This window comes from Rothia sp. HMSC036D11, assembly GCF_001814205.1.
In the GTDB taxonomy this organism is placed as follows: domain Bacteria; phylum Actinomycetota; class Actinomycetes; order Actinomycetales; family Micrococcaceae; genus Rothia; species Rothia dentocariosa.
This window is the reverse complement of sequence record NZ_KV815312.1, coordinates 58,374-110,480: the sequence shown is the minus strand read 5'-3', so window position 1 is coordinate 110,480 and position 52,107 is coordinate 58,374. Positions and strand designations below refer to the sequence as shown.

Genomic DNA, 52,107 nt, shown 5'->3' with positions numbered 1-52,107 from the left:
GGTGGGGCGTGACATCATGTCACGCCCCACCATACTATGTGTCTCGTTCAGGTTTTAATCGTCGAGAACGGCTTTCTCATCAAGAAGTCCCGCAATCGCCTGCGGTAAATACGCGGCCACTCGGCTGGGAGGAACCGGCCCTTTGCGTCCCTCCAACGATGCCAGCGCTGCACGATTATGCAGGTAAACCGCCAGTGCCGCAAGACTTGCATACGTGCATCCCTCGACCTGCTCATGACGTTCCTGCGCAGCCGCCATATATTGTGCCAAGAGAGCACCCAGAATACCGGTGAGGGTATCGCCGCTTCCGGCGGTAGCAAGCCACCCGGTAGCCCCGTGCACGCTATAGGTGGCACCCACGGGGGCGGCGATAAGCGTCGTCGAGCCCTTAAGCATCACAGTTGCACCGCTGAGCTCGCATGCGGCACGAACCCACCGGAACGGCTCGGCGTTAATATCTTCCCGGCTGGGCACGAGAGCGCCGTCAAGCATTTCTTCCCAACGCTGCGGCGAATGCTCATGAATGCGCCGCAGAAAACGTTCCAATTCTCCCGCATGCGGAGTCAGAATTTTATGTTCGCCTAGGCTGTGCCCCGCCATCATATAGTCTGCGGCAAGGTCTACCGCACCAGCATCCAGAATTGCGGGTTCAGGGGCATTGAGCAGGTACCTGTTATGGTCCAGAGTTTCGGGACCGGTGCCGCTGCCGCCAGCCCAGGCGTGCACATGCTCGTGGGCGGGGGGTCCTGTGAAACACACCGTTTCCGGGTTTTGCCCAAGCATGAGAGTGCGCAGGGTATCGTCTTTCCCATTGAAACGCACCATCCCCACCCCGGTATTGAGGGCAGCACGCACACTCATCAGGGCAGCACCGGGATAATCGCGACTTCCCGTGAGCATACCAAGCACACCGCGATTGTACTTATGTGAGAATACCGAAGGCTTTTCGAGCAGATCCCGATAGTCCTCACGTTCCATAACGCGCAGCATCGGCTTATACCCCTTGAGAGCTTCGGGAACCCCTAAATCGTAGAGTTTAATAGTTCCGCAGTGCTCCGCAATATGGGTTCCTGCCGGTAGTTTACGCCCAATAAACGTGACCGTTCGCGCAGCCGCGAGTGAGGGTTCGTGCAGGGTGCCGCGTTCACTATCGAGCCCGGTCGGGGCATCACAAGCGAGCACTGGGGGTAATTTACCGTCCATCTGCACGGCACGGAGTTTAGCCAGGTACTCCCCCGCTTCCCCACGTGCTGCTCCCTTCGCGCCGGTTCCCAAAATACCATCGATAATCAGGGAGTAGGAGGCAATATCGCGCAGACTTTGGGCGGTGTCAAGCACGCGGGTTCCTTCACCGCTTTCGCGGGCGAGCAGCTCCAGGTTATTACCGGTTGGGTCGAAGAGAACGGCCTCAATGCGGTACCCCTGCTGATGCAGCCGGGTGCCTGCATACACTGTATCCGCACCGTTATTCCCCGGCCCAACCAATAAGAGGATGCGCGTGTACTGGCTGTGCTGCCCCGCATCAGCGAGCATATCGTGAGCTTCGGCGGCGAGCGCATCCGCCGCGCGCTGCATCAAATACCCGTCGTAGTCCGGTGCCTCAAGGTAAGGACGTTCAGCGTTGCGAATTTGTGTACCCGTGTAGACGAGCTTCATAACTCCTCCTGATCAAATGCTCGCGTCGATGCGGCAGGGGCTAGTCGGTGGGGTCTTCGGCGAGAACCGTCATACTGTAGCTTTCAGGATCGAACCTTTTCAGATGGGCAAGCTCTGTAGCGCTCAGATATTCCGCCGTGGCGATGGCAACGGCTACGGGTTCATCATGGGTTAGGCTCAGGTGCAGACGATTGATGCCGAGGGTACGGGCACGTTCGGCGATCGTTCCCGTAAGAATCAGGTATGGCTGCCCACTCTCGCTGCTGGCGACTTCGCAATCTTGCCAGTTGAGCCCATCGGGTGCCCCTAAGACTTTGGCGACCGCTTCTTTGGCGGCAAAACGTACGGCTTGAGAACGGATATTACGAGTGCGCTCATTCGGTGTGAATACCCTGCGCACAAAAGCGGGTGTTTCGGTGACGATTCGTTCAAAGCGCTCAATGTTGACGGTATCTACGCCGATTCCGATAATCATTTTTCGCCTTTCCTGCCAAAATGCGAGTTTTGTTTTAAGTTTAGCGAGGTTGATGCAGGGAAGACAGCACGGCGAACAATGTTAACGCATCATGAAACTTCCTCGGTCTCGCACTGTGGTGCGGGTTAACGAGGTGTGGGCGGTGCCGTCCCCTGAAGGGTAACGACACCGCCCACGCGAACGCATATGCGGGATGAGGATTACTCCACGGTCACCGACTTGGCGAGGTTACGGGGCTGGTCAACGTCCAGTCCTTTCGCCTCAGCAAGTGCACACGCGAAAATCTGCAGCGGCACGGTGGCAAGCAAAGGCTGCAGCAGAGAAGGCGCGGCAGGAACGGTGATCAGACGATCCGCATACTCCTTGACAGCCTCATCGCCCTCTTCGGCAATAACAATGGTGAAGGCGCCGCGAGCGCGCACCTCCTGAATATTGGAAACAACCTTGCCGTGCAAAGATTCACGCCCGTGTGCGGAGGGCACAATGATGATAACGGGCTGGCCCTCTTCGATCAGGGCGATAGGACCGTGTTTCAGCTCGCCAGCGGCAAAACCTTCGGCGTGGATGTAGCTGATCTCTTTGAGTTTAAGCGCGCCTTCAAGGGCAACAGGGAACCCAACGTGGCGGCCTAGGAAGATCACCGAAGAGGTATCTTTCATCTCGGCGCCAAGTTCTTTCACAAGGGTATCGTTGTCGATAACCTTCTGGATCTTAGCGGGCATCTTCTGCAGCTCACCGAGGATGGCAGAGATTTCATCCTTGTACTTGTTGCCGCGAAGCTGCGCAAGATACAGACCCAGCAGATATGCTGCAGTAATCTGCGCCAGAAACGCCTTGGTCGATGCGACCGCGATCTCGGGACCGGCGTGGGTGTACAGCGCCGCATCGGATTCACGCGGCAGGGTTGAACCGTGGGTGTTGCAGATGGATATGACCTTAGCGCCCTGCTCGCGGGCGTGACGCACCGCCATGAGGGTATCCATGGTCTCACCGGACTGCGAAAGAGCCACAATCAGGGTCTTCTCGTTCACGATGGGGTCGCGGTATCGGAACTCATGGGCAAGCTCGACCTCGGTGGGGATACGGCACCAGTGCTCGATAGCGTAGCGCGCAACCTGACCCGCGTACGCTGCGGTACCGCAGGCCACCACGATGATCTTATCGATCGAGCGCAGCACGGAATCATCGATATTGAGCTCGTCCAGAACGAGGTTACCTTTTTCATCCATGCGTCCCATGAGGGTCTGCTCAACGGCGGTGGGCTGCTCGTGGATTTCCTTCTCCATGAACGAGTTGTAGCCGCCCTTTTCCGCCGCTGCGGCATCCCATTCGATGTGGAAGGGCTTACCTTCGGCGGGGTTGCCCGCAAAATCAATAATGGAATAGTCAGTACCGGTGATGGTGACAATCTGGTCCTGCCCCATCTCTACGGCTTCTTTGGTGTGGTCGATAAACGCCGAAACGTCGGATCCTAAGAAATTCTCGTTCTCTCCCAGTCCAATCACCAGCGGAGAGTTGCGGCGGGTTGCCACCACACGGTCGGGGTGGTCTGCGTGAACCGCAAGAATCGTGAAAGCACCTTCCATACGGTTTGATGCTTCACGCACAGCCTCGGTCAGGTCTTTAGTACCCAGTTTGTTATAGATACTTGCGATAAGTGCCGCAGCTACCTCGGTATCGGTCTGAGACTGAAACTCCACCCCTTCGGCAAGCAGTTCGGCGCGTAGCTCGGCGAAGTTCTCAATAATACCGTTGTGCACAACCGCTAGACGACCGTGATCGACCACGTGCGGATGCGCGTTATTATCGGTGGGGCCACCGTGGGTAGCCCAACGGGTATGGCCAATACCAATCTGTGATTCGGTGAGCGGCGCGTCCTCGACCTCATGTTCTAGGTTGATAAGTTTGCCCGCCTTCTTGCGGAATTCGATGCCGTCAGGGCATACGAGCGCAACACCGGCCGAGTCATAGCCGCGGTACTCCTGGCGGCGCAGACCTTCAATGACCACTTTGTATGCATCGTGGTCGAATTTATTACCGTCCGGAGCTGCGTCCAGACCTACATATCCTACAATTCCACACATAGCTCAAGTTTATCTTATTCACGCCCCAGGGCAGCTAACCCGACGCCCTTTACACCTGTGGGCAGAATAACCCCTAGTCAAAAGGCATTTCTTTCAAGGTATAGCCCCAGCCTTTGTGCATTCTTAACCTAAAGGATGCCACGCCTTGTTCGCATCTGACGCGCAAAATTCGTACACTTAGGGGAATGAGCTCCTCAAATTTTTCTGCCGTCAGCTCGCGTTTTGTCGAGCTGGAACGCTCACGATGGTCGCGGCTAGCGACCGAAATTTCGGTACCCCTCAGCGAAGAGGAACTCGAAGCGCTCCGCGGCTTAGGAGAACCGGTAGACTTCGATGAGGTGCGCCAGATCTATTTGCCGATCTCCCGACTTTTGAATCTGTACGTCAACGCGGCATCCTCACTCAACCACATGACGAATGACTTCCTTCAGGCATCCCACCGGCGAGTTCCCTTTATTATCGGTGTAGCCGGGTCCGTAGCAGTCGGCAAATCAACGACGGCACGCCTGCTTCAGGCACTCCTGAGGCGCTGGCCCTCAACCCCAAAGGTTCAGCTCGTCACCACCGACGGCTTTCTGTACCCAAATGCTGAGTTACAACGCCGCGGCATTATGCACCGCAAAGGCTTTCCCGAATCATACGACAGGCGGGCACTACTGCAATTCGTCTCCGATATAAAATCGGGAGTCCCCGTGGTCAGAGCCCCCAAATACTCGCATCTGTACTATGACATTCTTCCCGATGAACAGATTGAGGTCACGACCCCTGACGTGCTAATTCTTGAGGGACTTAACGTACTCGCTCCCGCCGGTGCCGAAGGTCCCGAAACCTCAGACCTGACACTCAGTGACTTTTTCGATTTCTCCATCTACGTCGATGCGAATACCGAAGATATTCAACGATGGTACGTTAACCGGTTCCTCACCCTACGTTCCTCCGCGTTCACGAACCCGGATTCTTACTTTAAGCGCTATGCTGAGTTAAGCGATGACCAAGCGATTGAGCTTGCCACCGGTATCTGGAAAACCGTCAACGAGCCTAACCTCGTACAGAACGTTCTTCCTACTCGCGCTCGCGCGCACCTGATCTTGCAGAAAGGTTCCGACCATAAGGTGGCACAGGTTCTCTTGCGCAAAAATTAGCGCATTGCCGTTGACATATTTGTCAGAATAAAGACCAGTTTCCCAAGGAGGGATCCCGATGGGTACATCAGTTTTTTCACGCCGAGCGCTGCTGACGGCAGCCTCTGCGGCATCTGGGTCTTGGGTCTTGTCTGCATGCGGCTCTCAGGAACCTCAGGCTAGCGGGAATACATCAGCTACTGCTTCCACTACACCAAGCGCGACAGGCACGGCTTCTGCGACAAGTGCGTCATCTTCACCTACCGCCACCCCGAAGGTTACGCAGAGTCCCGCCCCATCAACCCCTACAATGAAGCCCAGCGCATCCCCAACGGCAAGCAAGAAAGTCCCAGAGACAAAACCGTCTGAAAAAGCTACCCCAGAGGCCACGGCCTCAGAATCTTCACAACCCAAAGACCAGAAGTCGCAACCAGAAGGCGGCACTACAGAAGAACCTTCCGCGCCCGAGAGCAAAAAACCTGCTGAGCACACATCGGTCGAGTCGCATCCGGAATCGTTACGGTGCATCGTCAATAAAACTCGCCCATTCTCACCGCAAGATTGGGCCCCGCAGGATTTGGTGCCGTTTTATGGACAGCAGTTACGTGCTGAGGCGGCTGCGGCGGCACAGTCTATGATGGATGCGGCAGCACGGGATGGGGTAACCCTCACGGTCAGCAGCGCTTATCGTTCCTTCGCGGCGCAGAAACAGACCTACCAGCATTGGGTTCAGGTTAATGGGCAGAAGACCGCAGATACACTTTCTGCACGGCCCGGATATTCGGAACATCAGACCGGACTGGCTATCGATTTTGGTTCCCCCGAAGGATGCCTGCTGCAAGAATGCTATCAAGATACTCGTGCGGGTCAATGGTTGGCGAAAAACGCCCCCGACTTCGGGTTTATCCTGCGTTTCCCAAAGAACCAGCAGCATGTGACGGGCTATATCTTTGAACCCTGGCATTATCGTTATTTAGGTGTTGGTCTGACTCAGGAGTATCGAGCATCCGGAGCAAAGACTTTGGAGGAGTTTTTTGGCACCGGTGCGGCACCAGATTATCTTGGGTAGGGTTCAGCCAGCCCTTATGGGTTTATCAATGGCTTACCCCCTAACTAGTCTTTAGACGGGGTTCTAACCCACAGAAACAAATATCTAAAATCAACCTTTAAAGATTGATATATGATGTACTAGTGAAGAAAATCACTTTATTTAGAACGGTTTTTGTTGGTTTTTCCTGAAAATTTGCTGGGAAACACGATACCCTAGGTACATGCTTAAAGGTTTTAAAGATTTCTTGATTCGTGGCAACGTTATCGACCTTGCAGTCGGTATCATCATGGGTACTGCGTTCACCGCAGTTGTGACTGCGCTGGTTCAGTCGGTGCTCATGCCCGCAATTTCCATGCTCGTCCAGTCTCCGAACTTTGATTCTTTCCTCGTCATCGGTCAGATTAAGATCGGTGTCTTCCTGACCGCTGTCGTAAACTTCCTGCTCATTGCGGCTGCTGTGTACTTCGCCGTGGTTCTTCCGGTTCAGAAGCTCAATGAAAGGGCTACCCGCAACAAGGGTGAAGAAGAGGAAGAAGAAACCGAGCTTACCCTTCTCAAGGAAATCCGCGATTCCCTCGCTAAGAAGTAATCTACGGATCACTCCGATTCAAACATAACTAGTCATTCAACAAAAGCCGTGGGGCGCATCCGAATTTGGATGCGCCCCACGGTATTTTTCAGCTCGAATAAATCTGCCGATATGAGCTGAACCTGCGCTATAAACAAAATGCGTATCGTCGGCGAGATAGAAATATTTCGCCAACGATACGCATCACAATTTTCTAGAAAGCCTGTAAGACTAGAGAGCCAGTTCTTTCGCCACCACATCCGCAAGATGCTGAGCAACAGAATCGGCCTGCTCCTGCGTAGCGGCCTCAACCATAACGCGTACCAGCGGTTCGGTTCCAGAAGCACGCAGAAGAACACGCCCGCTCTCCCCCAGCCCCTTCTCAGCATCGGCCACAGCAGCATTCAGCGCAGCATTGGTTGAAACGCCGGCACGATCTACGCCCTTCACGTTAATCAAACGCTGCGGGGTGGGCTGCATCCGTGAGGCCAGCACAGAAAGTTTCTCCCCGCTGCGCGCCACCTCAGCAGCAAGCTGAATCCCGGTGAGCACTCCGTCGCCCGTGGTCGCATAGTCACTCATAATCACATGCCCGGACTGCTCACCGCCTAGGTTATACCCGTGCTCACGCATCTCTTCAAGTACATAACGATCTCCCACGGCGGTGCGCACCAGCGAAATACCATGCTCACGCAGATAGAGTTCAAGCCCTAGGCTGCTCATCACGGTTGCCACCAGAGTGTTCTGGCTCAGGTGCCCAGCACGATGCGCCGCCAAGGCAAGAATAGCCATAATCTGATCGCCGTCTACCAGGTTCCCCTGCTCATCAACTGCCTGACATCGGTCAGAGTCACCATCGTGTGCAATCCCCAAGGTTGCGCCGTGTTCAACGACGGCAGCTTGAAGGGACTGCGGATGCGTAGAACCTACGCCATCGTTGATATTGGTGCCGTTCGGTTCAGCAGCAAGCGCTATAACCTCGGCCCCTAGCCGGGTGAAGGCCGCAGGAGAGGCTGCATAAGCCGCACCATTTGCACAGTCCAGCACAATCTTAAGACCCGTAAGGGGCTTCTCGTCTTCTAGCGTGGAAACTAGGTGCTTCACGTATGCCTCGGTACCGTTCTCTAGGGCGCAGATAGAGCCGACCTCACCCCCAGTAGGGTACCTAAAGTTCTTTTCCCGGTACACTCGCTCAATGGCATCTTCGGTGGCGTCTTCAAGCTTTTGTCCACCACGCGCCAAGAATTTAATACCGTTATCGGCGGCGGGGTTATGCGATGCTGAGATCATCACACCAAAGTCTGCATCCGTGTAAGCCACTAAGTAGGCGGCGGCCGGAGTAGGGACAATTCCCGCGTCCAACACATCCACACCAGCGCTGGTAAACCCGGCTTTCATGGCAGAGACAATAAAATCTGCGGATGCGCGTGAATCGTTAGCGATTACGGCGCGGGGGCGGGTGCCTTCGGCGACCTGCTCGTGTCCAAGTACAAGGGCGGCTGCCTGCGCGAGCTCAAGAGCGAGTGCCGGAGTGATAATCTCATTCGCGAGGCCGCGCACGCCATCAGTTCCAAAAAGTCGTTCAGTCACCTTACTATCTTACGCCGGAACCGCCCCCGCTTTGGTAGGCAGGGGCGGTTCTTAGTTATTTTCTTAGCAGGTTTATTGAATAAACCAACCAAAAGTTTTATTTATTGGATGACAGGGAAACCTTCGGGGTCACTGCCGCCTTCTTCTTCAAAAACATCCGTTGCAGAACGTACAATCAAAGGATCGCAGGTTCCCACGACTTCACGGTCTTTTGAGGTGTAGTCGAATTGTGAGAGCACGTAACGCATGGCTTCCAGACGAGCACGCTTCTTATCATTTGACTTAATAACGGTCCACGGAGCATCGCCGGTATGGGTGTAGAAGAACATGGCTTCTTTCGCAGCAGTGTAATCATCCCACTTATCGAGCGACGCCAAATCGGTAGGTGATAGTTTCCACTGACGAACAGGATCAGTGCGTCGTGAGGTAAAGCGTGCCAGCTGTTCCTGCTTGGTAACTGAGAACCAGAACTTAATGAGCTTAATGCCCGAGTTCACGAGCATACGCTCTAAGTCGGGTACTTCGCGCATAAACTCGAAGTACTGGGCCTGCGTGCAATAGCCCATCACACGCTCAACCCCGGCGCGGTTGTACCAGGAACGGTCCATCATGACGATCTCGCCACCAGAGGGTAAGTGCTTGATATAGCGCTGGAAATACCACTGAGTCTGTTCAATATCGGTTGGCTTTTCAAGAGCCACCACGCGAGCCCCACGGGGGTTCAGGTGTTCCGTAAAGCGTTTGATGGAACCACCCTTACCCGCAGCATCGCGTCCCTCAAAAATAATGAGGATTTTCTGCCCGGTCGATTTTGCCCATAGCTGGAGCTTCAGAAGCTCAATCTGCAGTGCGCGTTTTTCTTTTTCGTATGCTTTACGACCGAGTTTTTCATCGTAAGGGTAGCCAATCTTCCAGGCGTCGTCCCTTGAGCTTTTCTTGTTTCCGCTCAGAGCATGGGTGAGAGATGCCATTTCATCCAGTTCTGCCGCATAGTCTTCAACCACCGAGGTGCGACGAACTTGGGGTTTGAGAGCTTCTTTAATAGCGTGCTTTTTCTCTGATACGGCTGGATCTGCAACATCGGAAGACTGAGGAGCGGTTTCGGGTACGGTGCTCTCGACCTGCTCCGTTGCGGGCTGAAGGTTCTTTTCTGTCATGAATTCTCTTTCCGTTCGTGTCTGCTTTGACACTTTAACTGTACCGAGAGTGAGAATGAGTGACAAATGTAACAGTTATCGCAACCTTATGCAGGTAAACCCCTTATAATGCACAAAGCCCCCGCGCTTCTTTGGGAGGTGCGGGGGGGCTTTGTGCAGCAGAACCAGCGATTAACGCTTGGAGAACTGCGAAGCCTTGCGTGCTTTCTTGAGACCGGCCTTCTTACGCTCGATAACACGTGCGTCGCGAGTCAAGAAGCCTGCCTTCTTCAGCGCGGGACGATTGTTCTCACGATCAATCTCGTTGAGGGCACGAGCGATACCGAGGCGCAGCGCGCCTGCCTGACCGGAGGGACCACCACCGCTGATGCGTGCAATCACATCGTAAGCACCTTCAAGTTCCAGGATCTTGAACGGCTGGTTCACATCCTGCTGGTGCAATTTATTGGGGAAGTAGCTATCCAGGCTACGGCCGTTAATGGTCCAGTTACCGGAACCAGGAACCACGCGAACACGTGCCACTGCTTCCTTACGACGACCGACTGCAGCACCTGCAACAGTCAGTGCCGGACGGCTTGTCTGTGCAGCCGCCGCGACGGGGGCTGCGGATTCCGAGGTGTAGCTAGTGAGCTCTTCCTCGACTACGATCTGCTCTTCGTTCTGAGCCACGATTTCTCCTAATAGTTTCTTCGTAGGCCCGAATTACTGGGCGACCTGGTTGAATTCGTAGGTCTTGGGCTGCTGTGCCGCGTGCGGGTGCTCGGGACCAGCGTAGACCTTCAGCTTCTTGATCTGCTGTGCAGCTAGCTTGTTCTTGGGCAGCATGCCCTTCACAGCCTTCTCAACCGCACGAACAGGGTTGGTTTCAAGAAGCTCTGCATAATTGACGGACTTCAGACCGCCAGGGTAACCCGAGTGGCGGTATGCACGCTTCTGCTCAAGCTTTGCACCGGTCAGAGCGACCTTCTCAGCATTCACGATGATCACGAAATCGCCGGTGTCCACGTTAGGGGTAAAAGTCGGCTTGTGCTTACCGCGCAGCAGGATAGCGGTCTGGCTTGCGAGGCGACCGAGCACCACATCGGTGGCATCAATGATGTGCCACTGGCGCTCAACTTCGCCGGGCTTAGGAGTATAAGTGCGCAAAATATTGGCCTTTGTCTCGAAATGTACATTCGGCGCTTAGTTGGGTATCACGCCTATTACTACGTGCATGACGAATCCGGGTGAGGACCGAATGCTCGCCCGTTCTGACCCGTACTCTGCGACACCTTGACGTCCTGCAACTAGACAGTGCCGAGAGCGTGCTCGGGCAGAACACGCACAACTAGCAAAACTATACAGCAATTTAGGTGCTTAATCCACACCAAAACCCTTAAATGGCGCGGATTCTCCGTTAAAAATGTTGCTCTACCGCATTGCCCGAGTAGCTCGTGCTTGCAGACCGTACTCTTCAGGCGCTGGATAATCAATGTGTGCAAGAGCTAATCCATGCGGGGGTGCCATAATGAGTGAGGCATCCCGCTGCGGGTTTTCTAGGCGTTCCCGCAGCCATGTTTGGGTCCGTTTTCCGGTGCCGTAGAGAACTAGTGCCCCTATAAGCGAACGCACCATATGATGACAAAAAGCGTCTGCCTCAATCATCGCTTCAATGGTTCCGTCATCACGGCGCGTCAGGTATATACGGCGGAGTTCACGAATCGTCGTAGCTCCCTCACGCGGCTTACAGAACGAGAGAAAATCATGTAGCCCCGTAAGTTCATGAGCAGCCTTGTTAAGATCTTCAAGGTCTAGGCTTTCGGGAATGCACCAGGCATACGCGCGGCGCAGCGGATCGGGGCTACTCCCCTGTCCATCCAGGATGCGGTACGTATACCGCCTGCCGGTCGCTGAAAACCGCGCATCAAAGCCCTGCGGCACGGGCTGTACCTGGTGAAGCACAAGAGATCCTTGAAGAAGCCCGCGCATGCGCTCAGGGATTCCTAGCGTATGTTCTGCCTGCGCCAGGGTTCGTTTCAGAGCACCAGAAACCTTACGTTTGAGCGACTCAGCTGGATCTGCCAGCCCGTCACGCCCGGTAAGTTTCTGCCAGGTTTCGGTGGCAATATCAAGGTGGATAGTTTGCGCCTGCGCATGTACTCCGGCATCGGTACGACCGGCGACCGTCACTCGGTGATGCGCGCGAAGCACCAGCTCCAGCGCATCCTCTAATACACCCTGCACAGTTACCAGGTTAGGCTGCCTTGCCCACCCACTAAACCACGTGCCGTCATAGGCACAGTCGATACGTACCCGCTGCGTGCCCAGCACCTCCCCGTCGCCAGATGATGGCTGTGAGTCCAGGTTGATCTGTGATGCCTGAGGACCAGGTTCTTGTAACTGATCAGACACAGTAGCTTTCCCCCTTTCGCCCTTCAACAATATTTGGTGAATTGCCCAAGAATGTATGTCTGAAACACGCAAAATCCGTCGCCTATGAACCTAGGCGACGGATTTTGACAATAAGCTAACGCGTTAGCTGTACTTACTCAGCAGAAACTTTCTGAGCTGCTGCACCACCGGCGGGTGCGTAACCTGCCGCCTCAGCCGACTCAGCGGAGTCAAACCAGATTTCGGCGATGGTGTTTGCATACCAGCGGGAGCCGGGCACGTGGTACTTCATCGAGTCAGCGTTACCCTTGACCTCGAAGCCTTCGGGAGCCTCACCAGATTCTAACGGAGCGTGTGCGCCTGCAGGCAGACCCTCGGTACCTTCAGACTTAGCGGGCTTAGCTTCTTCCTTAGGTTCAGCCTTTTCAGCTTTTGCCTTCTTTGCTTCAGCCTTAGGAGTCTCGGCAGCCTTCTCAGTAACCTTGGTAGCTTCTGCAACAGCACCCTTGGTTTCTACAGGCTCCATCACGAGTTCGATAACAGCCATAGGTGCGTTATCGCCCTTACGGTTACCGATCTTGGTGATGCGAGTGTAGCCACCGGGACGCTCGGCCATTGCCGGTGCGATTACAGTAAAAAGCTCGTGTACTACGGACTTGTCGGTAATGGATCGCAGCACGCGACGGCGAGCCGCCAAATCGCCCTTCTTACCGAAGGTGATGAAACGTTCAGCCACCGGGCGCATACGCTTTGCCTTAGTCAAGGTGGTGGTGATGCGCTTGTGCTGGAAGAGCTGCGCCGACAGGTTATTGAGCATTAGGCGCTCATGGGTCGGGGAACCGCCGAGGCGGGGACCCTTAGTGGGAGTAGGCATAGTTATTTCTCCATGATTTACGTTCCACCGCCCCAACAACGGGACTTAGGAACCACGTTTACTGATCCCGGAACAACCGGGTGAACTATTCGATCGAAATTTATTCGCCGGAACCGTCTTCGTCATCGTATGCACGAGCAACAGGTTCAAAGCCCGGAGGGGAATCCTTGAGAGCCAGACCAAGCTCATGCAGCTTAGCCTTGACCTCATCAATGGATTTAGCACCGAAGTTACGAATATCCATTAGATCCGCCTCGCTACGAGTCACGAGCTCGCCCACGGTGTGGATGCCCTCGCGCTTGAGGCAGTTGTAGGATCGAACGGACATGTTAAGGTCCTCAATCGGCAGAGCCAAATCGGCAGCCATGGACTCGTCGGCAGGCGACGGACCAACCTCGATACCCTCGGCAGCAACGTTGAGCTCACGTGCAAGTCCGAAGAGCTCAACCAAGGTGCTGCCTGCGGATGCGACGGCATCGCGCGGTGCAATGGCTTCCTTGGTTTCGACGTCCAAAGTCAGGCTGTCGAAGTCGGTGCGCTGTTCAACACGGGTTGCGTTAACGCTGAAGGTAACCTTCAGAACCGGGGAGTAAATAGAATCAACCGGAATACGGCCGATCTCTGCATCACCGGTCTTGTTCTGAGCTGCAGACACATAACCGCGACCGCGCTCAATAATCAGTTCGGCATTGAAGTTTGCCTTCGCATTGAGGGTTGCGATGTGCAGTTCCGGGTTGTGAATCTCAACACCGGCAGGTACTTCAATGTCGGCTGCAGTAAGTTCACCCTCGCCCTGCTTACGCAGGTATGCAACTACGGGCTCGTCATTTTCCGAAGAAATCGAGAGCTTCTTGACGTTCAAGATAATCTCGGTGACATCCTCGGTGACTCCGGGAACAGTGCTGAACTCGTGCAGAACACCGTCGATACGAACGCTGGTAACAGCGGCGCCGGGAATGGAGGACAGCAGGGTGCGACGGAGGGAGTTACCCATGGTGTAGCCGAAGCCCGGCTCAAGGGGCTCGATGGTGAAGCGCGAACGGTTCGGCGCTACGACCTCTTCAGTCAGAGTGGGGCGCTGTGCAATAAGCACTTTGTTTCCTTTCGGTGAGCTCCGCTATATGAGCCCACAAGTTTGGGAAAACAGATTTTAGGAAGCAGACGGGTGTCTGGACTCTTTGGTGTTATCTGTGAAGACGACAGCCGCAGAGGGATTAGGCATTCGCCTAATTAGACGCGGCGGCGCTTCGGCGGACGGCAACCGTTGTGAGCTACGGGGGTTACGTCCTGAATCGAACCAACCTCTAGGCCTGCTGCCTGCAGAGAGCGGATTGCGGTCTCACGGCCAGAACCGGGGCCTTTTACGAAAACATCAACCTTACGGACGCCGTGTTCCTTAGCACGGTTTGCGGCAGTCTCAGCAGCCAGCTGTGCGGCGTAGGGGGTGGACTTACGAGAGCCCTTGAAGCCCATATCACCTGCAGAGGACCACGAGATTACTGCACCGGTGGGATCGGTAATGGAGACGATAGTGTTGTTGAAGGTCGACTTGATGTGAGCCTGACCAGCAACGATGTTCTTGCTGACCTTGCGGCGGGTCTTGCGAGCAGCCGCGGCGCGAGTCTTGGGAGGCATTATTGATTCTCCTACAAAGGTTTTCTAATACGTTGGTCGATACTGATAGTTCGACAGAGCAACGTTGCTTACTTCTTCTTACCTGCGACGGTACGCTTCGGGCCCTTACGGGTGCGTGCGTTGGTCTTGGTGCGCTGACCGTGAACCGGCAGGCCGCGACGGTGACGCAGACCCTGGTAGCTGCCGATTTCAACCTTGCGGCGAATATCGGCTGCAACCTCGCGGCGAAGATCACCTTCAACCTTGTAGTTGCCTTCGATGAAGTCACGAAGTGCCACAAGCTCCTGGTCGGTGAGATCCTTGACGCGAGTGTCAGGGTTCACGCCGGTAGCAGCAAGGGTTTCGTGAGCACGGGTCTTGCCCACGCCGTAAATGTAAGTGAGAGCAACTTCCACGCGCTTTTCGCGGGGAATATCAACTCCAGCGAGACGTGCCATACTGGCTTCTCCTTGTTGTTTTCCAGAGGTCTGTAGCATCACTGCCCGGGTGTTTGCCCGGTCCCCGGCCTCTGAGTCCGGAGGTATCCGCATCCTTTATCACTCGATAAACAATGCGGAGCGGTGCCTATGACGATTCCGCCCGCAGGCGGTGTTACGCAGCTACCGTGGGCTTAGCCCTGGCGCTGTTTGTGGCGCGGGTTTTCGCAGATCACCATGACTACGCCATGACGGCGAATCACTTTGCACTTATCGCAGATCGGCTTAACGCTCGGCTTGACCTTCATCGCATTCCTTTTGATTGCAACTTGATAACTGGCGAGATAAGAGGTTCTTACTGGGCAACCAGAAGAACTATTTATCCCTATGAACACGACTTAAACGCCGCCGAAGCGACGTTTAATGATCGGGTTTTACTTATAACGGTAGACGATACGACCACGGGACAGGTCGTAGGGGCTCAGTTCCACTACCACGCGATCCTCAGGCAGGATTCGAATGTAGTGCTGACGCATCTTACCCGAGATGTGCGCGAGAACTTTGTGACCATTGTCTAGCTCAACACGGAACATCGCATTGGGCAAAGCCTCAACCACAGAGCCCTCGATCTCGATGACGCCGTCTTTCTTTGCCATATCCTCCGCTAACGTCGGTGCCCAGAGTTTATGCTCTGAACAGTTCTATCTTCTGATGCTGTATATCTTCACACACTGGTGAAGAGCGTTTTGCACCTGCAAAAAGGGCGCACTTAACGCTGGTACAAACAGCCAACTACCAACTATACGACATAGCTACCTTTTAAACAACTGCAGAATAAGGGTTATTATCCGGTATGAGGCGCCCCTACTCTTCTTCTTTAGCAGCGAGCTGACCACATGCACCATCAATATCAGAACCGCGAGTATCGCGAATTGTCGTTGGAATACCGTGTGCCCGCAGACGCTCCACAAAATTCTGCTCCACGCCCTTACGCGATGCTGTCCATTTTGAGCCAGGAGTCGGATTCAACGGAATAGGGTTTACATGCACCCATCCGCGACCGCGCTGCGCGAGCTTTTTCCCCAGCAAATCGGCGCGCCATCCCTGGTCATTAATATCGCGAATAAGCGCATATTCAATCGAGATGCGCCGCCCGGTCGTGCGGTAATAATCGTATGCGGCGTCCAGAGTCTCATCAACCTTCCACCGCTGGTTGATGGGAATAAGCTCATCGCGCAGTTCATCATCCGGCGCGTGCAGCGAGAGGGCAAGCGTAATCGGCAGTTTCTCCAGCTCAAACTTGCGGATACCGGGCACCAAACCCACGGTAGACATCGTAAGTCCGCGCGCGGAGATACCCAGTCCCTCGGGGGCGGGATCGATCAGACGGTGCACCGCACCCATCGTTGATTTGTAGTTTGCGAGCGCCTCGCCCATTCCCATAAATACGATATTGGAGACGCGTAGCGGGCGGGTATCTTCCGACCCTCCATCGGCCTTGTCAAGACCCTTCATCTGCTTCAGATATCGTGCCCCAGCAACTACTTGCTCTACGATTTCTGCGGTCGAGAGATTGCGGGTGAGCCCCTGCTGCCCGGTGGCACAAAAGGGGCAGTTCATCCCGCATCCAGCCTGCGAGGAAATACACATGGTGACGCGGTTGTCATACCGCATAATGACCGATTCAATAAGCGCCCCATCGAAAAGACGATGTACGACTTTGAGGGTATCCCCGCCGTCAGCTTCTAGGGTTCGCACAGGAGTTAGCAGCTGCGGCATTGCGCGGGATACCATCTCGTCACGGTCCTGAGCAGGCAGGTCTGTCATCTGCGCCGGATCGTTAACCAGCCGTTCGAAATAGTGCTTTGAGAGCTGTGATGCACGGAAGGGCTGGTATCCCAGTTCCTTGAGGAATTCACGGCGCCCTGCCATATCAAAATCAGCAATATGCTTGGGCGGTTTTGTGCGCCGGGGTGCTTTGAGCGCAATTTTTCCCGGTTCAGGGCGCACGCTTGAAATCTCCACGGGTACTTTGGTGGAGCGCGACGTGGAATCGGTTGAGGCTGCGGCGCAGCCTGTCAGAGTTTCGCTCATAGTTTTCCTTCGGGCGTTATAGATGCTCGATGCTTGTCAAGGATGCACGCCCCAAAGCGGGCAGATGCTACTTAGGAATCGGTACGGGGATAATGCCGAAGCGTGCCAGTTCAGAGGCTCCCCCATCTTCTGCGGTTAGAACCCATAGACCATCTCGATGCACGGCAACCGAGTGCTCCCATTGGCAGGCATCCGACCTGTCGGTTGTAATGACTGTCCAGTCATCCTCAAGTACGGTGGTATTGGTATTCCCCGTTACAAGCATGGGTTCGATTGCAAATGCCATGCCAGGTTTAATTTTTGGGCCGAGGTCACGAGCGGCGTAGTTCAGCACGTCGGGTGCCATATGCATGTGGGTACCGATGCCGTGGCCTACATAGTCTTCGATGATACCGTATGTATCCCCGGTTTCGCTGCGCACGAATTCTTCGATCGCAATCCCAACCTCGCCGATTTTCTTTGCGTGTGCCAGGGCTGCGATACCGTGCCAGAGGGCTTCCCGGGTTATATCGGATAGGTCTCGGCGGGCCTGTGAAGTATGTCCAACCAATACAGTTCGCGCAGAATCGCCATGCCACTGCTTCTTAGTAGCCGGGTCAATAATATAGGCGCCTCCATCGATAGAGATAATATCGCCGTCTTGAAGGATATAGTCACCGGGTATGCCATGTACCACCTCATGATTCACAGAGGTGCAGACACTTGCCGGATAGTCATAGTAGCCATAGAAGTTCGATATTCCGCCCTGCTCTTTTAGGCTGCGCTCAAAAACTTTATTGAGCTCTGCGGTGCTCACCCCGGGCTTTGCTGCCGCAACTGCCGCATCCAACGCACGGCTAGTTATAATGCCTGCGCGCGACATGTGATGTAACTGGGCATTAGTTTTGATCTCTACACGTGCCATAGGGTTCCTTCTCGTTCTGAGGCCTAAGAGCATTGCCGTATCACCATTACTGCGGCAGTGCGTTCATGCAACTGCGCCCCCGCACGATATAACGGAGGCGCAGCTTATGATGTATATCCCTAAGATAGGGCTTTAAGAATACGTTCGGTCACGTCGGCAATTTCGCCTAAACCGTTAACCTCTTTGACGATACCGCGTTCACGATAAATCGCGATCAGCGGTGCGGTTTCTTCTTCGTACACCTTCAAGCGATGGCGAATGACTTCTTCATTATCGTCGGTGCGCCCCTGCTCGGCAGCTCGGTTGAGCAGTCGGGCAACAAGCTCATCATTATCTGCAACGAGCAAAAGTACACGATCAATCTGCTGGTTTTTATCCGCAAGGATAGCATCAAGCTCGTGAACCTGAGCGATGTTGCGGGGGTATCCGTCGAGGAGGAAACCGTGTGCCGCATCGGCTTCGTCGAGACGAGCACGCACCATATTGTTCGTAACAGAATCGGGCACGAGGTTGCCGGAGTCAATATAAGACTTCGCTTCCTTACCGAGCTCGGTCTCTTCCTTAATGTTCTTCCGGAAAATATCGCCGGTCGAAATCGCGGGAATCTTCAGTTCCTCAGCAATCTTGACGGCCTGGGTGCCTTTACCGGCACCGGGAGGACCTATGATCAGAAGACGGTTCATCGAAGCAATCCTTCATAGTTTCGTTGTTGAAGCTGGGCGCTGACCTGCTTGAGAGTATCAAGACCAACACCCACCACGATCAGCAGCGATGCACCGCCGAACGGGAAGTTCTGGTTTGCGTTGAAGAGAACCAACGCAACAAGCGGAATCATGGAAACCACAGCGAGGTAAAGCGAACCCGGAAGTGTAATGCGGGTTAGCACATAGCTGAGGTAACGTTCAGTGGGCTTACCCGCGCGAACCCCCGGAATAAAGCCGCCATATTTCTTCATATTGTCTGCAACCTCGACCGGATCGAAAGTCACCGCAACATAGAAATACGTGAATCCAAGAATCAGCAGGAAGTACAGAGCGATGTACAGCGGATGATCGCCCCTCGTAAGGTAAGTATTTACCCAGTTCACCCATTCGGGGGGTGCTGCACCACCCTGTGGTGTATTGAACTGCGCGATAATACCAGGCAAAGTCAGCAGTGAGGAGGCGAAGATGATGGGAATAACGCCCGCCATATTGACTTTGAGCGGAATATAGGTACTGGTACCGCCAATAGTACGGCGACCAATCATGCGTTTAGCATATTGCACGGGAACGCGGCGTACAGACTGCTCCACGTAGACCACAGCGAGCATTACGGCAAGGCCCACAAGGCATACGGACCAGAAGACAAATGGGCCCTGCTGTTCCAGGATGGAACCCAGAGCGTTCGGGAATGAAGAAGCAATCGAGGTGAAGATAAGCAAAGACATGCCATTACCCACGCCACGCTCAGTAATCTGCTCGCCCATCCACATGATGACGCCGGTACCGGCACACAGAGTAATGATAATAACCAGGATGTGCAGCACGTCATCCTGCGGAATGATACCGGGACAGTTCCCCAGAAGCACGCCAGAGCGTGCCATAGACACAATCGTGGTTGCGTTGAGAAGCGCAAGAGCGATAGTGAGGTAACGGGTGTATTGGGTGAGTTTGGCCTGTCCCTGAGCCCCTTCATCGTGCAGCTCTTGGAAACGAGGAATGACCACGCGCAACAGCTGAATAATAATGCTCGCCGTAATGTAAGGCATCACGCCCAGCGCGAAGATAGAAAGCTGTAGGAGTGCACCACCGCTGAACAGGTTGATGATGTCGTAGGCACCACCGTGAGTCTGGTTGGCGTTAAGACACTGCTGAACCGTGCCGTAGGAAATACCGGGGGCGGGAATGAAGGTGCCCATACGGTACAGCACAATCATGCCTAGGGTAAACAGCAGCTTACGTCGCAGGTCGGCGGTCTTAATGACTCGCCCGAACGCGCTAAGCACATGTCCTCCTGAAAATCTTGGGGTATGTATTCGCTAACGCAGACGTTAGGAACACGCTAAAACACATACCTTCCAGTCTAGCCTGTTCACCGGTTTTGTCGATAACCACGGCGCGAGATATGCGTATTTTATATTCTGTGAGCGTTATTTAAGATGAATTTTCTAGAATTTCTGAGACGTTAAATACATCATAAAAGCTTTAATGCAGACTCTTGCTGCTCAAAGAAGATGGCCCCCGCCTCATGTGCGGGAGCCATCTGATGAATCTGAAGACTACTTAACGGTTACAGAACCGCCTGCCGCCTCAATCTTAGCGATTGCGGATGCAGAAGCCTTATCAACCACAACGTTCACCTTAACGGTGATGTCGCCGTCGCCTAGAACCTTTACAAGCTCGTTCTTACGAACGGCACCCTTAGCAACCAGGTTCTCGACGGTGACCTCGCCACCTTCGGGGAACAGTTCCTGGATGCGCTTCAGGTTAACGACTTGGTACTCGGTACGGAACGGGTTCTTGAATCCGCGCAGCTTCGGCAGGCGCATGTGCAGCGGAAGCTGACCGCCCTCGAAGCCGGGACGAACCTGGTAACGAGCCTTGGTACCCTTGGTACCGCGACCTGCGGTCTTACCCTTGGAGCCTTCACCGCGGCCTACGCGGGTCTTTGCCTTGTGGGCACCCGGTGCCGGGCGCAGATCGTGAATCTTGATAGCGTCTGCCATCTTACTTGACCTCCTCAACCTTCACCAGGTGAGCAACGGTGTTAACCATGCCAACGGTGACGGGGTCGGCAGTGCGCACTACCTTGCTGCCCGGGCGCTTCAAGCCGAGGGAACGTAGGGTGTCACGCATGTTCTGCTTCTGACCAACATAGGATTTAACCTGGGTGATTTCCAGCTTTGCGTCGCTGGGCTGAATACGCTTAGCCATTACGCACCTGCCTTATCGGACTTGGTGTTGCGCAGGTAGCTGGGGATAACCTCATCGTTGGGCAGACCACGACGGGCTGCAACTGCCAGAGGCTCTTCCAGTTGCTTGAGTGCTGCAACGGTTGCGTGAACAATGTTGATCTGGTTCGAGGAACCGAGAGACTTCGACAGCACATCATGGATACCTGCTGCTTCGAGCACTGCACGCACCGGACCACCAGCGATCACACCGGTACCAGCGGTTGCCGGGCGGAGCATCACAACGCCTGCTGCTTCCTCACCCTGTACGCGGTGGGGAATGGTGCGGTTCTCGATGCGGGGTACACGGAAGAAGTTCTTCTTAGCTTCCTCAACACCCTTGGCAATAGCTGCTGGAACTTCCTTAGCCTTGCCGTAGCCAACGCCGACCATGCCATTACCGTCACCAACAACGACCAGAGCGGTGAAGCTGAAGCGACGACCGCCCTTGACGACCTTGGACACACGGTTGATGGTTACCACGCGCTCGATGTACTTATCTTTTTCCTCCTCGCGTGCGCGGTTCTTACGATCACCGCGACCGCGACGCTCGCCGCGGTTGTTGCGGCGCTCTTCGCGCTGCTTGGAAGTCTCAGCGGTTTCAGCTGCTACTGCTTCGCTCACCTGAGTTTCCTTTACGTTCTGTTCGCTCATTAGAGTGCCAGACCTCCTTCACGTGCGCCATCAGCAACTGCTGCAACACGACCGTGGTATTTGTTGCCGCCGCGGTCAAACACGACAGTTTCAATACCGGCTGCCTTAGCGCGCTCTGCTATAAGCTCACCAACACGCTTTGCTTTAGCGGTCTTGTCCAGATCGGTTGCGGCACGAAGCTCTGCTTCCATAGTGGAGGCGGATGCCAGGGTTACGCCCTTGACATCGTCGATAACCTGAACGAACATGTGACGGCTCGAACGGGTGACGCACAGGCGCGGACGCGCAGCGGTACCCGAAACATACTTGCGGATGCGAGCGTGACGGCGTGCACGCTGCGATGCCTTCGACTTGATAGCCATGTTTACTTACCAGCCTTTCCGACCTTGCGGCGGATGTGCTCACCTGCGTAGCGAACACCCTTGCCCTTATAGGGATCGGGCTTACGCAGACCACGAATGTTTGCTGCAACCTGACCGACGAGCTGCTTATCGATACCCGAAATGGTCAGCTTGTTAGCGCCTTCCACGGCGAAGGAAACACCTTCGGGTGCAGAAACGCTAATCGGGTGGGAGTAACCTAGAGCGAATTCCAGGCCGTTACCCTTCGCGGTCACACGGTAACCGGTACCAACAATTTCCAGCTTCTTCTCGTAGCCGTTGGTCACACCGATAATCATGTTCTGAATCAGGGTACGAGTCAGACCATGCAGAGAGCGAGAAACACGCTCGTCGTTCGGGCGCGATACCGCGATTTCATTGTCGTTTAGAGCAACAGTAATGGGGGAAGCCACCTGGTGGCTCAGCTCACCCTTGGAACCTTTAACGGTCACCAGGTTGCCATCAACCTTTACCTCAACGCCGGCTGGAACCGAGATGGGGAGACGTCCAATACGTGACATTCTTCTCTTCCTTTCTCTTCTAACCGACTACCAGATGTAGGCGAGAACTTCGCCGCCCACACCCTTCTTCGCAGCCTGCTTATCAGTGAGCAGGCCCGAGGAGGTGGACAGAATAGCGGTACCGAGACCACCCAGAACCCGAGGCAGGTTCGTGGACTTTGCGTAGGTACGCAGGCCCGGCTTGGAAATACGACGCACGCCAGCGATGGAACGCTCGCGGGACGGACCGTACTTAAGAACGAGGGTCAGGGTCTTGCCAACCTTTGCTTCCTCTTCCTTAACATCGGCAATGTAGCCCTCAGCCTTCAGGATCTCGGCGATGCGAGCCTTGAGCTTCGAGTAGGGCATAGATACGGTGTCGTGGTATGCGGAGTTTGCGTTGCGCAAACGGGTCAGCATATCTGCGACCGGATCAGTCATAGTCATTTTGGGCTGTAGCCCTTCCTCGTTGTGGTTTCCCTAATCTGCGGTAACAGACTCTGGACCTGCAACGTAGTCGTTAGTTGGTCTTGAACGGGAAGCCCAGTGCCTTCAGCATGGCACGGCCTTCATCGTCGGTCTTGGCGCTGGTCACCACGGTGATGTCCATACCACGCACGCGGTCGATCGAATCCTGATCGATTTCGTGGAACATGGACTGCTCGGTGAGGCCGAAGGTGTAGTTGCCGTTACCGTCGAACTGGCGATCGGAAAGACCGCGGAAATCGCGGATACGGGGCAGAGCCAGGGTAACCAAGCGGTCCAGGAACTCCCACATGCGGTCGCCACGCAGGGTAACGTGTGCGCCGATTGGCATGCCTTCACGCAGTTTGAACTGTGCGATGGATTTCTTGGCACGGGTTACAACCGGCTTCTGACCGGTAATAGCGGTGAGATCGCGGATTGCGCCGTCCATGAGCTTTGCATCGCGAGCTGCCTCGCCAACACCCATATTTACGACGACCTTAACGAACTTCGGGGTCTGCATGACGTTCTGGTATTTGAACTCTTCCTGCAGCGCGGGAACGACAACCTCAGCGTACTTGGTCTTAAAGCGGGGGGTAATCTTGGTCTCGCTCATTAGATATCCTTCCCCGAACGCTTAGCAACGCGCACGCGAACGGTACGCTGCTTGCCATTACGCTCTACAGTCTCTTCGCGGAAACCAACACGGGTCGGCTTCTCGGTCTCAGGATCAACGATTGCCACGTTCGAAACGTGAATCGGTGCCTCCACCTTCTGAATACCGCCTGCTGCGCCGGTTACAGGGTTTGCCTTGGTGTGCTTGGTGACGACCTTAACGCCCTCAACAATCACGCGGTTTTCCTTGGGGATAACCTTCAGAACTTTGCCCTGCTTACCCTTGTCTGCACCGGAAATAACCTGAACCAGGTCGCCGGACTTGATCTTAGCCATAAGTTAGAGCACCTCCGGAGCCAGCGAAACAATCTTCATGAACTTCTTATCGCGAAGTTCACGACCAACGGGACCAAAGATACGGGTACCACGGGGATCACCATCAGTGTTCTTCAGAATAACTGCTGAGTTCTCGTCGAACTTGATGTAGGATCCGTCTGCGCGACGGGTTGCCTTCTTGGTACGGACGACGACTGCTTTCACAACGTCACCCTTTTTAACAGTGCCGCCAGGAATTGCATCCTTGACGGTTGCGACGATAATATCGCCGATGCCTGCGTAGCGACGCGAGGAACCACCAAGCACACGGATGGTCAGGATTTCCTTCGCACCAGTGTTATCGGCGACCTTCAGTCGCGACTCCTGCTGAATCATATTTCTCCTGTCGTCTCGCCGGTTCCGACTCGCCTTCAGGCGCGAGCCAGCCTTGCGGAACATTTTTACGGGATTGATTGACGCCCCGGGCCCACAGCATCATAAAAATGTGCGGGTTAGCGGAAACGCCTGGGGTAACCCATGCCAGGAGCATTTGGACCCGCGTAAGCGGGCGTATCCACCCGTTATAGCGGCATTATGCACTGGCACGAGAAACCCGTGGTTATGAGACTATATCTGGGTATAGCCACACAGTCTTAAAACTTTACCGGAATTTTCCTGATATTTCAAAGGATTTATCGTGAGGCATAGCGCATCATACCGGGCTTCAATGCACACATTCTCAGATTATTAGAAGACAGTGCGGGGGTATCCGCTGGATGGCACCATCTTGCGGGTTACCGCAACCGTCACATCGGGAGTATCACTGTCAGACCCTTCAGGTTCTGCAACTCGGACGGGGTTCTATACTGGTGAAAAATTATCCTGCGCGTATACCATCACCGACAGTGTTTGCGCCGCCCACCCAAACATTACTGTCGCGGTTATCGAGTACCGAACCATATGGGCTTTGCAGGTAGTACTGCCCTGCCGTTTGAAGATGCTCATCCAGTGCAACCGGTCATTTTGCAAGCGTCTCGATACCAAGGTATTCGGGTTAACGCGGGCGGTTGTCGCAACGACATGCCCACGCGTGCGAGCATGTTTGAAACTTCCGCTAACAAAAAAGCTTATGAGTTTTAGGATTGGCCCCAACTTGATGCTGCTCAAGATTCTCATGAGCTTTACAAATTGTGAGGCTCAAGATTTGAACCATGTCACTGTCTTCCGCATGAGGGGCTCGGAAATTTCTACCCATCATATGCTCTGCCACTTAGCATGTCCCATATCGAAGCGAACATTGCCCTTAAATAAGTTCCTACCAGCACCATAACGCAACATACTCTATAAAACGCCCGAAGCTCTGTACTTCCTGGATGAAACTGGCTTATGACACTTAAGACTCGTGTACCTGCATATTAGACACATTACGGATATAAAGATAGATAACTTCATGAATTAACAAGATTTTTTCTCTTTTATTCGTGAACATGATGCAAAATCTAACATTTTGCATCATAATGGTTAAGACGCTTGCGTCATTTTACAGGTTCGGCTCTTATCAGACAGATTTCTTGGGTCCCATATTCCTTGCTAGTCCGTCTGCAGGAGCCGAACCGCTTTTAACTGTCAAATAACGCCGTCACCGTCGAAGGTCGCGGCGTTATTCTCTACTATTTAGGCAAATAGCAGCGGTACTCACTCAAGATCGTGGCTCTCTCATGCCCACGTTCACCTGAGCAATGGATTTACCTCGAATACTCCAAATAACAGTAACAAGGCGGTGCTTACCCCACGAACGTGGGGTAAGCACCGCCTCGGTAACTGCGTACTCGCTTATGTCGCCTCTTATTTATTTGACGGCGAATCGGTGGATGAAAGCCGCCATCGCAGCACGCTGAATAGGCTCGTTCGGACGGAAAGTGCCGTCACCCCAGCCAGTCGTGATGTGCTGGTCCTTAAACCAGGAAATCTCGCGGTAGAACGGATTATTGCGATCGACGTCCTTGAACTGAGGAGTCTGCGGTACCTCATAGTTTGTCACCTTCGCATAACGGAAGAAGAAAGCCGCCATTGCTCCACGATCTACCGATATGCCGGGACGATAAGTTCCATCCTCATACCCAGTTGTAATGCCCTGCTGGGACATCCACACAATCTCTTTGTAGAAAGGATGCGACGAATCGACATCTTTAAAAGGTGAGGTCTCAGGAAGTGCTACCTCGGGAGAACCCGCTAGACGGTAAAAATACGCCGCCATAGCCCCACGATCTACCGGCTGCTGGGGGCGATAGGTACCATCAGCCCACCCAAAAGAAAGCCGCTGATGCGCCAACCACTGAATATCGGCGTAAAAGGGAGAACCTTCAGGAACATCCGAGAAAACGGGGGCATCAGCCTTGGTTTGCGCGGGAACTGTGCTGGTGCCCCTAGGATATACAGCACCTGCTGTTGAAGTCGTGGCGACAACCTGCTGAGTCTGCGCGGGATCGCACTGAGGAATATTTGGAACAGCAGTAAACGTCGGAGTAATTTTGACAAGGGAATTTACCGTGATCGGAGTATCTGCCCCGTTCTCACCCTTGGGTTCAGCACTTGCCGCTTCTTTAAATTTACCGGTGGTGGGATCCAGCGTGTACCCCGTCGTCACGTTATCAGCAAACTTGTCTCTGACAACCGCGTAGACTTCGCCTTCGGGGGTTACAAGAACGTCGTTAGCTCCGCCTTCTGCACCCGTGCTCACCTCATGCGTGATGGAGCCGGTACGACCGTCAATAACGCCGATCTTTCCGGTGGCAAAATCGGTAGCATAAACCACGTCATGCTCTTCGTCGGCAGTAATCGCCAGCGTCTGTTTCCCGAAATTAACGCTCTTCTTGTACTCGCCCGTCTTCAAGTCGTAAACCGTGATACCAGAGTTCCCCTTAGAAACTTTCGTCTCGCGGTCCATATCGCCCTGGGACGAAACATAGATTTCACTCAGAGACTTATCAATCGTTACATCGGAGGGACGCAGCTGCGCGTCTGCCACTTCTTTATGCAGCTCAATGGTCTGCTCAACAGCGAGAGTGTCGGTATTGATAGCCTTCAGCGTTCCCGAGTTCAGCGAAGGTACGTAGAGGCGACCACCTTCGGAATCCAGCTCCATATTCATGCCCGTATCAGCAGAGCCATCGGAACTAGTAAAGTTAATCTTCTGAATAACCTGGTGGCTCTTCAAGTCGAACACAGTAACGCCGCCAGAACCAGAAACAAATGCTTTCCCTGACTTCGCATCAACCTTAACCTCACGAGGACGCGATACAGACCCGTTTTCCGGATTCTGCGCACCGTAGCTGGTCCACAGTTCCTTCTTGGTGTACAGATCGTACACGGTTACCGAGTTGGTACGAGTCTGGGTTACCCAGATAGTACCGTGTGCATCATCAATCGCAATACCGTCAGGAGAAGCAAGTTGCTTACTTGTCGCTTCGGTCTGCCCGCTGGGTACAAAATCTACGGTTCCCGGCAGCATAACTTCATCGAGGGTTGGGATTTCGCCGTAGGTTGTCCACACTCCAATGCCGCCGGTGTAAACGGGCGGACGTCCATTTGAGAATGTTGTATAAAGGTTCCGGGTGTAGTTGGAATATGCCAGCTGATATTCGCCCGGAAGCCCCTGGTATCGATCAGCGGTGATCGCAATATTACGACAACCAGAACTGTTGTCGTGGGGAGCGGGCTGTTGCTCGTTAGCGAACGATGCAGGCATCGCGCTTAACGATGCCATCACAAGCGATACGGCTCCAGCAGATGCTAACGCTCTCTGCGTGGGTCGAGATATGCCGTGATTAGATGAAGGAGTCATGTCTGTGTTCCTCAGTATGCAGTGTGTCGGGGGCATAACGCCCTAGAAGCTCACTAATCAGCGAAACCACGTCAAATATAGGTTTTACTTAGTAAGCGTACCTTCGATAGTAAGCAATACTAGAGCGGATTTTCAACCATATTCAAAAAGTAAAGTTTTCATAAAGTACTGGAATATATTTCGTTTCATCATCTGCACATCTTTCATACAAGAAACCTATAGAACATAGAGGTAGGGCCTCTCCCCCAACGGAATTATGGGGGAAGAGGCCCTACCTCATATAGTGCTCAAGCAGAGTCCTAGGTGCTTACTTAGCTTTCTCTAGGATCTCCACGACACGCCAACGCTTGGTAGCGGACAGCGGACGGGTCTCTGCCAACAGAACATAGTCACCAACGCCGCAGACATTCTGCTCGTCGTGTGCCTTGATCTTGGAGCTACGGCGCATAACCTTGCCGTATAGAGCGTGCTTCACGCGATCCTCGACCTCGACGACAACGGTCTTGTCCATCTTGTCGGAGACAACGTAGCCGCGGCGGGACTTACGGTAGCCGCGCTCTTCGTTCTTTACTTCACTCACTTGGACTCACCTTCGGTTGCGGGACGAATACCGAGCTCGCGCTCACGCAGCACGGTGTAGATACGTGCGATATCACGCTTGATGGTGCGGCGACGACCAGCGTTAGCCTGACCGGTGACTTCCTGGAAACGGATGTTGAAGAGTTCCTTCTTCGATTCGCTCAGCTTTGCAGCCAGCTCTTCGTTGGAGAGCTCTGCGAGCTTATCGATGCTCAGATCCTTGGATCCAACTGCCATCTCGCTTATTCACCACCTTCGCGACGCACAACACGTGCCTTCATCGGGAGTTTGTGGATTGCCAGGCGCAGCGCCTCGCGAGCCACCTCTTCGGATACACCGGCGATCTCAAACATGACTCGACCGGGCTTAACATTAGCGACCCACCACTCGGGTGAACCCTTACCGGAACCCATACGAGTTTCGGCAGGCTTCTTGGTCAACGGACGGTCCGGGTAAATGTTGATCCAGACCTTACCGCCACGCTTGATGTGACGGGTCATTGCAATACGTGCAGCCTCAATCTGACGGTTGGTCACATATGCGGGCGAAAGAGCCTGAATGCCCCATTCACCGAAGCTAACCTCGGTGCCGCCCTTTGCAAGACCATGACGCTTGGGGTGGTGCTGCTTACGGAACTTTACTCGACGGGGAATAAGCATTTATGCCTCACCGTTCTCTGCAGTCTTGGCTTCGGTGTTTGCCGAAGCATTCTCGTTGCGGCGTTCACGACGGGGACCACGGCCACCGGAGCGGCGGCGATCACCATCACGGCGGTTGCCGCGACGGTTGTTAGCTGCCTGCTGAGCTGCCAGTTCCTTGTCGGTCAAGTCGCCCTTGTAGATCCAGACCTTCACACCAATACGACCGAAGGTAGTCTTGGCTTCGAAGAAACCGTAATCGATGTTCGCACGCAGGGTGTGCAGGGGCACACGACCTTCACGGTAGAACTCGGAACGGGACATTTCAGCGCCGCCCAAGCGACCGGAGCACTGGATACGAATACCCTTTGCGCCTGCACGCTGTGCGGACTGGATTGCCTTCTTCATAGCACGGCGGAATGCAACACGCGCTGCAAGCTGTTCTGCAATGCTCTGAGCAACCAGCTGAGCTGACAGATCGGGGTTAGAAACCTCAAGAATGTTCAGCTGAATCTGCTTGCCGGTCAGTTTCTCAAGCTCGCCACGGATGCGGTCTGCTTCAGCGCCACGGCGGCCGATGACGATACCGGGACGAGCGGTGTGGATATCCACACGCACACGGTCACGGGTACGCTCAATCTCAACCTTTGCAACGCCCGCACGATCCAGGTTCTTTGCCAAAAGCTCGCGGATCTTCACATCTTCGCGAACGAAGTCTGCGTAACGCTCGCCGGGCTTGTTGGAATCAGCGAACCACTTGGAGACGTGCTCGGTGGTAATGCCCAGTCGGAAACCGTTCGGGTGAATTTTCTGACCCATTTAGCGGTCCTCCTCCTTCTCCGGGGTAGCAACTACCACGGTGATGTGGCTGGTGCGCTTATTGATACGGTATGCACGACCCTGCGCGCGGGGCTGAATGCGCTTCATGGTCGGACCTTCATTCACGAATGCTTCGCTGATGAACAGCTCTTCCTCGCGGAACGGCAGACCTTCCTGGGTCGCCTTCTGGCGAGCGTTTGCTACTGCCGAAGCAACGATTTTATATACCGGTTCTGAAGCACCTTGGGGTGCGAATTTCAGAATCGCCAGAGCCTCTTCCGCTTGCTTACCACGGATCAGGTTGACGACACGGCGGGCCTTCATAGGCGTAACGCGAACAAAACGCGCTGATGCCTTGGCTTCCATTGCCTATCTCTCTTTCGTCTTATGCCGAAAAGGAAACGTAACTGATCGGATTATCCGATTAGCGACGCTTACCCTTACGGTCGTCCTTCACATGGCTGCGGAAAGTGCGGGTGGGTGCAAACTCGCCGAGCTTGTGCCCAACCATCGACTCGGTAATGAATACCGGTACGTGCTTGCGTCCGTCGTACACTGCGATGGTGTGCCCGAGCATATCGGGAATAATCATCGAGCGACGGGACCAAGTCTTAATAACATTCTTGGTGCCCTTCTCGTTCTGAGCCGCTACCTTCAGGTAGAGGTGCTGATCAACGAAAGGGCCCTTCTTCAAACTACGAGGCATGTGTCAGGCTCCTTAGCGCTTCTTGCCAGTACGACGGCGACGAACGATGAGCTTGTCGCTTTCCTTATTGGGACGACGAGTACGACCCTCGGGCTTACCATTGGGGTTAACCGGGTGACGACCACCGGAGGTCTTACCCTCACCACCACCATGCGGGTGGTCAACCGGGTTCATAACCACACCGCGAACGGTCGGGCGAATACCCTTCCAGCGGTTGCGACCTGCCTTACCCCAGTTGATGTTGGACTGCTCTGCGTTGCCAACCTCGCCCACGGTTGCACGGCAGCGAACATCCACGTTACGGATTTCGCCGGAGGGCAGACGGAGCTGACCGTACTTGCCTTCCTTAGCAACCAGCTGAACCGAAGCACCAGCGGAACGTGCCAGCTTTGCGCCACCACCAGGACGGAGCTCAACGCAGTGGAGCACAGTACCCACGGGGATGTTGCGCAGGGGCAGGTTGTTGCCGGGCTTGATGTCGGCTGAAGGTCCAGACTCGACGATGTCGCCCTGAGAGAGCCTGTTCGGAGCGATAATGTAACGCTTAGAACCATCGAAGTAGTGCAGAAGTGCGATGCGTGCGGTACGGTTTGGATCGTACTCAATGTGCGCAACGCGTGCATTCACACCGTCTTTATCGTGACGGCGGAAGTCAATCAGACGGTACTGACGCTTGTGTCCGCCACCCTTATGACGAGTGGTGATACGACCGGTGTTGTTACGGCCGCCGGTCTTGTGAAGCGGACGAAGCAGGGACTTTTCCGGGGTGGAGCGGGTGATTTCAACGAAATCAGCAACGCTCGAACCGCGGCGACCCGGGGTCGTCGGCTTATACTTACGAATACCCATGTGAGATATTTCTTTCCTTCGTTAAAGTGGTCTCCGCGAGCCTTATGCCTGCGGACCGCCGAAGATGTCGATACGGCCTTCCTTGAGGGTCACGATGGCACGCTTGGTGTCCTTACGAGAGCCCCATCCGAAACGGGTGCGCTTCCGCTTGCCCTTACGGTTCATAGTATTGATGGAAGCAACCTTGACGTCCCAGATTGTTTCGATAGCCTGCTTGATTTCAAGCTTGTTTGAGTCCGGAGCGACCTCGAAAGTGTATTTGTCTTCGTCGATCTGTCCATAGCTCTTTTCAGAAACAACAGGAGCGATAATTACGTCGTACACAGACTTGGTGGAAACGCTCATTACTTAGCGCCCTCCTTCTTCTGATTAGCAGCTACGAACGCGTCGTATGCCGCCTTGGTGAAGACTACATCATCCGAAACCAGCACATCGTAGGTGTTGAGCTGATCTGCGTAGAGCACGTGAACTTTCTGCAGGTTACGTGCGGACAGTGCCAGCACATCCTCTGCACGATCGATAACGAACAGAACATTCTTGCGATCGGTAAGCTCTGCGAATGCAGCCTTAGCAGCCTTAGTCGAGGGAGTCTCACCAGAGATGAAGTTCTCCACCACGTGGATGCGGTCGTGACGAGCGCGGTCAGAGAGAGCGCCACGCAGTGCTGCGGCGATCATCTTCTTGGGGGTGCGCTGTGCGTAGTTACGCGGGGTCGGACCGTGCACCACGCCACCACCGGTCATATGCGGAGCGCGGATGGAGCCCTGACGTGCATTACCGGTACCCTTCTGCTTGAAGGGCTTACGGCCTGCACCGGAAACTTCACCACGGTTCTTGGTCTTATGGGTACCCTGACGTGCGGCAGCAAGCTGTGCAACGACAACCTGGTGCAGCAGGGGTACGGATGCCTGCGCGTCGAAAATCTCTGCGGGCAGATCTACCTTAAGGGTTTTGACAGCCATGATGTACTAGGCTCCCTTCACAGCGGTACGAACCAGAACAACGCCGCCCTTAGGACCGGGGATTGCACCCTTGATCAGCAGGACATTGTTCTCTGCGTCCACACCCTGGATAGTCAGGTTCAAAGTGGTGTGACGAGCTGCGCCCATACGGCCAGCCATGCGCATACCCTTGAACACGCGTGCGGGATAGGATGCACCACCAATGGAACCGGGCTTACGGTGGTTCTTGTGCTGACCGTGCGATGCGCCAACACCCTTGAAGCCGTGACGCTTCATAACACCTGCGAAACCCTTACCCTTGGTCTTGCCAACGACGTCTACCTTCTGACCGGGCTCGAACATCTCAACGGTCAATTCCTGACCGAGGGAATACTCAGCAGCGTCTGCGGTGCGCAGTTCGACGAGGTGACGACGGGGAGTAACACCGGCCTTCTCGAAGTGACCAGCCAGAGGCTTGGTAACCTTGCGAGAATCGATGGAACCGAAACCGATCTGCACAGCGTGGTAGCCGTCAGTTTCCTGGTTACGGATCTGAGTAATAACGTTAGAATCGGCCTTGACGACGGTCACCGGCACAACTTTGCCGTCCTCGTCCCAGACCTGAGTCATGCCAAGTTTAGTACCCAGCAGACCCTTCACCTGGCGCTCGAATTTGTTAGTCATGAGATGCGATCCTCTACAGCTTGATCTCGATGTTCACGTCTGCCGGCAGGTCAAGACGCATGAGGGCATCAACAGCCTTAGGGGTCGGATCAACAACGTCGATCAGACGCTTGTGCGTACGCATCTCGAAGTGCTCGCGGCTGTCCTTGTACTTATGGGGAGAACGAATAACGCAGTATACGTTCTTCTCGGTCGGCAACGGCACGGGGCCAACTACAGTTGCGCCTGCACCCTTTACCGTTTCGACGATTTTCCGTGCCGAAGAATCAATGACCTCGTGATCATAGGACTTCAGACGGATGCGGATTTTCTGTCCCGCCATCTGTCGGACTCTCTTTCTTGATGTATTCCCTGTATCGGAGCTTGTGCCCCTTATCATGGCGCTTAAGGAACGCGATATATTCATCACGTGCGCCGCCCACCACGGACTGAATCCGGTGAAACCGGGTTCCTCACCCCGCATGGGCACCGACCCCCGAACTCGGGCGTGTCGCCTACCGTAAGACAGACTCGTCCCTTCATTCCTCGGACCGGGTCATATGTGGGCTTATCTAGAACAGATAAACGCTTTTACAACGTCGTCCATTCTCTCAAAACTCATCACCCCACGCAAGCAGAATCAAAGGTTGTTGTTAAAAACACAACCATCTACGAAGATCTGCATTGTTGTTTCGCAGTCCTGCCTGACTCTCATGCTGAGGTTCATTATTTTATTTTTTCATATCGTTTGAGTGTCCAGAGAATTTATCAAGAGGAAATCTCGAAAACCAGAATTACTCCTTAAAAATGCGGTTATTTCACATTCAGGATTCTCTCATTCTTTTTCCAGAAACCTCTATGCCGAATAAAGCATCAAATCAAAGAATCTATGCTCCGCATTCGTCTATGGTGAAAATAGGTAAATCATCAAAGGAGTAAATATCATGTCTACCCCCAACCACGAATTCCCCTCCGGTGCTCAGCCGCAGGGTTCAGGGCAGTCTCCTCAGACACCAGCCGGGTATTCATACCCTCAGGCACAGATGCCTTGGCAGGGCCAAAACCCACAAACAACGTGGTATTCTGATCCGTCACAGGCAACGATGCAGGCTCCCCAGCAGACCACCCGTTCTTTGACACGCCGCCGTGCCGAAGACCTTTTCCTTAATGTTCTGCTTTACTTGGGCTCATTGCTCCTCATCGGTTCTGCGGCGCTGTTCATCACTTCGATCACCTCGCAGGATAGGACCAGCGTTATTCTTCGTGTAGCTGGTCTAGGATTAGGTAGTTTACTTTTCTACAGCGCAGGTCTTATTACCTACAAAACCGTGGCACGTTTGCGCATCGCATCCTACTCATTCACCGCCACAGGTTTAGCACTTTTACCTCTTACCGGTATCGCAACCTATGTTCTGGGGCTTTGGAATGATGGAAGCCTCATCTGGCTGCTGGTCTCACTCATAGGTACAGCCGCAATTATTCTGGCCTGCTCTTTTATGCGCAACAGGGTGATGGCTTATGTTCTTATTTCATTCTTCGTCTCGGATGCGCTTGCCGCCACGAACGTGGCTGCTCTCCCCTTTGTGTGGTACTTCGTCGCGCTCACAGTACTCGCCATTATCCTGGGCCTGCTCATACGCCTGAATTCGCGCCTTGTACCTACTGGTTTGCGTGAGGGTCTTTTAGAATCCTCCCGTATTTTCGTTCCCGTCACAGCGATCGTGGTGCTCTTCTTTATACCGCAGATGAGTAGCTCTGATATGGGCATAGTCTTCTCCGTTATGTCGGCTCACGCTTTCGTCTTTACCGCTCTGGAACGCAAGCTTGACTACTACATTCAGGCTCGCCTCTACCCATTCATCGCCCTGATCAGTTTCGGCTGGGGTTTAGAGAGGCCTATTACCGTCACAATTGTCCTCATGGGCCTATATGCGCTGCACCTTCTCGCAGTCTTGGTAGGGTACCCCCTTATGCAGCGTGAAATGAAGGCGAATCTACCCAAGCATCCCATAATGCGCTGGGATGTTCGGATTGATACCTATATAAGCATTATTTTTGCTGCATTCGTCACTTTTATCGAAATGCCACATGCACTTCTGACCAATATAGATTCTTTCCCAACTGGGCTAGAATTTATGCTGCTTGTACATCTAGACGGTGTTACCTTTCCGCGTGCATGGGTATTTGCTGTGCTCTGCGTGGGTATTATTGTTGCCTACCGCAAATATCTTCTTGCTCAGGAGTACGTATACCTGATCACTGGGATAAGCAGTGGGTTAAGCCTGATGTTGCTAGGCCAGCACGAATCCGCTTTCTACCTGTACTTCGTAACAGCGGGCATTCTCATGCTTACCGCCCGCAAGCTTCAGCTGCCTCAGCTCCTTGTATCGAGTACAACGAAGATATTCCTCTTCCTAGGTACCATGCACCTGCTCTTTACGCTTCAGCTCGGATGGGGCGTACGAGGTATCCTCCTAGCAGGTGCTCTCACCATTACCGCTCTTGGGTTGTTCGCCGCGCTCCGTTACGAGATGCTGCCCCAGAAACGTTCTCTGACAGCCTTCCGGGAAATTCTGGTGTACCTTGTCATGGCAGTTGTATTCTTTCTGCTGCGTTCGATCTTCACGTGGACTCCCCGCGAGGTTGTTGACCCAACCCTTGATACCTCGCTCTATGTTGTCGCTCTTCTCGCGGTTCTGGCTCTTGGCTTCTTGACGCTCCGAGCATCGAGTGCGTATAAAGATCAAAAGATTGTGCCTCTCATCTGCATCTATCTCACGTTATGCGGTTTAGGCATTGCAGCAACATCGATGAACTACCTCTTCCCCGCTGGGGATTGGTGGGCAGTCGGGGTTCTGGTTCTGACCAGCATCTATATGTTTGGAATGTCTTACATTATTCCTCAAGAAACCTCGGAACGTCATATTATGTTTATGACGTCTAGGTTCCCAATGCTGTGGTCAGTCATTGTGCTGTGGGCTTCCAATAGCATTGCCTCTGATCAGGTGTTCCTCACCGCCTCTGGACTGCTCCTTATTCAAGGTCTGCTGAGTGGAATTCTGTACATAACTCGCCGCCAGCCACGCGAACGGACTGTGTTTTACATTATCTTCTATACAGCGTGCCTACCCGGTTTCATTGCTCCCTTCGCGTACTCAGACAACGCTCTGTTCACCGCCATCTTCTGCCCCCTTGCTGTTCTGGTGCTGTGGGGGCTCGGGGAGACAGCAAACCTGGCTATGCTCCGAGTATGCGCCTCTATCGCGTTGCTTTTGACAGGTTATACCGTTACCAATCATATGCTGAACCTCAATCACCCACGGTTCTCTGAATATGTTATCTACCAGGGTCTTGCCGCTGCCCTATGCAGTGCAGTCCTCTACGGTCTAACAACTCTGCTGAAGCGCGAGATCCCCGGCAAGTATGATTCGCTTCAGCCTCTTAACGTGCAGTTGGAGAACTCAGCGAAAGTTATTCAGCTTCCGCTCCACGGGCCCGCCCGATCCTCGAAAAACTATTTGGTTTCTCAGCGCAATGACAGCACCCGATTCTACGGCCCGCACAACACCTTTTTGATGGTTCCAGCAATCATAGCTATCGCCTTCTGGACTCTTGCTTCGATTGCTTCCGAAGATACAGTACAGAGCGCTCTGCTGTGGGGTCTTACAGCTTTGAGCTTTGCCTCCGTCAGCACTAAGCGCATGCTGCCAACAGCCATCGTTGCCGCACCGGTGGCATTTACTACACGAATTCTTCTGGATTTCTCGGTAACAGGGTTCTTCCAGAGCCTTTTGGAAGCTGCGATCCTCATTCTGCTTGCTGTTGTGGCATCTAAGATACTCCGGAACCTCATCGAGAAACACCCCGCTCAGCAAGGTATCTCTGCGGCGTTGCTCTACACGGCTATAGGATTACAGGGGCTCCTCACCATCATGGCATGGGGCACTGGTTACCTTCAGCAAGGTGCGGTCATCATGCTCTTGGGCATTCTCCTGACTGCACTCGTCAGCGTTGTTCTTGACCGTATCTGGGTATTTGTCAGCGCGGCTCTCGTTACGGTAGATCTTGCGCTTCTACTCAACGGGCTCAACCCGCTCACGCTCATGATTATCTCGGTACTTCTCATTGCTGGTGTTGTATGGCGTTTGTTGGCTCGCGATCAGGGGCCTTCAGCGGATAAGCAGGCTCCCGCTCTTCCGCAGAACCCGTATCAGGGCACGCCTGCCGGGTTTGCACCTCCGAATGGCGCATCCGCACCTTACGGACAGGCGCCATGGGCAGGGCAGCAGCCTTACCAAGGCTATAACCAGCCCAATGGTCAGGCACAGTATCCTGGATACTCACAACAGCACAACAACCCGAACGGAAATAGTCAAGCCTAGAATATCCCTGATGTTCTAGCTCCTACAAAAGAGCCTTGATGGTGAACAAAGCATTGGAAACTTCGCTTCATTCACTATCAAGGCGCTTTTTATGGAGAAGATAAGGGAGGCACGGGTAAGGTGAAGTAATGCAATCCCGGACTATTTACCCCGTTACCTTTTAGCGTGTTCTAGAAAAGCCTGCCCAAGCAAGACACGCTAAAAGAAGGTGCCCAATCCACCCCGGCATGCCCTCCCCCAGCCGTGCTTATGGTTAGGGGAATGCCACCGGGGCTAGATACCAAACACAAACTATCGCTCGCAGAAGCACCCTCTCTCCAGGACTGCGGAGTGTTAAACGTAGAAGTCCCCCTGCATCATTGAATGCAGGGGGACTTCTAAAATCGCTAGCGTTGAAAGAGCAAGCTGTTCAACGCATCATCAGCGAATTGTCGTTGCTACGGCAATTACTTGATGATCTTGGTAACGCGACCCGAACCAACGGTGCGGCCACCCTCACGGATAGCGAAGCCGAGGCCTTCTTCCATAGCGATGGGCTGGATCAGCTCAACAGTCATCTCGGTGTTGTCACCGGGCATAACCATTTCAGTGCCCTCGGGGAGCTTAATAACACCGGTCACGTCAGTGGTACGGAAGTAGAACTGAGGACGGTAGTTCGAGTAGAAGGGGTTGTGACGACCGCCCTCATCCTTGGAGAGGATGTAGACGTTTGCCTCGAACTCGGTGTGAGGGGTGATGGAGCCCGGCTCCACAACAACCTGACCACGCTCAACATCGTCACGCTTGAGACCACGCAGAAGCAGACCACAGTTCTCGCCTGCCCATGCTTCGTCGAGCTGCTTGTGGAACATCTCGATACCGGTCACGGTGGTCTTCTGGATGGGGCGGATACCAACGATCTCAACCTCAGAGTTGATCTTCAGAGTACCGCGCTCTGCACGACCGGTCACAACGGTACCGCGACCGGTAATGGTGAAGACGTCCTCAATGGGCATAAGGAAGGGCTTGTCGGTCTCACGAACCGGATCCGGAATGTAAGTGTCAACTGCTTCCATAAGCTCCTCGACCTTAGCAACCCATTCGGGGTCACCTTCGAGAGCCTTCAGAGCGGACACGCGGATCACGGGAGCGTCATCACCGTCGAACTCCTGCGAGGAGAGGAGGTCACGAACCTCCATCTCGACGAGGTCGAGAAGCTCTTCGTCATCAACCATGTCAGCCTTGTTCAGTGCCACCAGCAGGGTGGGCACGCCAACCTGGCGAGCGAGCAGCACGTGCTCACGGGTCTGCGCCATGGGACCATCGGTAGCAGCAACCACGAGGATTGCGCCGTCCATCTGTGCAGCACCGGTAATCATGTTCTTGACGTAGTCAGCGTGACCGGGAGCGTCAACGTGTGCGTAGTGACGCTTCTCAGTCTGGTACTCAATGTGAGCGATGTTAATGGTAATACCGCGCTGGCGCTCCTCAGGAGCGCTGTCGATCATACCGAAGTCGCGCTGTTCGTTCAGGTCCGGGTACTTGTCAGCCAGAACCTTGGAGATAGCAGCGGTCAGGGTGGTCTTACCGTGGTCAACGTGACCAATGGTACCGACGTTAACGTGAGGCTTGGAGCGCTCGAACTTAGCCTTAGCCAAGAGTGTTCCTCCTAGAACGTATTGAAAACATGCACCCGGATCTTCGCTCCGGCGCAACCCGCAAAAAACGGTCTAGCGTCTAGAATAGCGGATTACGCGGCAGAGATGAAACTGTTCATGCCCTCAATGGTGGATTTTTATTTAAAAATTTTAGTGAGGGGTCACGGGCTTCTCAACCCGCAACCCTCAAGAAAGAGACGGGAAATTACTCGCCGCGGCTCTTCTGAATGATCTCGTCAGCGACGTTCTTGGGAACCTCGCCGTAGCTATCGAATGCCATCGAGAACACTGCACGACCCTGGGTCTTACCACGCAAGTCGCCAATGTAACCGAACATCTCGGTCAACGGTACGAGAGCCTTGACGATCTTGACACCGGATGCATCCTCCATGGAACGCACGTGACCACGACGAGAGTTTAGGTCGCCGATAACGTCGCCCATGTACTCCTCGGGGGTACGCACCTCAACGTCCATCAGTGGTTCCAGCAGAACAGGGTTAGCGCGCTTAGCACCTTCCTTGAAGACCATAGAACCAGCGATCTTGAACGCCATTTCAGAGGAGTCGACATCGTGGTAGGCACCGTCGATCAGGGTTGCTTTCACGCCGACCATCGGATAACCGGCCAGAACACCAAACTTCATAGCGTCCTGAATACCAGCGTCGACAGAAGGAATGTACTCGCGAGGCACGCGACCACCGGTCACCTTATCCTCAAACTCGTACAGTTCCTCGCCATCCAGAGGCAGCGGCTCGAAGGAAACCTGCACCTTCGCGAACTGACCGGAACCACCGGTCTGCTTCTTGTGGGTGTAGTCGACCTTCTCAACGGTCTTCTTAATGGTTTCGCGGTATGCAACCTGAGGCTTACCAACGTTAGCCTCAACCTTGAACTCACGCTTCATACGGTCAACGATGATGTCCAAGTGAAGCTCGCCCATACCACCGATTTCGGTCTGACCGGTCTCTTCGTTCAGCGACACGGTGAAGGTGGGGTCCTCAGCGGAGAGCTTCTGAATTGCGGTCGACATCTTCTCCTGGTCGCCCTTGGTCTTAGGCTCAATCGCCACGAAGATCACGGGAGCGGGGAAGGTCATCGTCTCAAGCACGATCGGGTTTGCAGGATCGCACAGAGTATCACCGGTAGTCGTATCCTTCAGACCGATCGCCGCATAAATGTGACCTGCGGTAATTTCGTCGACCGGGTTCTCCTTGTTGGACTGCATCTGGAAGAGCTTACCGAGACGTTCTTTCTTACCCTTAGTCGAGTTAAGAACTTGCTGACCTTGAGCCGCGTGACCGGAGTACACGCGGGTGTAGATGAGCTGCCCGTAGAACGGGTGAGCTGCAACCTTGTAGGCTAGAGCCGCGAAAGGCTCATCCGAAGATGCCTTACGGGTAAGCTTCTCTTCCTCATTCGAGGGGCTAGAGCCCTCTACATCGGGAACATCCAGCGGGGAAGGCAGGTACTCGATCACAGCATCCAGCATGGGCTGAACGCCACGGTTCTTGAATGCGGAACCACAGAGCACGGGGAATGCCTCGCCGTTGATGGTCAGCTGACGGATACCAGCCTTGAGCTCATCAATCGTGAGCTCTTCACCTTCGAGGTACTTCTCCATGAGTTCCTCGCTGGACTCAGCAACAGCCTCGATCAGCTCTGCGCGGTACTCTTCGGCCTTAGCCTGCAGGTCAGCGGGGATCTCTCGAGTTTCGTACTCTGCGCCCATGGTCACGTCGCCCTTGGCGTCGCCGGGCCATACGTATGCCTTCATTTCGAGCAGGTCAACCACGCCGACGAAGTCGCTCTCAGCGCCGATAGGCAGCTGCATAACGAGCGGCTTTGCGCCCAGGCGATCGATAATAGTCTGAACGGTGAAGTAGAAGTCCGCACCCATTTTGTCCATCTTGTTAACGAAACAGATGCGGGGGACATCGTACTTATCAGCCTGACGCCACACGGTCTCAGACTGAGGCTCAACACCTTCCTTACCGTCAAACACCGCTACCGCGCCGTCAAGCACGCGCAGCGAACGCTCCACCTCAACGGTGAAGTCAACGTGACCGGGGGTGTCGATAATATTGATCTGGTTGTCTTTCCAGAAGCAGGTGATAGCTGCGGAGGTAATGGTAATACCGCGCTCCTGCTCCTGAGCCATCCAGTCCATAGTTGAAGCGCCATCGTGAGTCTCACCGATCTTGTGGTTAATACCGGTGTAGAACAGGATGCGCTCAGTAGTGGTGGTCTTACCGGCGTCAATGTGCGCCATAATACCGATGTTGCGGACCTTGTTCAGGTCAGTGTACACATCATGTGCCACGTTTTTCTCCCTAAATGAGATACTCCGAAAGCCTGCCAGGCTCCATAACCTCGACAGGCTGTAAACGGAGAATTACCAACGGTAGTGTGCGAAGGCCTTGTTGGACTCGGCCATCTTGTGAGTGTCTTCGCGGCGCTTGACAGCGGCGCCGAGACCGTTGGATGCATCCAGGATCTCGTTCATCAGACGCTCAGTCATAGTCTTTTCGCGGCGCTGCTTCGAGAAGCCAACCAACCAGCGAAGAGCCAGAGCGGTGGAACGGCCGGGGCGGACCTCGACCGGCACCTGGTAGGTTGCACCACCAACACGGCGGGAACGAACCTCAAGCGAGGGCTTGATATTGTCCATAGCCTTCTTCAGGGTGACGACCGGATCAGAACCGGTCTTCTTCTCAACACCCTCAAGAGCACCGTATACGATGCGCTCTGCCACGGACTTCTTGCCGTCCAACAGAACCTTGTTAATGAGCTGGGTAACCAGCGCAGAACCGTAAACAGGATCGTTTACGAGGGGACGCTTGGGAGCGGGACCCTTACGAGGCATTACTTCTTCTCCTTCTTAGCGCCGTAGCGGGAGCGAGCCTGGCCGCGACCCTTAACACCCTGGGTATCCAGAGCACCACGAACGATCTTGTAACGAACACCGGGGAGGTCCTTCACACGGCCACCGCGAACGAGCACAATCGAGTGCTCCTGCAGGTTGTGACCCTCACCGGGAATGTATGCGGTAACCTCGATACCACCGTTAAGCTTGACACGAGCGACTTTACGCAGTGCCGAGTTCGGCTTCTTCGGGGTGGTGGTGTACACACGGGTGCACACGCCACGCTTCATAGGGTTGCCCTTCAGTGCGGGCGCCTTGGTCTTAACGACCTTGGGAGTCCGGCCCTTACGGACCAGCTGCTGAATAGTAGGCACGTTTTCTCCGTTACTATGTGGACTTATCTGTCTTCAAGTCCTTGGGAACTTACTGGCATTTTGTGTTGCCACGAAATGCTCTCGGTTACAGAAGCCCGCAGCCCATCTAGGCACACGGGTTCTTGCTCTCAGCGAGTTTAAACTTATTTCTGATGAAAAAGTTTTTGGGCACACTTAAAAATGGCATTTAGGTGTCAGCGCACAGGCAACACCAAAGGACGGTATCCATACTGCCATTGATTCGTTGACCCAAGACCTCACGATTAACTATCACAAGGAATCACGGTGGTGAATTCCACGCCGAGGCTAGGTACTTCGGATAAAGACTATACAGGTTAAAATCCTGTTAATCTAGCTGAACTCGGAGAGAACACCATCCATCACGGTAAATACACTATGGTATTCATCACTTAATACTGAAATAGAGTAGTCCTCTCCCCTAGCTAACGTCAGGAGGCGGTCTCGGGAAGTTCCCGAAACCGCCTCCATCATCTAGGACACTAGACCCGATTCACGATCGAGTTTACGAACCCATTATGTGAGTCTTACTCAAGACCACGACCGTACTCGTCCAAGGGAACAGCCATGTAGCCGCTATTGGCGTAGGGGTACGGATCTTCACCCAGCTGGGTGAACGCGCTCTGATAGCCGAAGCCATCAAACGCCTGCATCTGCTCCTCACGCGCCTTCTGGCTGGGCTCAACATCAATATCGTTGTAGCGAGCCAAACCGGTACCGGCGGGAACCAGCTTACCGATGATGACGTTCTCCTTCAGACCAAGCAGCGGATCGGTCTTAGCCTCCATAGCAGCCTGGGTGAGAACGCGAGTGGTCTCCTGGAAGGATGCGGCAGACAGCCAGGACTCGGTGGCCAGCGACGCCTTGGTAATACCCATCATCTCGGGACGACCAGCGGCAGGCTTCTTGCCCTCAACCAGTGCCTTGCGGTTAGCCTTCTGGAACACAATGTTGTCCACCAGTTCACCGGGCAACAGCTCGGTATCACCAGACTCAATGACGGTCACACGGCGGAGCATCTGACGCACAATAACCTCAACGTGCTTATCGTGGATCTCTACACCCTGAGACTTGTATACGCCCTGAACCTCGCTCACCAGGTGCTTCTGCGCCTCGCGAGGACCACGAATACGCAGAACCTCCTTCGGATCAACCGCACCAGCAGCCAGCTGATCGCCCACCTGAACGTGGTCGCCAGTCTGCAGCTTCGAAGCTGCACGGCGAAGAACCGTGTAAGACTGCGGTTCGGAACCATCATCCGGGGTAACGACGATCTTGTACGACTTTTCGGTATCCTCAATGGTCACACGGCCGGAAACCTCAGAAATCGGTGCCACGCCCTTAGGGGTACGAGCCTCGAAGAGCTCCTGAATACGGGGCAGACCCTGGGTAATATCGTCAGCCGATGCAACACCACCGGTGTGGAAGGTACGCATAGTCAGCTGAGTACCGGGCTCACCAATGGACTGAGCTGCGATAATACCCACAGCCTCGCCAATATCAACCAGAACGTTCGATGCCATCGAGCGTCCGTAGCACAGGGCGCATACGCCGATGCTGGACTCGCAAGTCAGCACAGAACGAACACGCAGTTCCTTCACGCCAGCCTTGAACAGCTTCTCGATCAGCACATCCGAAACATCCTCACCAGCGGATGCGATGACGTTACCGTCAGAGTCCTTGACATCAATTGCCAAAGTACGACCGTGGATAGAAGTCTCAACATCCGGGTGGAGGTTGCCGTCAGCATCGATCAGCGGAAGTACCAAACCACGGCGAGTACCGCAGTCGTGTTCACGCACGATCACATCCTGCGAAACGTCCACCAGACGGCGAGTCAGGTAACCCGAGTTAGCGGTACGCAGCGCGGTATCGGCAAGACCCTTACGAGCACCGTGAGTTGCGATGAAGTACTCCAACACCGACAGTCCCTCACGGTAGGAGGACTTAATCGGGCGGGGCATAATCTCGCCCTTCGGGTTAGACACCAGACCGCGGATACCCGCAATCTGACGAACCTGCATCCAGTTACCACGTGCGCCAGAGGTCACCATGCGGTAGATGGTATTCAGACCACCGTTGTCGCTCAGATTCTCGCGCATAGCCTCAGCGACCGTATCGGTAGCTTCGGTCCAAATCTTGATGAGCTCTTCACGGCGCTCGTCGTCGCCAATCATACCGACATCAAACTCATCCTCAATCGCGGAGGCCTGCTTCTCATAGCGTTCCATAATCGCGGGCTTAGTCGCCGGGGTCGCGATATCAGAAACGGCGACGGTCACACCTGAACGCGATGCCCAGTAGAAGCCAGCGTTCTTGAGGTTATCCAGGGTACGCGCCACGATATCCATCGGGTACTTCTCAGCAAGATCGTTAATGAGCTTGCCCAGTCCCTTCTTATCTGCAATGCCAGAGAACCACGGGTAATCCTTCGGCAAAGTCTGGTTGAACAGAATCTGGCCGACAGTGCACTCCAGCAGAATCGGATCGCCAGGCGTGTAACCTTCAGGGGCCTCCCAACCCTCGGGCGCTACAAACTCGTCACCAGAGAGACGCACCTTAATCTTGGTGTACAGCTCAATATCGTGACGATCCATCGCCATCAGAGCTTCAGCGATCGACGAGAATGCGTGGCCCTCGTTCTTCTCACCTTCGCGTGTGGTGGTCAAGTGGTACAAGCCGATGATCATATCCTGCGAAGGAACAGCTACCGGACGACCGTCCGAAGGCTTCAAGATGTTGTTCGAGGAGAGCATCAAGATGCGTGCCTCAGCCTGAGCCTCAGGCGAGAGCGGCAGGTGAACCGCCATCTGGTCGCCGTCGAAGTCAGCGTTGAACGCGGAGCACACGAGCGGATGCAGCTGAATAGCCTTACCCTCAACCAGCTTCGGCTCGAACGCCTGAATACCCAGACGGTGCAGGGTAGGTGCACGGTTCAGCAGCACAGGATGCTCGGTGATGATCTCTTCGAGAACATCCCACACCTGCGGGCGGAAACGCTCAACCATACGCTTAGCACTCTTAATGTTCTGCGCGTGCGAAAGCTCCACCAGGCGCTTCATGACGAAGGGCTTGAAGAGCTCCAACGCCATCTGCTTCGGCAGACCGCACTGATGCATTTCCAGCTGCGGACCAACCACGATCACAGAACGACCGGAGTAGTCCACGCGCTTGCCAAGCAGGTTCTGGCGGAAACGCCCCTGCTTACCCTTGAGCATATCGGAGAGCGACTTCAGCGGGCGGTTACCGGGTCCGGTCACGGGGCGACCACGACGACCGTTATCGAAGAGCGAATCCACAGCTTCCTGCAGCATGCGCTTTTCGTTGTTCACAATGATCTCGGGGGCGCCAAGCTCCAGCAGACGCTTGAGGCGGTTGTTACGGTTGATCACACGACGGTACAGGTCGTTCAGGTCGGAAGTCGCAAAGCGACCACCATCGAGCTGAACCATCGGGCGCAGCTCCGGCGGAATAACCGGAACAACATCCAGCACCATACCCAGCGGTGAGTTATTAGTGGTCAGGAAGGCGTTTACAACCTTCAGACGCTTGAGCGCGCGGGTCTTCTTCTGACCCTTACCGGTCTGAATGACCTCCTTCAGGGCCTCAGCTTCGGCCTCTAGATCGAAGGTTTCCAAGCGCTTCTTGATAGCTTCAGCACCCATTGCACCCTCAAAGTACAGACCGTACTTATCGATCATGGAGCGGTAGAGCGCCTCATCACCCTCAAGGTCAGCAACCTTCAGGTTCTTGAAACGATCCCAGACCTTCTCCAGGTGCTCAATTTCACGGTCGGCGCGCTTACGAACAGAAGCCATCTGACGCTCGGCATTATCGCGCAGCTTACGCTTTTCGGCTGTCTTCTTGCCGCCCTCGGCCTCAATACGAGCTAGTTCCTGCTCAACTTCGCGGGAAATAGCGGCAATATCGGCGTCACGCTGAGACTCCAGCTCACGTTTTTCACGGTCGTGTGCCGCCTGCAGGTTCGGCAGATCCTCGTGACGAGCTTCCTCATCCACGCTCGTGATCATGTAGGCGGCGAAGTAGATGACCTTTTCCAGGTCTTTCGGTGCCAAATCAAGCAGGTAGCCCAGGCGTGATGGAACGCCCTTGAAGTACCAGATATGGGTGACGGGTGCAGCCAGTTCAATGTGGCCCATGCGCTCACGGCGCACTTTAGAGCGGGTCACTTCAACGCCGCAGCGCTCACACACAATACCCTTGAAGCGCACGCGCTTGTATTTACCGCAGTAGCACTCCCAATCCTTGGTAGGTCCAAAGATGCGCTCGTCGAAGAGGCCTTCCTTCTCCGGCTTCAGGGTACGGTAGTTGATGGTCTCGGGTTTCTTGACCTCGCCGTAGGACCAACGACGGATATCGTCGGCGGTGGCAAGACCAATTCGCATCAAACCAAGCGAAGATTCGTTGGACATATCGGTCCTAATCTCTTTCTGTAGTTTCGAAGACTTGGGGTTGATGGGCGGGGCGAAAATCGTGTGACTACGCCCTGCCCGCGAAGGAGGGGCTGTAATTAGAGCTCATCCACGGAGCTAGGCTCCTCATGGGTTAGGCTCACGCCCATATCTTCTGCTGCCCGGAAGCCTTCTTCCTCCGAGTCGCTCATTTCAATGGTCTTCCCGTCGGTAGAAAGTACCTCGACGTTCAGGCACAGTGACTGCATTTCTTTAATAAGAACCTTGAAGGATTCGGGGATACCCGGTTCGGGGATATTCTCGCCCTTGACGATCGCCTCGTAAACCTTCACACGACCGGTTACATCGTCAGACTTGACGGTCAAGATTTCCTGCAGGGTGTAGGCGGCGCCGTATGCTTCCAGCGCCCACACTTCCATCTCACCGAAGCGCTGACCACCGAACTGTGCCTTACCGCCCAACGGCTGCTGGGTAATCATCGAGTAAGGACCGGTGGAGCGAGCGTGAATCTTGTCGTCCACCAGGTGGTGCAGCTTCAGGATGTACTGGTAACCCACCGAAATCGGGTCAGGGAACGGCTCACCCGAACGACCATCAATCAGACGTGCCTTGCCGGAGCGAGTAATCAGACGATCGCCGTCACGGTTCGGGTTCGCGTGATCCATCAAGTCGAAGAGCTCGTCCTCATGAGCGCCGTCGAACACAGGGGTTGCCAGGCGGGTGGGTCCGGATTCCTTCGGGAAGTTCGGCATATTCTTCAGCCACGCCGGGTCACCCTCAATCTTCCAACCCTGCTTAGCGAGCCAGCCGGTGTGAACCTCAAGCACCTGGCCGATGTTCATACGACCGGGCACGCCCAACGGGTTCAGAATGACATCAACGGGAGTACCGTCTTCCAAGAAGGGCATGTCTTCGACCGGCAGGATCTTGGAAATAACGCCCTTGTTACCGTGGCGACCTGCGAGCTTGTCGCCGTCGGTAATCTTACGCTTCTGCGCAACGTACACGCGCACAAGCTTGTTAACGCCCGGAGGCAGATCGTCTTCATCGTCGCTTTCGCGGTCGAAGATGCGAACGCCGATCACGGTACCGGATTCACCATGGGGAACCTTCAGAGAAGTATCACGAACTTCGCGGGACTTCTCGCCGAAGATTGCGCGCAGCAGACGCTCTTCAGGGGTCAGCTCGGTCTCGCCCTTGGGGGTTACCTTACCGACCAGGATGTCGCCAGCCTCAACCTCGGCACCAATGTGGATAATACCGCGGTCATCCAGTGCAGAGAGAACTTCCTCAGAAACGTTGGGAATATCGCGGGTAATTTCTTCGGGACCCAGTTTGGTGTCACGAGCGTCGATTTCGTGCTCTTCGATATGAATCGAGGTCAGCACGTCCTCGGAAACCATGCGCTGGGAGAGGATAATCGCATCCTCATAGTTCAGACCTTCCCAGGGCATGTATGCCACGAGCAGGTTCTTACCCAGAGCGAGCTCACCGCCGTCGGTCGAAGGGCCGTCCGCGATAACGTCACGCTCCTCCACACGCTGACCGGCCTTCACCACAACACGCTGGTTGTAGCAGTTGCCCGGGTTCGAGCGGGAGAACTTCATGATCGGGTACGAGCTGGTGGTGCCGTCATCGTTGCGAACCAATACCAGATCGGCCGATACCTCGGATACCACGCCAGCCTTCTTCGCCAGCACGGAATCGCCGGAGTCAAGCGCAGCGTACTTCTCCATACCGGTACCAACGACAGGAGCCTCAGACTCCAACAGCGGCACAGCCTGGCGCTGCATGTTAGCGCCCATCAACGCACGGTTTGCGTCGTCGTGCTCAAGGTAGGGAATTAGAGCGGTTGCCACAGACACCATCTGACGCGGGGAAACGTCCATGTACTGCACAGCGCCGGGGGCAACCAGCACGGCCTCGCCAGAACCATCGCCTGCACGGCAGAGAACCTCGTCCTCAGCAAAGGTACGCTCGTTAGTCAGCGGGGCGTTTGCCTGCGCAATAATAACGCTCTTCTCGTCGTCGGCAGTCAGGTAACGCACCTTGTCGGTGACCTTACCATCTTCAACCACGCGGTAGGGGGTCTCGATAAAGCCGTAAGAGTTGATACGCCCGTAGGTTGCCAACGAACCGATCAGACCAATGTTCGGACCTTCAGGGGTTTCGATGGGGCACATACGACCGTAGTGCGAGGGGTGCACGTCGCGCACTTCCATGCCCGCGCGGTCGCGGGAAAGACCGCCGGGGCCCAGCGCCGAAAGACGACGCTTGTGGGTTAGCCCAGCCAGTGGGTTGTTCTGATCCATGAACTGCGAAAGCTGCGAAGTACCGAAGAACTCTTTAATCGCTGCCACCACAGGGCGGATGTTCACCAAGGACTGCGGGGTGATGGAATCAACGTCCTGAGTGGTCATACGCTCACGCACCACACGCTCCATGCGAGAAAGACCGGTGCGAATCTGGTTCTCAATCAACTCGCCCACAGTGCGGATGCGGCGGTTACCGAAGTGGTCAATATCGTCGATATCGATCTTAACGGAAATTTCCTTGCCGTCACGCTTACCGGGGATGCTGCTCTCCTGAGCATGCAGAGCGCACAGGTAGTGAATCATCTGAGCGATGTCGTCCTGGCTGAGTACCGATGCCTCGGGAGAATCAAGAGGAACATCTACACCGAGCTTACGGTTCACCTTGTAACGACCAACCTTCGCCAGATCATAGCGGCGCGGGGTGAAGTACATGTTGTCGAGCAACGCCTGTGCGGCCTCTACCGTCGGGGGCTCGCCCGGACGGAGCTTACGGTAGATATCGAGCAGAGCCTCGTCGCGGGTTGAGACGGAGTCCTTCTCTAGGGTTGCACGAATAGAATCATAGTTCCCGAACTCGGCAAGAATCTTTGCCTCGGTCCATCCCAGAGCCTTCAACAGCACGGTCACGGACTGCTTACGCTTGCGGTCCAGGCGCACACCCACCTGATCGCGCTTGTCTATTTCAAGCTCAAACCATGCACCGCGCGAAGGAATAACGCGTGCTGAGTAGATGTCCTTATCGGAGGTGCGGTCGGGTGCCTTCTCGAAGTATGCACCGGGTGAACGCACCAGCTGGGAAACGACCACACGCTCGGTACCGTTAATCACGAAGGTACCGGATTCGGTCATGAGCGGGAAGTCGCCCATGAAGAGGGTCTGCTGCTTAACCTCACCGGTGGTCAGGTTCATGAATTCAGCTTTAACGTACAGGGGTGCCGCATAGGTTGCGTCACGATCCTTGCACTCTTCCATGGTGTACTTGGGATCGGAGAATTCCGGATCCGAGAAGGACAGCTGCATGGTTTCCTGGAAATCACGAATCGGGGAAATCTCCTCGAAGATCTCAGCAAGACCGGATTTCTCAGGTACAGAGGTGTCACCTGCTGCCTGGGCGTTTTCCAGACGCTTTGCCCAGCGCTCGTTACCCACGAGGCGGTCGAAGCTGTCGGTCTGGATAGCCAGCAGGTTGGGAACCTTGAGCGGTTCACTAATTTTTGCGAATGAGATACGACGGTCGGAATTGTTTTCCGCACCGTTAGCGGCGTCATGGTTAGAGGTGCTCGAAGCGACCAAAATGGGGATCCTTCCACAGACATGTCTGTTAGCAATCTGCCTCCCGGCGACAGAGCCGTAAGACATCATGATGAAGACCCCGAAAACGGTGTGCAAAGCTAGTAGATGTCGAACGGTTTAACGTCACCTTCAGCCCGTGCCCACCGCTATATGAAGGCACAAAGGTCAGGGAAAGCGTAAATATTAACAATACACTATGCTCGCGCGTTTGTCTACCACACCCGTACAGCAGATGCAAGCGCCGGGTTCAAGTGAGCTTTTTATAGCCCTTTCGGAAACTTCCGCGGTATATCTCCTAGGCTTTTGAAGTCGCGCATGAGCCCCCCTCTTACTCTCCCCTGCTAATCCTATTCTTCGCGCAAGAAAATACTGCCGTCAGGGTTGGTGTAAGACTCAACCGCCATACCCACTTTCACCAGTTTCGTGCCGTTTTGGAGCACCATCATCATACCGTGCTCAATATCCCACTCGGTCTCGGCTTCCACCACAATCAGCACATTGTTATTGTCCCAGGCAACCGTGCACCGATCCCAGATAGGATCCACAAGAGTCCACACCTGAGATTCGGGAATATCCGGCAAGTATTGTTCCCAGTCGTACTCATCCGCCATATCAAAATACATACGGTAGAACTGGTACACATAAGGGGTTGCCTGGGCAAAAATATCGGTATCGGGTGAGCGAAGTTGTTAATCGCGGCACGAATACGCTGCCACCCGGCAGAGTCAAGAGTCTGCAGATCGAACCTAAACGTTACCGCTGCCTTCTTGAGCGCAGGCACATCCACTGGATCGCTCACATAGAGCTCTTCGTCAGCATCGTAATTGAAATTTATGATATTGGGGTCGTGGGTGTTATTAGGTTTCATCGCCATCGCTTTCCTCCTATGTAAACTCTCATTATTTCATCACCGCGCCCCATCAGGTCTTTTTTAGCGAGTATGTTCTCGAATTCTTGTCTCCAATTCTTCAAGAAACCGCGCGGTAGGCGGAGCGGGCTCTTCTTCCGACATAACACTTATCGGTGGGTGCGGGGGAAGACCTGGAATATGATGCACCCGCACTGCTGTTCCCTGTTTCTCAACAATAGACTGTGCGATTATGGCGCATCCCAGGTTTGCCGCAACCATCTCGCGGATGCTGGCCGGACTGTGCGTCTCAAAATCCACTCGCGGTTCGACTCCGATTACGCCGAATGCCTCGTTCAGCAGGTGGCGCAGACCGCTATCTGAGGGTAAGCAGACAAATGGCTCATGCGCCACATCAGCCAGCGTACTTACATGGCCCCTGCCAGCAAGCGGCGTGATAAGTACCAACCGTTCACTCGTAATTTCGGTTCGCTGCCATCCCTGACGTTCATCGGCAGCACCTGCAGGCCCGATCACCACATCAACCTGACCCGCTTCTAACTTACCGAGTAGTTCTGCAATAAGCCCGGTAGACAACGAAATCGTCACCTGTGGGTAACGTGCACGAAATCGACTCAGCAGACCAGCAACATCAAAATTACCGGTGAGTGGCGTGACGGCCACACGCACATGACCCGCTGAAACCGAGTGGAAAGACTGCATCAGCCGCTTGCCTTCTTCAAGGTTCGCCAACGCAAGCCGAGCATAGGGTAAAAATTGTTCCCCGGCAGCACTGAGGGTCACAGTTCGGGAGCGGTTCAGCAGTGTGACCCCTAGTTCCTTCTCCAGCCTTTTGACGTGTGCGGAAATAGCAGGCTGTGCCAGATGCAGGTCAGCAGCAGCTTTGGTGAACCCACCGCACCGCACGACTGCCTCAAAGGATTCCAGGTAGCGTAGTTCCATCTATCCATAATAAAACGTTATGGATTCTATAAAAACCTTGTCTTAGACATATAGAAGTATGGGTGGAAAAATTTTTCATATGACATT

At 54.4% G+C, this 52,107-nt stretch carries 52 protein-coding genes (1 of these 52 cut by a window edge); 5 read left to right on the top strand and 47 right to left on the bottom strand.

Going from position 1 to position 52,107, the window contains the following annotated elements; genetic code table 11:
- Positions 1–54 precede the first annotated feature (54 nt).
- From HMPREF2958_RS07760 to glmS, 3 genes are all read right to left on the bottom strand, one after another.
- On the bottom strand, positions 55–1,656 hold the full coding sequence (locus HMPREF2958_RS07760) for a bifunctional ADP-dependent NAD(P)H-hydrate dehydratase/NAD(P)H-hydrate epimerase (RefSeq protein WP_070697577.1): 1,602 nt from the start codon (positions 1,654–1,656) through the stop codon (positions 55–57).
- A 40-nt stretch (positions 1,657–1,696) separates the two neighbouring features.
- Entirely contained in the window at positions 1,697–2,131 is a 435-nt protein-coding gene (locus HMPREF2958_RS07755) for a holo-ACP synthase (protein WP_004005243.1), read from the bottom strand.
- A gap of 200 nt (positions 2,132–2,331) precedes the next feature.
- A complete protein-coding gene (glmS, locus tag HMPREF2958_RS07750) occupies positions 2,332–4,215 on the bottom strand; it encodes a glutamine--fructose-6-phosphate transaminase (isomerizing) (RefSeq protein WP_004005244.1) in 1,884 nt (627 codons plus the stop codon).
- 185 nt (positions 4,216–4,400) lie between these two features.
- On the opposite strand from glmS, the gene coaA reads away from it, so the two are divergent.
- From coaA to mscL, 3 genes are all read left to right on the top strand, one after another.
- Positions 4,401–5,357, top strand: a complete 957-nt coding sequence (coaA, locus tag HMPREF2958_RS07745; protein ID WP_070697576.1) for a type I pantothenate kinase — start codon at positions 4,401–4,403, stop codon at positions 5,355–5,357.
- 58 nt (positions 5,358–5,415) lie between these two features.
- Positions 5,416–6,405: a M15 family metallopeptidase gene (locus tag HMPREF2958_RS10760; RefSeq protein ID WP_083313727.1), complete on the top strand. Its 990-nt coding sequence runs from the start codon at positions 5,416–5,418 to the stop codon at positions 6,403–6,405.
- Positions 6,406–6,607: 202 nt separating this feature from the next.
- Positions 6,608–6,976, top strand: coding sequence for a large conductance mechanosensitive channel protein MscL (gene mscL, locus HMPREF2958_RS07730; RefSeq protein ID WP_004005247.1), 369 nt, complete (start codon positions 6,608–6,610; stop codon positions 6,974–6,976).
- A 210-nt stretch (positions 6,977–7,186) separates the two neighbouring features.
- Here mscL and glmM read toward each other — a convergent pair whose 3' ends face one another.
- The 36 genes from glmM to rpsJ all read right to left on the bottom strand — a co-directional run bounded on the left by glmM (position 7,187) and on the right by rpsJ (position 33,238).
- A complete protein-coding gene (gene glmM / locus HMPREF2958_RS07725) occupies positions 7,187–8,545 on the bottom strand; it encodes a phosphoglucosamine mutase (RefSeq protein WP_070697574.1) in 1,359 nt (452 codons plus the stop codon).
- 101 nt (positions 8,546–8,646) lie between these two features.
- Positions 8,647–9,702 carry a polyphosphate kinase 2 gene (gene ppk2, locus HMPREF2958_RS07720; RefSeq protein WP_070697573.1) on the bottom strand — a complete coding sequence of 352 codons (1,056 nt, stop codon included), beginning with the start codon at positions 9,700–9,702 and terminating at the stop codon, positions 8,647–8,649.
- A gap of 171 nt (positions 9,703–9,873) precedes the next feature.
- Positions 9,874–10,371 carry a 30S ribosomal protein S9 gene (gene rpsI, locus HMPREF2958_RS07715; protein ID WP_004005250.1) on the bottom strand — a complete coding sequence of 166 codons (498 nt, stop codon included), beginning with the start codon at positions 10,369–10,371 and terminating at the stop codon, positions 9,874–9,876.
- A 33-nt stretch (positions 10,372–10,404) separates the two neighbouring features.
- Positions 10,405–10,848: a 50S ribosomal protein L13 gene (rplM, locus tag HMPREF2958_RS07710; protein ID WP_004005251.1), complete on the bottom strand. Its 444-nt coding sequence runs from the start codon at positions 10,846–10,848 to the stop codon at positions 10,405–10,407.
- A gap of 264 nt (positions 10,849–11,112) precedes the next feature.
- On the bottom strand, positions 11,113–12,009 hold the full coding sequence (truA, locus tag HMPREF2958_RS07705; protein ID WP_210400891.1) for a tRNA pseudouridine(38-40) synthase TruA: 897 nt from the start codon (positions 12,007–12,009) through the stop codon (positions 11,113–11,115).
- 217 nt (positions 12,010–12,226) lie between these two features.
- Complete coding sequence (gene rplQ / locus HMPREF2958_RS07700; protein WP_070697571.1) at positions 12,227–12,946, bottom strand: 50S ribosomal protein L17, sunset domain variant; 720 nt, start codon at positions 12,944–12,946, stop codon at positions 12,227–12,229.
- Positions 12,947–13,046: 100 nt separating this feature from the next.
- Positions 13,047–14,039: a DNA-directed RNA polymerase subunit alpha gene (locus HMPREF2958_RS07695; protein WP_013397604.1), complete on the bottom strand. Its 993-nt coding sequence runs from the start codon at positions 14,037–14,039 to the stop codon at positions 13,047–13,049.
- Positions 14,040–14,176: 137 nt separating this feature from the next.
- Complete coding sequence (gene rpsK, locus HMPREF2958_RS07690; RefSeq protein WP_004005255.1) at positions 14,177–14,581, bottom strand: 30S ribosomal protein S11; 405 nt, start codon at positions 14,579–14,581, stop codon at positions 14,177–14,179.
- A 68-nt stretch (positions 14,582–14,649) separates the two neighbouring features.
- Positions 14,650–15,018, bottom strand: coding sequence for a 30S ribosomal protein S13 (gene rpsM, locus HMPREF2958_RS07685; protein WP_005505026.1), 369 nt, complete (start codon positions 15,016–15,018; stop codon positions 14,650–14,652).
- Positions 15,019–15,191: 173 nt separating this feature from the next.
- Entirely contained in the window at positions 15,192–15,305 is a 114-nt protein-coding gene (gene rpmJ, locus HMPREF2958_RS07680) for a 50S ribosomal protein L36 (protein WP_004005257.1), read from the bottom strand.
- A 126-nt stretch (positions 15,306–15,431) separates the two neighbouring features.
- On the bottom strand, positions 15,432–15,653 hold the full coding sequence (gene infA, locus HMPREF2958_RS07675; protein ID WP_005505018.1) for a translation initiation factor IF-1: 222 nt from the start codon (positions 15,651–15,653) through the stop codon (positions 15,432–15,434).
- 208 nt (positions 15,654–15,861) lie between these two features.
- Positions 15,862–17,091 carry a 23S rRNA (adenine(2503)-C(2))-methyltransferase RlmN gene (gene rlmN, locus HMPREF2958_RS07670; protein WP_048754759.1) on the bottom strand — a complete coding sequence of 410 codons (1,230 nt, stop codon included), beginning with the start codon at positions 17,089–17,091 and terminating at the stop codon, positions 15,862–15,864.
- 67 nt (positions 17,092–17,158) lie between these two features.
- On the bottom strand, positions 17,159–17,995 hold the full coding sequence (gene map, locus HMPREF2958_RS07665) for a type I methionyl aminopeptidase (protein ID WP_070697570.1): 837 nt from the start codon (positions 17,993–17,995) through the stop codon (positions 17,159–17,161).
- Positions 17,996–18,114: 119 nt separating this feature from the next.
- Positions 18,115–18,678, bottom strand: a complete 564-nt coding sequence (locus tag HMPREF2958_RS07660) for an adenylate kinase (RefSeq protein ID WP_048779670.1) — start codon at positions 18,676–18,678, stop codon at positions 18,115–18,117.
- The gene (gene secY, locus HMPREF2958_RS07655) at positions 18,675–19,982 is read right to left on the bottom strand and encodes a preprotein translocase subunit SecY (RefSeq protein ID WP_013397608.1); all 1,308 of its coding nucleotides are present in this window, start codon (positions 19,980–19,982) and stop codon (positions 18,675–18,677) included. Before secY ends, HMPREF2958_RS07660 begins: the two co-directional genes overlap by 4 nt.
- A 273-nt stretch (positions 19,983–20,255) precedes the next feature.
- The gene (gene rplO, locus HMPREF2958_RS07650; RefSeq protein ID WP_070697569.1) at positions 20,256–20,702 is read right to left on the bottom strand and encodes a 50S ribosomal protein L15; all 447 of its coding nucleotides are present in this window, start codon (positions 20,700–20,702) and stop codon (positions 20,256–20,258) included.
- Between the two features lies 1 nt (position 20,703).
- Positions 20,704–20,910, bottom strand: a complete 207-nt coding sequence (rpmD, locus tag HMPREF2958_RS07645) for a 50S ribosomal protein L30 (RefSeq protein WP_070697568.1) — start codon at positions 20,908–20,910, stop codon at positions 20,704–20,706.
- Positions 20,910–21,551 carry a 30S ribosomal protein S5 gene (rpsE, locus tag HMPREF2958_RS07640; protein ID WP_172461391.1) on the bottom strand — a complete coding sequence of 214 codons (642 nt, stop codon included), beginning with the start codon at positions 21,549–21,551 and terminating at the stop codon, positions 20,910–20,912. Before rpsE ends, rpmD begins: the two co-directional genes overlap by 1 nt.
- A gap of 29 nt (positions 21,552–21,580) precedes the next feature.
- On the bottom strand, positions 21,581–21,943 hold the full coding sequence (gene rplR / locus HMPREF2958_RS07635; protein WP_070534491.1) for a 50S ribosomal protein L18: 363 nt from the start codon (positions 21,941–21,943) through the stop codon (positions 21,581–21,583).
- 2 nt (positions 21,944–21,945) lie between these two features.
- A complete protein-coding gene (gene rplF, locus HMPREF2958_RS07630; RefSeq protein WP_070697567.1) occupies positions 21,946–22,482 on the bottom strand; it encodes a 50S ribosomal protein L6 in 537 nt (178 codons plus the stop codon).
- 27 nt (positions 22,483–22,509) lie between these two features.
- Complete coding sequence (rpsH, locus tag HMPREF2958_RS07625) at positions 22,510–22,908, bottom strand: 30S ribosomal protein S8 (RefSeq protein ID WP_004005273.1); 399 nt, start codon at positions 22,906–22,908, stop codon at positions 22,510–22,512.
- 73 nt (positions 22,909–22,981) lie between these two features.
- The gene (gene rplE / locus HMPREF2958_RS07620) at positions 22,982–23,542 is read right to left on the bottom strand and encodes a 50S ribosomal protein L5 (RefSeq protein ID WP_004005274.1); all 561 of its coding nucleotides are present in this window, start codon (positions 23,540–23,542) and stop codon (positions 22,982–22,984) included.
- The gene (gene rplX / locus HMPREF2958_RS07615) at positions 23,542–23,877 is read right to left on the bottom strand and encodes a 50S ribosomal protein L24 (RefSeq protein ID WP_004005275.1); all 336 of its coding nucleotides are present in this window, start codon (positions 23,875–23,877) and stop codon (positions 23,542–23,544) included. The genes rplE and rplX overlap by 1 nt, the downstream gene beginning before the upstream one ends.
- A gap of 3 nt (positions 23,878–23,880) precedes the next feature.
- Entirely contained in the window at positions 23,881–24,252 is a 372-nt protein-coding gene (gene rplN / locus HMPREF2958_RS07610) for a 50S ribosomal protein L14 (RefSeq protein ID WP_004005276.1), read from the bottom strand.
- Positions 24,253–25,705: 1,453 nt separating this feature from the next.
- Positions 25,706–27,700 carry an S-layer homology domain-containing protein gene (locus HMPREF2958_RS07605; protein WP_070697566.1) on the bottom strand — a complete coding sequence of 665 codons (1,995 nt, stop codon included), beginning with the start codon at positions 27,698–27,700 and terminating at the stop codon, positions 25,706–25,708.
- A gap of 307 nt (positions 27,701–28,007) precedes the next feature.
- Positions 28,008–28,280 (bottom strand): 30S ribosomal protein S17, encoded by a 273-nt coding sequence (gene rpsQ / locus HMPREF2958_RS07600; protein ID WP_004005278.1) that lies wholly within the window; start codon positions 28,278–28,280, stop codon positions 28,008–28,010.
- Positions 28,277–28,516: a 50S ribosomal protein L29 gene (gene rpmC / locus HMPREF2958_RS07595; RefSeq protein WP_013397613.1), complete on the bottom strand. Its 240-nt coding sequence runs from the start codon at positions 28,514–28,516 to the stop codon at positions 28,277–28,279. The genes rpsQ and rpmC overlap by 4 nt, the downstream gene beginning before the upstream one ends.
- 5 nt (positions 28,517–28,521) lie before the next feature.
- Positions 28,522–28,938: a 50S ribosomal protein L16 gene (gene rplP / locus HMPREF2958_RS07590; protein ID WP_004005279.1), complete on the bottom strand. Its 417-nt coding sequence runs from the start codon at positions 28,936–28,938 to the stop codon at positions 28,522–28,524.
- A complete protein-coding gene (gene rpsC, locus HMPREF2958_RS07585) occupies positions 28,939–29,736 on the bottom strand; it encodes a 30S ribosomal protein S3 (RefSeq protein ID WP_004005280.1) in 798 nt (265 codons plus the stop codon).
- Complete coding sequence (rplV, locus tag HMPREF2958_RS07580) at positions 29,737–30,102, bottom strand: 50S ribosomal protein L22 (RefSeq protein WP_004005281.1); 366 nt, start codon at positions 30,100–30,102, stop codon at positions 29,737–29,739. It abuts the gene before it with no gap.
- Between the two features lie 58 nt (positions 30,103–30,160).
- A complete protein-coding gene (gene rpsS / locus HMPREF2958_RS07575; protein WP_004005282.1) occupies positions 30,161–30,442 on the bottom strand; it encodes a 30S ribosomal protein S19 in 282 nt (93 codons plus the stop codon).
- Positions 30,443–30,454: 12 nt separating this feature from the next.
- Entirely contained in the window at positions 30,455–31,291 is an 837-nt protein-coding gene (gene rplB, locus HMPREF2958_RS07570; RefSeq protein ID WP_004005283.1) for a 50S ribosomal protein L2, read from the bottom strand.
- A gap of 42 nt (positions 31,292–31,333) precedes the next feature.
- Complete coding sequence (gene rplW / locus HMPREF2958_RS07565) at positions 31,334–31,636, bottom strand: 50S ribosomal protein L23 (protein ID WP_004005284.1); 303 nt, start codon at positions 31,634–31,636, stop codon at positions 31,334–31,336.
- Positions 31,636–32,253, bottom strand: a complete 618-nt coding sequence (gene rplD, locus HMPREF2958_RS07560) for a 50S ribosomal protein L4 (RefSeq protein ID WP_004005285.1) — start codon at positions 32,251–32,253, stop codon at positions 31,636–31,638. The genes rplW and rplD overlap by 1 nt, the downstream gene beginning before the upstream one ends.
- 6 nt (positions 32,254–32,259) lie before the next feature.
- A complete protein-coding gene (rplC, locus tag HMPREF2958_RS07555; RefSeq protein ID WP_004005286.1) occupies positions 32,260–32,916 on the bottom strand; it encodes a 50S ribosomal protein L3 in 657 nt (218 codons plus the stop codon).
- Between the two features lie 13 nt (positions 32,917–32,929).
- Positions 32,930–33,238 (bottom strand): 30S ribosomal protein S10, encoded by a 309-nt coding sequence (gene rpsJ / locus HMPREF2958_RS07550; RefSeq protein WP_004005287.1) that lies wholly within the window; start codon positions 33,236–33,238, stop codon positions 32,930–32,932.
- A 601-nt stretch (positions 33,239–33,839) separates the two neighbouring features.
- On the opposite strand from rpsJ, the gene HMPREF2958_RS07545 reads away from it, so the two are divergent.
- Positions 33,840–37,277, top strand: a complete 3,438-nt coding sequence (locus tag HMPREF2958_RS07545; protein WP_246828081.1) for a hypothetical protein — start codon at positions 33,840–33,842, stop codon at positions 37,275–37,277.
- 446 nt (positions 37,278–37,723) lie between these two features.
- On the opposite strand, the gene tuf is transcribed toward HMPREF2958_RS07545, so the two are convergent.
- The 8 genes from tuf to HMPREF2958_RS07505 form a co-directional block, all read right to left on the bottom strand.
- The gene (tuf, locus tag HMPREF2958_RS07540; RefSeq protein WP_004005289.1) at positions 37,724–38,914 is read right to left on the bottom strand and encodes an elongation factor Tu; all 1,191 of its coding nucleotides are present in this window, start codon (positions 38,912–38,914) and stop codon (positions 37,724–37,726) included.
- 205 nt (positions 38,915–39,119) lie between these two features.
- Positions 39,120–41,234, bottom strand: a complete 2,115-nt coding sequence (gene fusA, locus HMPREF2958_RS07535) for an elongation factor G (RefSeq protein ID WP_004005290.1) — start codon at positions 41,232–41,234, stop codon at positions 39,120–39,122.
- A gap of 72 nt (positions 41,235–41,306) precedes the next feature.
- A complete protein-coding gene (gene rpsG / locus HMPREF2958_RS07530; protein WP_004005291.1) occupies positions 41,307–41,777 on the bottom strand; it encodes a 30S ribosomal protein S7 in 471 nt (156 codons plus the stop codon).
- Positions 41,777–42,151, bottom strand: a complete 375-nt coding sequence (gene rpsL, locus HMPREF2958_RS07525) for a 30S ribosomal protein S12 (RefSeq protein WP_004005292.1) — start codon at positions 42,149–42,151, stop codon at positions 41,777–41,779. The genes rpsG and rpsL overlap by 1 nt, the downstream gene beginning before the upstream one ends.
- 545 nt (positions 42,152–42,696) lie before the next feature.
- Positions 42,697–46,602: a DNA-directed RNA polymerase subunit beta' gene (locus HMPREF2958_RS07520; protein WP_070697565.1), complete on the bottom strand. Its 3,906-nt coding sequence runs from the start codon at positions 46,600–46,602 to the stop codon at positions 42,697–42,699.
- Positions 46,603–46,700: 98 nt separating this feature from the next.
- Positions 46,701–50,210, bottom strand: a complete 3,510-nt coding sequence (gene rpoB, locus HMPREF2958_RS07515) for a DNA-directed RNA polymerase subunit beta (RefSeq protein ID WP_070697564.1) — start codon at positions 50,208–50,210, stop codon at positions 46,701–46,703.
- 347 nt (positions 50,211–50,557) lie between these two features.
- The gene (locus HMPREF2958_RS11165; protein WP_246828080.1) at positions 50,558–50,851 is read right to left on the bottom strand and encodes a DUF6985 domain-containing protein; all 294 of its coding nucleotides are present in this window, start codon (positions 50,849–50,851) and stop codon (positions 50,558–50,560) included.
- Positions 50,852–51,141: 290 nt separating this feature from the next.
- Positions 51,142–52,020 (bottom strand): LysR family transcriptional regulator, encoded by an 879-nt coding sequence (locus HMPREF2958_RS07505; RefSeq protein ID WP_070697563.1) that lies wholly within the window; start codon positions 52,018–52,020, stop codon positions 51,142–51,144.
- A gap of 79 nt (positions 52,021–52,099) precedes the next feature.
- Between HMPREF2958_RS07505 and HMPREF2958_RS07500 the strand changes: the two genes are divergently transcribed.
- Positions 52,100–52,107 carry the start of an aldo/keto reductase gene (locus HMPREF2958_RS07500; protein ID WP_070697621.1) on the top strand. 1,006 nt of this gene lie beyond the right edge of the window, so 8 of the gene's 1,014 nt are visible here — the first part of the coding sequence; the start codon lies at positions 52,100–52,102; its stop codon lies beyond the right edge, outside the window.

Bases quoted from the DNA above. Each gene is read 5' to 3' on its own strand.
- HMPREF2958_RS07760 (WP_070697577.1), bottom strand. From the start codon at position 1,656: ATGAAGCTCGTCTACACGGGTACACAAATTCGCAACGCTGAACGTCCT.
- HMPREF2958_RS07755 (WP_004005243.1), bottom strand. From the start codon at position 2,131: ATGATTATCGGAATCGGCGTAGATACCGTCAACATTGAGCGCTTTGAA.
- glmS (WP_004005244.1), bottom strand. From the start codon at position 4,215: ATGTGTGGAATTGTAGGATATGTAGGTCTGGACGCAGCTCCGGACGGT.
- coaA (WP_070697576.1), top strand. From the start codon at position 4,401: ATGAGCTCCTCAAATTTTTCTGCCGTCAGCTCGCGTTTTGTCGAGCTG.
- HMPREF2958_RS10760 (WP_083313727.1), top strand. From the start codon at position 5,416: ATGGGTACATCAGTTTTTTCACGCCGAGCGCTGCTGACGGCAGCCTCT.
- mscL (WP_004005247.1), top strand. From the start codon at position 6,608: ATGCTTAAAGGTTTTAAAGATTTCTTGATTCGTGGCAACGTTATCGAC.
- ppk2 (WP_070697573.1), bottom strand. From the start codon at position 9,702: ATGACAGAAAAGAACCTTCAGCCCGCAACGGAGCAGGTCGAGAGCACC.
- rplQ (WP_070697571.1), bottom strand. From the start codon at position 12,946: ATGCCTACTCCCACTAAGGGTCCCCGCCTCGGCGGTTCCCCGACCCAT.
- rpsK (WP_004005255.1), bottom strand. From the start codon at position 14,581: ATGCCTCCCAAGACTCGCGCCGCGGCTGCTCGCAAGACCCGCCGCAAG.
- rpsM (WP_005505026.1), bottom strand. From the start codon at position 15,018: ATGGCACGTCTCGCTGGAGTTGATATTCCCCGCGAAAAGCGCGTGGAA.
- rpmJ (WP_004005257.1), bottom strand. From the start codon at position 15,305: ATGAAGGTCAAGCCGAGCGTTAAGCCGATCTGCGATAAGTGCAAAGTG.
- infA (WP_005505018.1), bottom strand. From the start codon at position 15,653: ATGGCAAAGAAAGACGGCGTCATCGAGATCGAGGGCTCTGTGGTTGAG.
- rlmN (WP_048754759.1), bottom strand. From the start codon at position 17,091: ATGAGCGAAACTCTGACAGGCTGCGCCGCAGCCTCAACCGATTCCACG.
- map (WP_070697570.1), bottom strand. From the start codon at position 17,995: ATGGCACGTGTAGAGATCAAAACTAATGCCCAGTTACATCACATGTCG.
- HMPREF2958_RS07660 (WP_048779670.1), bottom strand. From the start codon at position 18,678: ATGAACCGTCTTCTGATCATAGGTCCTCCCGGTGCCGGTAAAGGCACC.
- rplO (WP_070697569.1), bottom strand. From the start codon at position 20,702: ATGGCAGACGCTATCAAGATTCACGATCTGCGCCCGGCACCGGGTGCC.
- rpmD (WP_070697568.1), bottom strand. From the start codon at position 20,910: ATGGCTAAGCGTATTCAGCCCAGCGACGCAAAGCTGGAAATCACCCAG.
- rplR (WP_070534491.1), bottom strand. From the start codon at position 21,943: ATGGCTATCAAGTCGAAGGCATCGCAGCGTGCACGCCGTCACGCTCGC.
- rplF (WP_070697567.1), bottom strand. From the start codon at position 22,482: ATGTCACGTATTGGACGTCTCCCCATCTCGGTTCCAGCCGGCGTTGAG.
- rpsH (WP_004005273.1), bottom strand. From the start codon at position 22,908: ATGACTATGACTGATCCGGTCGCAGATATGCTGACCCGTTTGCGCAAC.
- rplE (WP_004005274.1), bottom strand. From the start codon at position 23,542: ATGAGCGAGACCAAGATTACCCCCCGCTTTAAGACCAAGTACGCTGAG.
- rplX (WP_004005275.1), bottom strand. From the start codon at position 23,877: ATGGCTAAGATCAAGTCCGGCGACCTGGTTCAGGTTATTTCCGGTGCA.
- rplN (WP_004005276.1), bottom strand. From the start codon at position 24,252: ATGATTCAGCAGGAGTCGCGACTGAAGGTCGCCGATAACACTGGTGCG.
- HMPREF2958_RS07605 (WP_070697566.1), bottom strand. From the start codon at position 27,700: ATGACTCCTTCATCTAATCACGGCATATCTCGACCCACGCAGAGAGCG.
- rpmC (WP_013397613.1), bottom strand. From the start codon at position 28,516: ATGGCAGTTGGATCCAAGGATCTGAGCATCGATAAGCTCGCAGAGCTC.
- rplP (WP_004005279.1), bottom strand. From the start codon at position 28,938: ATGCTTATTCCCCGTCGAGTAAAGTTCCGTAAGCAGCACCACCCCAAG.
- rpsC (WP_004005280.1), bottom strand. From the start codon at position 29,736: ATGGGTCAGAAAATTCACCCGAACGGTTTCCGACTGGGCATTACCACC.
- rplV (WP_004005281.1), bottom strand. From the start codon at position 30,102: ATGGAAGCCAAGGCATCAGCGCGTTTTGTTCGCGTTACGCCTATGAAG.
- rpsS (WP_004005282.1), bottom strand. From the start codon at position 30,442: ATGCCTCGTAGTTTGAAGAAGGGCCCTTTCGTTGATCAGCACCTCTAC.
- rplB (WP_004005283.1), bottom strand. From the start codon at position 31,291: ATGGGTATTCGTAAGTATAAGCCGACGACCCCGGGTCGCCGCGGTTCG.
- rplW (WP_004005284.1), bottom strand. From the start codon at position 31,636: ATGAGCGTTTCCACCAAGTCTGTGTACGACGTAATTATCGCTCCTGTT.
- rplD (WP_004005285.1), bottom strand. From the start codon at position 32,253: ATGGCTGTCAAAACCCTTAAGGTAGATCTGCCCGCAGAGATTTTCGAC.
- rplC (WP_004005286.1), bottom strand. From the start codon at position 32,916: ATGACTAACAAATTCGAGCGCCAGGTGAAGGGTCTGCTGGGTACTAAA.
- rpsJ (WP_004005287.1), bottom strand. From the start codon at position 33,238: ATGGCGGGACAGAAAATCCGCATCCGTCTGAAGTCCTATGATCACGAG.
- HMPREF2958_RS07545 (WP_246828081.1), top strand. From the start codon at position 33,840: ATGTCTACCCCCAACCACGAATTCCCCTCCGGTGCTCAGCCGCAGGGT.
- rpsG (WP_004005291.1), bottom strand. From the start codon at position 41,777: ATGCCTCGTAAGGGTCCCGCTCCCAAGCGTCCCCTCGTAAACGATCCT.
- HMPREF2958_RS07520 (WP_070697565.1), bottom strand. From the start codon at position 46,602: ATGTCCAACGAATCTTCGCTTGGTTTGATGCGAATTGGTCTTGCCACC.
- HMPREF2958_RS07505 (WP_070697563.1), bottom strand. From the start codon at position 52,020: ATGGAACTACGCTACCTGGAATCCTTTGAGGCAGTCGTGCGGTGCGGT.